We start from the raw sequence: 53,014 nt of genomic DNA on the forward strand, positions 1-53,014 counted from the left end.
GGCGTTGCAGGGACGGGTGGGTGACTGTGTGTCCTGCGCCATCTACCCCAACCGGCCGAGTCCCTGCCGGGATTTCCAGCCCTTCGACGCCGACGGCGCCTGCAACCGGGCCCGGGCCGCCTTTGGCCTGCCGCCGCTCGACACCAGTCCGGTGGCGGCCTGAGTGTTTTGGGCGTTGGTGTTCCTGCCGTAGTCCGGTAGGCTGGGGGCAAAAGACATCAAGGAGTCTGGTCATGGAAAAATTGTCGGTCCTGGAACAGAGAATCATCGGTTGCCTGATTGAAAAACAGGTGTCCACGCCCGAGGTATACCCCCTTACCCTCAATTCGCTGGTCAACGCCTGCAACCAGAAAAGCAACCGCGAGCCGGTGATGAGCCTGGACGAACAGGAGGTGCAGTCGGTGCTCAATACCCTGATCGCCCGGCGGCTGGTCAACAATGTGGCCGGCTTCAATGCCCGCGCAGCCAAGTTCCAGCACCGCTTCTGCAATACCGAGTTCGGCGAGCTGCAGTTCAGCCCGGGCGAGCTGGCCATCGTCTGCGAACTGTTGCTGCGCGGCCCCCAGACCCCGGGCGAGCTGCGCAGCCGCTGTGCCCGGCTGCACGGCTTTGCCGAAGTCGGCCAGGTGGAAGCCTGTCTGCAGGCCCTGGCCGACAAGGGACCCTATGTGGCGCGGCTGCCGCGCCAGCCCGGCAAGCGGGAATCGCGCTACGCCCACCTGTTTGGCGAGATGCCGGAGCCGGCGGTGGCCGAGGCCCCGGCATCGGGACGGGAGGCCGAGCTGCTGGCGCGCATTGCCGAACTGGAGGCGGAGGTGATGCGTCTGCAGCAGCGGCTCGAGCGCTACGAGTCCTGAGTCATTGAAAAAGGGGTCGGAGTCATTTTTCAAAAATGACTCCGACCCCTTTTTTTGCAGGCGATGATCAGGCCGCCCGGCGCGGTGCGGCCCGCTCCGGTTCGCGCAGGGGGGCCAGCATGCCTTCTATGCCGCGCAGCACGCTCAGGTTGGCCTGCTCCATCTGTTGCAGGGCCTGCAAAGCCTTGTCGTGGTCGCCCGCATAATAGTGGCGGATGGCGTCCCGGGCGCCCCTGTGCATGGCTTGGTGCGGGCTTTCCAGCGCCCGGTAATCGGCCTGGCCGGCGTAAAGAGCCTTGCCTTCGCCCTGGTAATACCACTGGCCCAGGCGACACTGGGTTTCGTCCGGGATTTGCTCCGCCCGTATGCTGGACTGATCCATGAACACCTTGTACACCTCCAGCTTGAGCTGTAACTCCTCGATGTTGGCCAGCTCCACGGTCGACAGCCGGGCGGCATCCACCACTGCCTGCTCCATATGGTGCGCCAGTTGGCTGAGGCGGGTCATGTCCTCGGCGGCGGCCCCCGACTCCCCGGCGCACAGCTCCGCCAGCCGGGTGCTTTCGGCCATGGCGCCTCGGGTGCTCTGGGTTTCCCCCTGAATAGCGCCCACCAGGGCGGCGATTTCGGTGGTAGCGTTGCCGGTGCGCTCGGCCAGCTTGCGCACCTCGTCGGCCACCACCGCAAAGCCTCGCCCGGCCTCGGCGGCCCGCGCCGCTTCGATGGCCGCGTTGAGCGCCAGCAGGTTGGTCTGCTCGGCCACCTCCCGGATGATTTGCACGATGCGGCCGATCTGCTCGGCCTGGCGGGACAGTTGTTCCACTCCGGCGGCGGTGGTGCGGGTGGTGCCGGCAAGGGCATTGAGGTTGTCGGCCATGCCGCTCAGCCGGGCCCGGGCTTGGTCCGACTGGCCGGCGGCGCTGACCGCCGTGGTCTGCTCCCGATCCAGGTTGCTGGCCAGGCTGGCGAAGGACGAGCAAAGACCGTCGAGCGACTGGCCAAAGCCGGCCATGCTGGCAAACACACCCTGACCCAGGCGCTGGCGCCGCTCGGCGGCGGCCAGGCGCTCCCGCAGCGCGTGGTTTTCCTGCTCCAGCCCGGCCAGCCGCTGTTGCCCTTGTTCCAGCTCGGCCTGCTGCCGGGCGCAACGCGCCTCCAGTTCGGCCAGTTGCCGGCGGTGACGTGTAAACATCATGATGTGCTCCCCTGATGATCACGGCCCTTGGCGTGGCCGTCGAGATAAAAGGAGTATCCTGTATGCAACATTGTAATGCACGTCTTTTCTGAGTCCGTTGGCGGTTTTGTGTTATGGCACAAACAATTTGTCCGCCAGTCCCCGGGGACCATCGGGCAGGCCGGACTGCTGGAACATCAGCCGGCCCTGTTCATCGAGTACGCTGACGGTGTTGGAATGGGAAATCTCGCCGTTGGCCTGGCCCATGTACTGGATATTGAGCGCCATGGCCAGGGTGCGGACATCGTCGTCGCTGCCGCTGAGCAGGGTCCAGTGCTGGTCCAGCCCGCGCTGGCCGGCAAAGTGGCGCAGTACCTTGGGCGTGTCCCGGCCGGGGGTGAGCGATACCAGCACAAAGCCGAGGGCGTCCTGCTCGGCCGGGCTCAGGGTTTTTTGCACCGCCTGCAAATTGGATACAATCACCGGGCAGGCGGTCATGCAGTCGCTGTAAATAAAGGCCAGCAGCCGTTTTTTGCCGGCCAGATCGGCGATGGCGAGGGCTTTGCCCTCGCTGTTCTGCCAGCGGCTGTCGAGCTGGTAGACGGAGTCGCCCGGCAGGGCGGCACGGACGTTAAAGGCGGCCAGCAGGATCAGCAGTATCAGTGTTTTCATCGGTCAGCTCCTGTGCACAACGAAATCCCAGGTTGCCCAGGGTATAGGGCGCCTTGAGGCTGGTACGAAAGCCAAAACGCATAAAGGCGGCGTAATCGGACGGATCGGCGCTGCCGGCGGCGCCCGAGCCGCAAAACATGCCCTGATCCAGGCTGCTGTCGCCGCGCGACTCGCCGGTGACCAGGGTGGAATTGAAATCCTGGGTCCATTCCCACACCAGCCCGTGCAGATCCTGCACCTGCCAGTAGTTGGCCGGGTCCTGCCCTACCGGCGGCAGGGTGGCGGTGGCGGGACGGGCATACCAGGACAGGATGCGCCGGGTGTAATCGGGCTCGGTGGCACCAAAGGCGGCGCTTTCCGAGGCCTGGGCGGCGAACTCCCACTCCGCCACCGTCGGCAAGCGCTTGCCCTGGGCCCGGCAGTAGGCATCGGCCGCATACCAGGATACCCGGGTGACCGGCTGCTCCCGCTGGGCGGGCGTCGGCTGCCCGGCGGGCCAGTGTTGCAGGTAGCCGGGTTCGGCGAACAGGGCGGCGACGGCACCCGGTTGCCAGCGGGGATGGGCGGCCACAAAGGCGGCGAACTGGCCGTTGGTGACCGGGGTCACATCCAGCCGGAACGGCGCCACCCGGGTGAGCGGGCTGTCCTTGCTCAGGTACAGGGGCCGAACTTCCCCGCCGGGAAGTTCGGCCATCTGCAGCGCCGCCAGGCCAAGCAGCAGCGCGGTGAGCATCAGTGGGCGCTCCCTTCCATCACGATGGGCTTGCCTTCCTCCCGCCGCTTGGCGACCACCTCGGGGGTGATTTCCCCGCCCTTGTTGTCCCAGCTGTTGAGCACATAGGTCAGCACGTTGGCCACGTCCTCGTCGGACAGGCGCATGGCCGGCATGATGCTGTCGAAGGCCTGACCGTTGACCTTGATGGGTCCCTTGAGGCCGTGCAGCACCACGTCGACGGCGCGGGTCGGGTTTTCGTTGAGGAAGTCGGAGTCGGCCACCGGCGGGAAGGCGCCGGGGATGCCCTCGCCGCCGCCCTGGTGGCAGGCCTGGCAGTTGGCTTCATACACCCGCTTGCCGTACATCATCCGCTCTTCCTTGTTCTTGGCGGTGACCTTGGGATGGCCATTGGGCATGACCTGTACCGCCGAGCCTTCGGGCAGGTAGACGTTGTCGGCCACCTTGCCGGAGTAGACCACCTTGTCCTCGGGGCCTTCCACCGTCATCATGCCGAGCGCCCCCTTGTTGAAGGCACGGAAAATGGAGTGGTCCACCATGATGAAGTTGCCGGGCACGTCCAGCTTGAATTCCGCCATGGCGGCACCGCCGGCGGGGACCAGGGTGGTCTGCACGTTTTCGTTGATCAGATCGCCGCCTTCCACATGGACCTTGTCGAAGATTTCACCGATGACGTGGAAGGACGACACCAGGTTGGGGCCGCCGTTGCCCACATAGAGGCGCACCGTCTCGCCTACGTTGGCGGTGAGGGCCTTGTCGCCGTTGAGCGCGCCCACGGCGCCGTTGAACACCACATAGTCGGCCTGCTCGCGGATCGCCTTGTCCATGTCGAAGGGTTGCAGGCCCTGCTCGCCGTAGGCGCCCTTGGTGTAGAAGTCGCCCTGCATCACATAGTATTCCCGGTCCACCGGCGGCAGCCCTTCCTCCGGCTCGACCAGGATCAGGCCGTACATGCCGTTGGCGATGTGCATGCCCACCGGGGCGGTGGCGCAGTGGTAGACATAAAGCCCGGGGTTGAGCGCCTTGAAGTTGAACACCGAGGTGTGGCCGGGGGCGGTGAAGGAGGCCGCCGCGCCGCCGCCCGGGCCGGTGACCGCGTGCAGGTCGATGTTGTGGGGCATCTTGGAGTCGGGATGGTTGGAGAGGTGGAACTCGATTTCGTCCCCCTCGCGCACCCGCAGGAACTGGCCCGGCACCGAGCCGCCGAAGGTCCAGAACATGTATTCCACCCCGTCGGCGATTTCCATCACCTTTTCCACGGTTTCCATCTTCACCACCACCTTGGCGGCATGATCCCGGGTGATGGGGGGCGGTACCAGGGGCGGCGAGGTGAGCACGGCTTCTTCCACCGGCAGGGTGTTGGCATGGGCGGAAAAGGCGAAGGCCAGGCCGACGGCAACGACAAGCTTACTGAGTTTCATGGGTTACTCCCTGTACTGGGTGCTTTTTTGTTAGTCGAGATTAATTTTGTATCTCAGATGTAAGTTTGTATTCGTCGTTGTCAAACAGGACTGACCTGGATCAATAAATGACCGCGTACCTCCTTTGGGCGAGAAAACTCTGTGTCATTTATCGACCTGGCGCACAGTTTCCGTTCCGTCGGGATCGCCGGCCAGGGTATCGAGGAAGGTATCCAGCACCAAATTGGGACGCCGGCCCCGCACCGTGATGGCGCCAAAGCGGGTGGTGAAGCCGAGCCGTTGGGGAAGCAGCGCCGCCAGCCGGCCCCCTTCCACCCAGGGGCGGGCGTAGTGCTCGGGCAGGTAACCCAGATAGCGGCCGGTGAGCACCAGAAAGAGAATGCCTTCCCGATCATTGGCCCGGGCGCCCAGGGGATGGCGCCGGCACAGGGCCTCGGCCTCGGGCGGCAGGGCAAAGCTGGGCATCACCAGCTCGTGGCGGGCGATGTCGTCGGGGCCTGCCCCGGCGGCCGCCAGCGGATGGCCGGCGGCGCAGTAAAGGCTGGATCTTTCTTCATACAGGGGCAGGCAGTCCAGCCCCGGTCGCTCGCGGATGCGCGGCACCACGCCGATGTTGAGCCGGCCGTCGAGTACGCCGATCTCGATGTCGTCCGAGGGCTGCATGTGCAGGTGGATCCTGACCTCGGGGCCGCGGGCCTTGAGCGCCGCCAGGCCATGGGTGATTTTCATGCCCGGGTGGCTGACCAGGTTGTCGGTGATGCCGATGCTGAGGGTGCCCCTCAGGTGGCGGTGCAGATCGTCGATTTCGGCGCGAAAGTGGCTGATGGCGCCGAGCAGCCGGTCGCTGGCCTCCAGCACCCGGCGTCCTTCGTCGGTGAGGGCAAAGCCGGCCCGGCCGCGCTGGCAGAGCCGGAGTCCCAGGCGGTTTTCCAGATCCGCCATCTGCATGCTGATCGCCGCCCGGCTGATGCCCAGGCTGACTTCCGCCGCCGAGAAACCGCCGCAGGCGGCCACGGTGCGAAACACCCGCAGCAGCTTGAGTTCGAAGTCGCTGACCTGGCCGAGGGGAGAGGTCTTTTGGTCCATCGTGGAAGCCCCGGTAGAAAGTTAAGGAAATGATTAACTGAACTTAACAAAGTTTATATTTAACAGGATAAGCCCGGGGAGCACCATGGAGCAATGCGGGCGCCGGATGCGCCCCTTGTTCCCAAGGAGCCCGGATGAACAGCCAACCTCAATACCAGGGGACCGAGGTCGGTCCCGAACACCTCAACCTGGATGCGTTCTGGATGCCCTTTACCGGCAACCGCGCCTTCAAGGCCGCCCCCCGCCTGTTTGCCTCGGCCGACGGCGCCTGGTTTACCGATACCCGGGGCCGGCGGCTGTTCGACAGCCTGTCCGGCCTGTGGTGCACCGGCCTGGGGCACCGCCATCCGCACATCAACAGCGCCATCGCCCGCCAGCTCGATATCCTGGATTATGCCCCCTGCTTCCAGGCCGGGCACCCGCTGGCCTTCGAACTGGCCGAGCGGCTGGCCCGGCTGGCGCCAGACGCCTTGAACCGGGTGTTTTTCACCAATTCCGGCTCCGAGTGTGCCGACACCGCCCTGAAAATGGCCAGGGCCTACTGGCGGGTGCGGGGGAAGCCGGAAAAAACCCGGCTTATCGGCCGGGCCCGGGGCTACCACGGCGTTAACGTGGGGGGCACCAGCCTGGGCGGCATAGGGCCCAATCGCAAGCATTACGGCCAGTTGCTGGACGCGGATCATCTGCCCCATACCCTGCTTGCGGAAAACGCCTTCAGCAAGGGCCAGCCGGCCCAGGGCGCTGGGCTGGCGGACCATCTGCTGCAACTGATCGAACTGCACGACGCCTCCACCATAGCGGCCGTGATTGTCGAGCCCATGGCGGGCTCGGCCGGGGTGATAGTGCCGCCCCTGGGCTATCTGCAGCGGTTGCGCGAGATTTGCGACCGGCACGACATCCTGCTGATTTTCGACGAGGTGATCACCGGGCTGGGACGGATGGGCACTCTGTTTGGCGCCGAGGCCTTCGGCGTGGTGCCCGACATCATGAACCTGGCCAAACAACTGACCAACGGCGTGGTGCCGATGGGAGCGGTACTTGCCCGGGAGGAGATTTACCAGGCCTTTATGGCACAGCCGGGGCCCGACTATATGGTGGAATTTCCCCACGGCTACACCTATTCCGCCCACCCGGTGGCCTGCGCCGCCGCCATGGCCGCCCTGGACCTGCTGGTGGAGGAGGACATGCCGGGCCGGGTGCGGGCGCTGATGCCGGTATTTGAGGAGCAGATCCACCGGCTGCGTGGCCTGCCCCAGGTGCTGGATATCCGCAACTGCGGCCTGGCCGGCGCGGTGCAGCTGGCGCCCTATCCGGGCGAGCCGGCGCGCCGCCCCATGGAGCTGGCCATTGCCCTGTGGCAGGCGGGCTACTATGTGCGCTTTGGCGGCGACACCCTGCAATTCGGGCCGCCCTTTATTTCCACCCCGGACGAACTGGAGCAATTGTTCAATGCCGTCGCCCGGGTATTGCGGGCCCAGCCCTGAGCGGCGCCCCTTTTTCACCACAAGGATGCAGCGATGAGAATCACAGGACACCTGATCAATGGCGAACACCTCACCGGCGGCGAGACCGCGGACGTGTTCAACCCGGCCACCGGCGAGGTATGCGCCCGAGTCTGCCTGGCCGGGGAGGACGAGGTGGCCCAGGCGGTGGCGGCGGCCCGGGCGGCCTTTGCGGGCTGGCGCAACACCCCGCCCGCCCGGCGTGCCAGGGTCATGTTCCGTTTCCGGCAACTGCTGGAAGAGCATGCGGACGACATCTGCCGGCTGATCTGTGAAGAGCACGGCAAGACCTTGGACGATGCCCGGGGCGAGCTGCAGCGGGGCATGGAGAATGTCGAATATGCCTGCGGCGTGCCCGAGCTGCTCAAGGGCGACTATACCCGCAACGTGGGCCCGGACATCGACGCCTGGTCCGATTTCCAGCCCCTGGGCATAGTGGCGGGGATCACGCCGTTCAACTTTCCCGCCATGGTGCCGCTGTGGATGTATCCCCTGGCCATTGCCTGCGGCAACTGCTTCATCCTCAAGCCGTCGGAGCAGGACCCCGGCGCGGCCCTGCTGATTGCCCGGTTGCTGGAGCAGGCCGGGCTGCCACCCGGGGTGATGAATGTGGTGCAGGGGGGCAAGGCGGTGGTGGATGCCCTGCTCGGCCAGGAGGCGGTCAGGGCGATAAGCTTTGTCGGCTCGACGCCGGTGGCCGAGTCCCTCTATGCCAGGGGCAGTGCCGCCGGCAAGCGGGTTCAGGCCCTGGGGGGCGCCAAGAACCATGCGGTGCTGATGCCGGATGCGGACCTGGATCTGGCGGTGCCGGCCCTGATGGGGGCGGCCTTTGGCTCCTGCGGCGAGCGCTGCATGGCCATTTCGGTGGCGGTGTGCGTAGGCGATGCCATGGCCGATGCCCTGATCGCCCGGCTGGCGCCGGCCATCCGCGAGCTGCGTATCGGCCCCGGCCACCGGGATGGTCTGGACATGGGGCCGGTAATCAGCGGCGCTCACCTGGCACGGATCCAGGGCTGCCTGGAGCAGGGCCTGGCCGAGGGCGCCGAACTGGTGGTGGATGGCCGGGGCATACAGGTAGCCGGCTATGAGGGCGGCTACTTCCTCGGGGGCTGCCTGTTCGACCGGGTTACTCCCGGCATGCGCATTTACCGGGAGGAGATCTTCGGGCCCGTGCTGTGCGTGGTGCGGGTGGCCAGCCTGGCGGACGCCATCGGTCTGGTCAACGGCCACGAATACGGCAACGGCACCTGCCTGTTCACCCGCGACGGCGAGGCGGCGCGCCGTTTTGGCGATGACATTGAAGTGGGCATGGTCGGCATCAATGTGCCCCTGCCGGTGCCCGTGGCCTATCACAGTTTCGGCGGCTGGAAGCGCTCCCTGTTCGGCGATCTCGGGGCCTACGGGCCGGACGGGGTGCGTTTCTATACCCGGCGCAAGACCCTGACCCAGCGCTGGCCGGCCCCGCTGAGCGGGGAAAAGTCCCAGTTCGCCTTTCCCAGCCTGTAGCCGGGCCTTTTCTTGCCGGGCGCAAGCTGTCAGAATAGGCGCCTCTTGGGGGAGTAATCGTTCGGCGCCAGCCGAAACCACTGTCAACAATCTCTGAGCCGAAGGCTTATGGCAGTGGTGTCCTTGCGGATTGATGAGACCTGAGGCGGAACCCTTCACCGGGCGGGGAGGGGTCTGCCTCCGGTATTCGGTCCCGCCCTTGAGAGTGCCCTATGTTATCCAGTCCCGTCTTGTTTACCGACCTGTGCCGCGTGGCGACCCGGGGAGGCCCGTCATGCTGATGTCCCTCGCCGCCATTGCCCTTGGCCTGGCCGTCCTGGTATGGAGTGCCGACCGTTTCGTGGACGGCGCCTCGGCCACCGCCCGTTATGCGGGCATGCCGCCGCTGCTGATCGGCATGGTCATCGTCGGCTTCGGCACCTCGGCGCCGGAAATCGTGGTATCCATCATCTCCGCGCTCGAGGGCAATCCCGGCCTGGCCCTGGGCAATGCCTACGGCTCCAACATCGCCAATATCGGCCTGATCCTGGGGATCACCGCGGTCATCAGCCCCATTGCCGTGCACTCCCAGGTGTTGCGCAAGGAGCTGCCGATCTTGCTGCTGATCACCCTGCTGTCGCTGGCCCTGCTGTGGAACGGCATGCTTGCCCGCACCGACGCCCTGGTGCTGCTGGGCGTGTTTGTGCTGCTGATGGCCTGGAGCATCCGCCAGGGCCTGCGCGACGGGGCCGATGCCATGGCCACCGACGAGGCAAAGGAACTGGATGAAAACCTGATGACCCTGAAACAGGCCTTGTTCTGGCTGGTGGCCGGCCTGGTGCTGCTGATCATCAGCTCGCGCATCCTGGTATGGGGGGCGGTGAATGTGGCCCAGGCCTTTGGGGTGAGCGACCTTATCATCGGCCTGACCATAGTGGCGGTAGGCACCTCACTGCCGGAGCTGGCGTCGTCCATCGCCGCCATCCGCAAGAACGAGCACGATCTGGCCATCGGCAACGTGATCGGCTCCAACCTGTTCAACACCCTGGCGGTGGTGGGCCTGGCGGGCATCATCCATCCGCTGGAGGTGGCGGCGGAAGTGATCAGCCGCGACTTCCTGGTGATGGGCGTGCTGACCCTGTCCCTGTTCGTGCTGGGTTATGGCTTCAACGGCCGCCAGGGGCGCATCAACCGGGTGGAAGGCGGCCTGCTGCTGCTGGCCTACGGCGGCTACACCAGCTGGCTGGCGCTGGGCGTGCTGGCCGCCGCCTGATGTTCTGCCCCTCGCTGCCAGGAAAAAAGCGCCCGCGGGCGCTTTTTTTACGGGAGGAGCAAGGCGGGATTAGCGCAGCCAGCCCTCGGCGAGGGCCACCCAGTAGGCCGCGCCTATGGGCAGTATGTCCTTGTTCAGCACATATTCCGGGTGGTGCACAAACTTGCTGTCGCCGTTGCCGAGGAAACAGTAGGTGCCCTTTTTCTGCTGCAGCATAAAGGCAAAGTCCTCGGAACCCAGGTAGGTGGGACCCTTCTCGGACACCTTGTCCTCGCCCAGGGCGGCCCGGGCAATTCGGGCCGCCTTGCGGGTTTCCTCCGGATCGTTGTGGAGCACGGCGCCGGGCTGGCCTTCGCGGATTTCGGCGCTGCAGCCGAAGGACTCGGCCTGCTGGTGCACCAGGCGACGAATGTTGTTCAGCACCAGAATGCGATCGGAAGCGGTGGTGGTGCGGATGGACAGGCGCAAGGTGGCGGTGTGGGCAATGACGTTGCCCGCCTCGCCGGCCTGGAAGGCCCCCACCGTTACCACGGCGCTGTGGGAGGGCGCCACGTTGCGGGCCACCACCGACTGCAGGGCCATCACCAGGGATGAGCCGGCCACCACAGGGTCGACCGCCAGCTCGGGAAAGGCGCCATGGCCGCCTTTGCCGGTGAGCACCACCTCCCAGCTGTCCACCGCCGCCATGGTATCGCCTTCGGTGAAATACAGCTTGCCCAGCTCCAGTCCCGGCATGTTGTGCATGGCAAAAACATTGTCCACCGGAAAACGCTCAAACAGGCCGTCCGCAATCATGGCCGGGGCGCCCTGCATGGTTTCCTCCGCCGGCTGGAAGAACAGCCGCAGGGTACCGTTGAAATTTTTGGTTTCGGCCAGGTGCTTGGCGGCGCCCAGCAGCATGGCGGTGTGGCCGTCGTGACCGCACAAATGGGACAGCCCCGGCGTTTTGGAGCAATAGTGCAGGTTGTTGCTTTCCTGGATGGGCAGGGCGTCGAAGTCGGCGCGAAGCGCAATGGACTTGTCCCCGTCGCCCACCTTGAGGCTGGCGACAATGCCGTGTTTGCCGACGCCGGTGACAACCTCGAACTCCCCTAGGCCGCGCAGGACAGTGGCGATGTATTCGGCGGTACCGGCTTCCTGCATGGCCAGTTCCGGGTGGCTGTGCAGGTGCTCAAACCATGCGTTGATATGGGACTGTTGTTGTTCGATGTCTTTGAGGATGGTGCTCATGTCGATACTCCATTTAACACTGTTCGGGTTGGCCGCCGGCGCTTGGGCCGACGGTGCGACTGGGGCTCAGCGCCCGGAGGGCTTGCCCTTGGGAATGGTCAGGATGATGGAGAATACCGCCACCACCAGCATTACCAGCATGGTCAGCTGGGCGAAGAAGGCCGCTTCACGGTAGGCCAGGTTCTCCTGGTTGCCGACAAAGGTGATCACGCCTTCAAGCCAGAGAACGCTGCCGTTGTCACCGGCGATGGCGGTGTAGACGGCGGAGGCGATGGCCACCCCAAAGGAGGCGCCCAGGGAAGACGCCATCTTGTAGATGCCGGCTCCGGCCCCGGACTGATCCGCGGGCAGGTTGGACAGGGCCGCGTCGGTGGAGGGGGTGGCATAGAAGGCCAGGCCCACGCCAAAGAGGGTAAAGGCGATGACAGACAGGATTTTGTAGCTGCCGAGCATCAGGTTGGTGGGCATCAGCAGCAGGATCACCAGGCCCACGATAAAGCAGCCCCACAGCATGGGCTGGCGCGGTCCAAAGCGTTGCAGCAGTTTTTCACCCACCCGGATGAAGGCCAGAATGGAGATGGCGTATCCCAGGGTCAGCAGACCGGCTTCCTGGGCGCTGATCCCGCCTCCCTGCTGCAGCACCAGCATGGCGACGATGATGATGCCGGCGGTGGCATTGAGCAGCAGGTTGGAAATGGTGGCACCGGTGTAGGTGCTGTTGCGGAACAGGCGGAACTGTACAAAGGCGTTGGGATTACCCGCTTCCACCTTGAAAAAGAGGGCGCCAAAGACCACCACCACCAGCAGCAGGCCCAGTGACTGGGGGCTGGTCCAGCCGAACTGACTGCCCTGGGTGGCCAGCACCTGCAGCGACACCATGGCGACCATAAAGGTAATGACGCCCTTGAAGTCGAACTTGTAGTTGCCTTTGACTTCCGCCTTGGATTCGGGCGTGCCGCGCACCATCAGCATGCCCACCACGGACACCAGGGCGGCGATGATAAAGATCCAGCGCCAGCCCACGTTTTGTGCCATCAGGCCGCCGAACAGGGCGGCAAAGCCCGAGCCGCCCCAGGAGCCCATGGACCAGAGGGAAATGGCGCGCTGACGCTCGGCGCCGTCCCAGTATTCCTTCACCAGCGCCAGGGAGGCCGGCATGATGAAGGCGCCCGACAGCCCCTGGCTAATACGGCCCAGCATCAGGAAAAGGCCGCCAAGCTCGCCCGAGGGCGCGAGCCCGACCAGCAGGGAGCCCACGATCGAGAACATAAAGCCCCAGGTCACGGTTTTAACCCGGCCAATACGGTCGGCCAGGCCACCGACCACCACGATGAAAATCCCCGAAAACAGGGCGGTAATGGACACGGCATTGTTCATGAAGGATTGCTCCACGCCCAGGTCGGCGGCCATGGCGGGGGCAATGTTCAGCGTGGTCTGGGCAAATAGCCAGAAGGCCAGAACGCCGAGGATGATGCCGTACAGGAGCTTGTCGGTACCCCTGTAGGCGGTGGTCGCGGATTGGTTCATAAGGCTGTCCTTGGTTTGCAGCTCACGAAGGCCCGCGCCCTGTTGACGCGGAGTCGGGGCGAAGGACGGGGAAGGATTCCCGGTCCGTTATCGCTTGTGATTAAAATAAAATAGTTGCTAAATGCAAATATTGACCGCGATCAATTAACCGTCGTCTTGCCGGAGATCACGGTTAAGCAGCACGGGTTGCCTGTTTACGTAGCCTCTGCCAACTGGCCGTTGCCGGACAAGGCGGCCTTGGGTAAGGTGGAGGCAGTCGCTAAACTCACCCCAAGGTGATGAACAAAAAAGGAAAAACGTGGAAAAACCATTTAGCCGGGAGCGGTTGACCTTTCGCCTTGACCTGCTTGCCCAAGAGGCGATTCGCGCCAACGACGGTATATTCCAGTCCCGGTTGGGGCTTAAAATCCATGAGGTGCGGGTTCTGCGCATTATTGGCAATCAGCCGGGTATCGTGTTTGTGGAGCTGTCCCGCCAGGCCAGCCTGGAGCGCAGCCAGACCTCGCGTATCATTCAGCGCCTGATCAAGCAGGGGCTGGTCTGGCGCGAGAATGACGCAAGCGATGCCCGCCGTTTTCGGTTGTTCACGACCGAGGAGGGCGAGCTGAAACGCAGCGAGGCGCGGCGTTTGTCCGATGCGCTGGAAGCCCTGTTGATGGCACCGCTGCAGACGCCGGAAGCGCATATGCTGGACGACCTGCTGGCGCGGCTGTCGCACTGGATCCGCTCCGGGGAATACCAGCAACAACTGGGCGACTTTGAACGGCAGGAAGGCGGTCAGCCCGACTGAACCGGCGAGGGCGGGGGCGAGCCAGATGCACAGGGGCTGCCCCCGTTGTGACTCAGGCGGTGGCCGCCAGCGCCTCGGGCGATTCGGGCAGAACCTGGCCGCCATCCACCACCAGCGTCTGGCCTGTGATGTAGCGCGCTTCCCTCGATGCCAGGAAGCAGGCGGCGTGGCCGATGTCTTCCGGCGTCCCCAGGCAGTGGCTGGGGATGGCCGCCTTCATTTGCTCCAGGTAGGCCTCGCCCTGGGCCTGCAATCCCTCGGTGAGGATATTGCCGGGCATGACGGCATTGATGGTAACCCCGTCCCGGGCACACTCCAGGGCGGCGCTGCGCATAAAGCCGAGCTGCCCGGCCTTGCTGGCGGCGTAGTGGCTCCAGCCGGGAAAACCGGTGATGGGGCCGGTAATGGAGGAGGTGATCACCACCCGGCCGTAGCCCCTGGGCCGCATCACCGCCAGGGCCGCCTGCACCATGAAAAAGGTGCCCTTAAGGTTGATGTTGTGCATCCGGTCCCACTCTTGCTCGGTCATGTCCGCCAACGCGCACTGGGGAAAAATACCGGTATTCGAGCACAGGATATCCAGTTGGCCGTGACTGGCGATGACATCGTCCACCACCCGCCGGCAGTCCGCCTGGCGGGAAACATCCAGGGGCAGGTAGTGGCCGCCGAGTTCGGCCGCGCAGGCCTGGCCGGCGGCGGCGTCGATATCCGCAATAATCACCCTGGCCCCGGCGCGGCCCAATACCCGGGCAATGCCCTTGCCTATTCCCCTGGCGCCACCCGTGACCAGTGCCACCTTCTGGGTTAAATCAAACATCGGTGCTCTCCTTTTTTGTTCCGGCCGGGCGGTTGTGGTCCCGGCTCCCGACTACTATAGCCCGGCACCGCCGGGAGCCCATCCCAATACCGCAGCGGAGCTGGCTTTTGTGATACCGGGCGGGATAATGGCAGGGAGAACCACACAGGAGAGGCAGCGATGACCATTAGCGAACAGGATTTGCACCATTTGCGCCGCTGCGTGGCGTTGGCCGAAGAAGCGGTGGCTGCCGGCGATCAGGGTTTCGGCTCCGTGCTGGTGGGGGCGGATGGCACCGTGCTGGCGGAGGATCGCAACCGCATCCACAGCCGCGAGCCCACCTGGCACCCGGAAATCGCCCTGGCGCGCTGGGCCGCCGAACACCTCGGCGAGCAGGAGCGGGCCGCCGCCACCCTTTATACCTCGGGCGAGCACTGTCCCATGTGCTCCGCCGCCCACGCCTGGGCCGGGCTGGGGCGCATTGTTTACGCCAGCTCGGCCGCACAGTTCGGCCAGTGGTGCCAGGAGTGGGGCCTGCCCGCCTCGCCGGTGACGCCATTGTCCATCCAGCAGGTGGCGCCGAGCATCGAAGCGGACGGCCCCGTGCCCGAGCTGGCGGCACAGCTGCGCGAACTGCACCGGCGTTGTTTTGGCGTTGAGAGCAAGGACTAGGCCCCGCTTCCGCTATCCCATGTCGCCCCCGCAAAGGCGGGGGCCCATTCTTTTCACCCCTTCAGCACACTGAACTCCCGGAACAGCCTCACCGGCAGCGGGTGTTCCCGCGGATTGTTCAGAAAGTTTGTCGTTCGGACGATTGGTTTCCGCAGTAGTGAAGCAAAATGCGATGATGTGGGTTACTTCGTGATGAATTACTTCAGCTGGGCCGAAACCACATCAACAGAGATGCACTACTACTGGTACTGACAAAAATTGAGTTAGCTATAAATACATCTGTTTTTTGTTGACCATTACACAGTACCTGAGAGAATGGCGTAAACCCGGTCTGAGAAAAAGTATAAAGAGGGGGCATGGCAAGGGATTTTACACAGCCACCAAGTGCAGCATGTCTAGCAGCATCAATGCGTGACCTAGGGTATTCACTTGAAACGGCGATTGCTGACCTTATTGACAACAGCATATCTGCCAACGCTGATGCCATTGACATTGTCTGTGATGTTACCGACGTACAGCCCCTAATGGTCATCCTCGATAATGGCAGCGGAATGACAGGAATGGAGTTGCTGAACGCGATGCGTCACGGAACAGTTAGCCCAAGGCAGGTGCGCTCTCCTCACGATCTGGGGCGGTTTGGTCTTGGCCTTAAGACTGCGTCATTCTCCCAGTGTAGATCGCTGACAGTGATCAGCAAAAAAGGTGGAGTTCTCTGCGGCGCAGAGTGGAATCTCGACCGTATCGACGCTGTTGACGAGTGGATCCTGTCCATTCTGGACGAAGCGGACATCCAAACCTTGCCGTACATTGATCGACTTGCGGATAACGGTACTGCCGTCATCTGGCGGGAACTTGACCGGCTTTTAGAAGATGAAATGGGAAGTCGTCGAGATGAGATCATCAGCGAGAAGCTGGATGTTCTGGACAGACATCTTGCGCTCGTTTTTCATCGGTTCCTAGCCGGTGAAATCAAGGGACGAACAAAAATATCGATTACTGTCAACGGCCATGCTGTTGTTGCTTTCGATCCTTTCTGCAGAAAAAATCCAGCAACGCAGATTCTGCCAGAAGAAATTGTTCGTATAAGTGACGCCACGGTTCGACTACAGCCGTATATTTTGCCGCATCACTCAAGACTGACTGCCAGTGAGTACGATTTCTACCAGAGTCGAAGCGACTTTATATCGAACCAGGGCGTGTATATTTATCGCAATGGCCGTCTCATGGCTTGGGGGGACTGGTTTCGGCTCATCCCGAAAGGGGAAGCGACCAAACTCGCACGGGTACAGATCGATTTTCCCAACAGTCTGGACGAGTCTTGGACCATCGACATAAAAAAATCACGTGCCAAGCCACCTCATCTGGTGCGCGAGCGACTTCGTCAGATCATCTCACAGGTTACAGGGCGCAGTACCACCGTGCATCGGGGGCGTGGGCAACGCCTCTTCCAAGAGGTTGCTGCTCCGTTATGGGAAAGGTATTCCGACCATGGCGGGATTCGCTATTCGATAAATGGTTCGCATCCACTGATCCAGTGTTTGGTCGAGCGATTGGATCAGAGCGGGGAGATAAATTTGAATGTTCTGTTGGCTTCGATTTCCGCATCATTGCCTGTCGAGATGATTTACTCCGACTATTCAAGCCACCCACTGGAAGTGAATCAGGCACCTGTGGAACATGATGTCATTGACAGGCTTTGTGCGCTACGTGCTGCGCTATGGGGCGACGCAACAGGGGATGCAGCTGCCTTCCGTGAAGTTGTCAGATCGACAAGACTGTTTGAACAGGACATGGACATCGTTGACCGATATATCGACCAGGAGTTTGCATGACTGCCACTCGGAACGAAAAAGAAAAGGGGATTGTTGCAGCGCTGATCACGGCATTTGCGGACCGTGAGGATCCACCATCACGAAAAGAGATACTGGACAGGGCGGCAGCACTCGCGCCCATCCTCGGATATGATGGTGACTTGCAGGACATAGTTGTGACGGCAGAAACTATCATCCCTTCCCGCATGAATGCAGGCATATCGCTCATCGATGTTGAAGCGGCTCATGACGAGGAGTGGATACGTAAACGCGAGATCGGTAGTACCTATGCTGAGGCTTATGCTGATTATTTGCGGAGCGAGAACTGGCATCCGACCGTTATAAATACGCTGCTGAACTACGATGGTTCGAAAATCCTTGGCCTTCTTCAGGACCCGACGAGTGACGGCACATGGAATCGACGTGGACTGGTCATCGGTCATGTCCAGTCAGGTAAGACAGCCAACTACATGGGAGTCATCGCGAAAGCGGCTGATGCCGGGTATAAGTTTATCATTGTTATCGCGGGAATTCACAACAACCTGAGGAAACAGACCCAAGAGCGTATTGATGAGGGCTTCATCGGTCGGTCGAGCGATCCTTCCAACAGAGTCAACATCGGTGTCGGTATGAACGCGGGATATCCCCACCCGGCAACACTTACCAACATCAATGATGACTTCAATGAAAAGACCGCAGCCAGAATGGGATGGCAGCTCAATGACTTCAGCAAGCCCATTATTCTCGTAATCAAGAAAAACGTCCGCACGCTCGATGCACTTCACAAATGGTTGAAAGCCATGAATGCGCGAGGTGACGGGCGCATCGCCGACGTACCAATGCTCATGATCGATGACGAGGCGGATAACGCTTCGATCAACACCAATAAAGAAGATATCAAGCCGACGCGTACAAATGCCGCGATACGCAGTATCCTCGGCCTGTTTACCAAATCTTGCTATGTCGGTTACACCGCAACGCCCTTCGCAAACATTTTTATCAATCCTGAGGCGTACGATCCTGAGGTGCGCGAAGAGCTATTTCCAAAAGACTTCATCTACTCACTCGATGCGCCGACAACCTATTTCGGCCCGGACAAAGTTTTTTTAGATGATGAGGCTAGCAACGATATTTTAGGGCGTATTGATGACTGTGAGGATTACCTTCCGTTCTCTCATAAGAACGGTCGCCCTGTAGCGGAACTGCCACCCAGCCTTTACCGAGCGCTGGATCAGTTCATTGTGGCGCGAGCCATCCGTAACCTGCGTAGACAGGAGCGGAAGCATTGCTCCATGTTGATCAATGTGTCTCGGTTCGTGTCCGTTCAAAGGGAGATTAAGGGCTTCATAGACCTGCGTGTGGAGAAGCTCCGAGAAGCTGTGAAGGCGAACTACATGATGCCGGAAGAAGTTTCGATAAAAAATTTCTACATGGCGGGTTTGAAGGCGGCGTTCGAAAGCGAGTTTTCGGGAAAAGGTTTTGCTTGGGAGGACATAAAGAAGTCCCTATGGGGAGTGTTCGAGCACCTCCGGACTTATGTGGTCAACAGTAAGAGTGACGAGGTGCTTGACTACGGAAAATATCAGCGAGACGGTATTGGTCTCACGGCTATCGCCATCGGTGGTCTCAGCCTTTCGCGCGGTCTCACGATCGAAGGGTTGACGATCAGCTATATGTACCGCAACACGCGGATGTACGACACACTCATGCAGATGGGGCGATGGTTCGGTTATCGTCCTGGTTTCGAGGATCTCTGCCGCGTATACTTGCCACAAGATTCGATCAATTGGTATTCATATATTGCTCATGCCTCAGAGGAACTTCGGCTGCAGATCAGGCGGATGCGCAAGATCGGGTTGAGTCCGAAGCGTTTCGGTCTCTACGTCCAGTCACACCCAGATAGCCTTTTGGTCACAGCTGCCAACAAGATGCGAAGTGGCGAAAAGGTAATACTAAATCAGAATTATTCCGGTAAGCTGATCGAAAGTACCTTGCTGCCACTTGATGCAGAAATTAACGCTAATAACGAATCTCTTATTGAGGAGTATTGGCGCGATCAGTTCGGTAGCATGATTCAGGATACCAAGCAGAAGGGCTGGTTTATTCCTGACGTTGATGTCGAGATAATTGAAGAATTCCTGATGCGCTTCAAGTCGCACAAGGATGCAGTTCTCCCGAAGTCTTGGGCTATTGACTATCTTCAGGCGATTGCCTCTCAGTTTCCCAAAGGTGACGTACTTTTGATCTCAAAGGGGGCTGGTGATAAGGAAAGCTTCCGACTGGGTGCGCAGGATCGAACGGCTAAAGATGCAACTTCTGACGGCTGGCGCCTGTCGGGATACCGTCTCGCCAGCCGTGGTGACGAGAAACTTGGGTTGGATAAGGAACAGATAAGCGCGGCTGAAGCGCGAGTCGCCGAGGACAAAAAGAGTAAGAGTAGAAAACCTTCAGATTTCCACTATCGAGAAGCACGGGACAAGCCTCTCCTGATGCTGCACGTCCTTGAGCCAACTGATAACGCCGAATTTTCAGGTCTTCGGGTTCCAGCCTGGGGTATGAGCTATCCTGTTGGCCTCGACCATAAACAAATTGAGGTGGTCGCCAATCAAGTCTGGTTCGAACAGATGTATGGTGCATTGGACGATGATCCGGACGCTGAGGATGATTATGACGAGTAGAGCCACACCGTGGGAAAAGATTGCCGAACCTCGCTCAGACTACAATGTCAGACGGGTGACGGGCACGACGGGAATGCCAACCTACTGGGGAAAGGATGCAACGGGTCAGTGTCTTTTTATCGTTGAACTTGAGGGTGACCACACATCACAATATCGTCGTGATGTAACTAGGTTGAATGGGATTAGTGTCGATCTTCGAAATGGTGATAATGACAGCCAGCAGCGCCTTGTTCTGGCTCTTTCACGGAATGTCGACTGTGACCTTTTCCTTGGGCTGTGTGAAACGCTGATCTCCAGCCTAGCGTCTGTGACGGACTCCGCAGTTGCGTTGTCTGTCACCCTTCAACACCTGAAGCGATGGAAAGCTTTTCTTGCAGGGAAGAAGGCGAGACTACTGACGAACGAAGAGATTCGGGGGCTCTTTGCCGAACTCTATGTTCTTCGTCTGCTGTACCAGCGTCGACTGACGCAGGGCGAGGCCATTGATGCGTGGTGTGGGGCAGACGACTCACATCAGGATTTCATCTTCGGTAATGTTGCCATAGAAGTGAAGTCCCTTTCCGGCCGCGAGAGGAGCAGTGTTCGCATATCTTCAGAGGATCAGCTCGAAGCACTGGTAGACAGCCTGTTTCTGATAATTGTACGCCTGATTGATATTTCGGATGCGGAGTCGGCACGTTCGCTGAATGATATAGTTGCGTTGATTGAGCAGGAACTTGTCACTGCCGAAGCAATTGAACAGTTTTCTGAAAAGATTGCCGACCGTGGATATGTTACTTTGGCTGACTATGACAAGCCACGGTTCTGTATTGGCAATGTCAATGGATACAGAGTTACAGAGAAATTTCCTAAACTTGTTCGGTCTCGGATACCGCGGGGCCTGTTTCATGTAGCCTATGATATTCAATTGGAGATGATTTCTTCATTTTCCTGTGAGGATGACGAGATATTTGGGAGGCCCTGATTGGAGACTACAACTACAGAATTCTTCCATGATTTCAGACAGGAGTTGTTGGTTGGTGCCGAGGCTAATGGCAGCTTTCAGCTTTCCGAGTTTATGGAAATAGTTGCAAATGAGCTTGTTGAAACAGGGGTAACGGAAGGATTTGAACTTTGCCATTACCGTGCACAGCGTGGGATGCGGGTTGATGGGTATTGGTTTGACGATGAGGGAATGCTGGAGCTTTTTGTCGCTGATTTTGAATCTCGAGATAAACTTATATCCCTAACCAAAACAGATGTCGATACTGCATTCAAACGAGTTACTAATTTCTTTGAGGCCAGTATAAGCAAGGGACTGTCAGGAGAACTGGAGATAACGTCACCGGAGTATGGGCTTGCCAGACAAATAGCTGATCGAAAGGGAGCAATTCGTCGACTCAGATTGACCCTATTTTCCGAGCGTTCGTTGAGCGAACGGATCAAGGAGCTCCCAGACTCGGTGGTGACAGGCATTCCTGTCAGCTATCAAATCTGGGATATCTCGCGCCTTCATCGCCAGAGAAGCGCGCGCAGTCACAAGGAACCCCTCGATTTTGATTTCGAGCATATGTTTGGATCGGGTATCTTCTGTCTGCCAGCCCACCAAGGAACTGAGGCTTACCAATCTTACCTGATTGTCATGCCGGCCGAACTTCTTGCGTCCCTTTACGAAAGATTCGGGGCGCGACTGCTCGAACAGAACGTGAGAACATTTCTTCAGGCTCGGGGAACAGTAAATAAGGGAATAAGGGCAACGATACTGAATGAACCGGGGATGTTTTTTGCCTACAACAACGGCATTACGGCGACTGCGCAGAGCGTCGAAACTAGAATGACAGATGCCGGACTTGCAATAACAAGGGTTATTGATCTCCAGATAGTCAATGGTGGCCAGACAACCGCTTCTCTATTTCATACGAAAAGGCGTGACAAGGCCGACCTGTCACGGATATTCGTTCAGATGAAACTGTCTGTCATTGATAACAAGAACAGTGAAACCATAGTCCCGAAGATATCCGAGTATGCAAATACCCAAAACCGTGTGAATGCTGCAGACTTCTTTTCCAATCATCCATTCCATGTACGAATGGAAGGATTCTCTAGGCGTATCTGGGCACCGGCTCAGAAAAATGTGCAGCGTGAGACAAAGTGGTTCTACGAGCGAGCGAGAGGTCAGTACGTTGACTCTCAGTCGAAGCTCACTCCCAGTGAACAGCGACGTTTCAAGGCGGAACACCCCAAACTACAGATGTTCACGAAAACTGACCTAGCCAAGTTTGAGAATGTCTGGGACGATCACCCCAGACATGTGAATCTTGGTGCTCAGAAAAATTTTGCTCAGTATGCCCGTCGCATTGGCCGCGAGTGGGAAAAATCATCCGACAGCTTCAACGAGTTTTACTTCAAGCGTGCGGTTGCGCGTGGATTGATCTTCCGTGCGACCGAGCGGCTGGTATCAGTTCAGCCTTGGTACAATGGAGGCTATCGAGCCAACATCGTCGCCTATACACTTGCAATGCTGAGCGAGATCACAAAACGAAAAAAAGGACACATTGATTTTCTGCGTATATGGAACGAGCAAGGTATCGATGTTTCCTTGGAAAGCGTACTTTCAATCATTTCCTATGTGGTGAATGAAGATATAACCAAGCCACCGGATGGCATCTCAAACATCTCTGAGTGGTGTAAGAAGGAAGCTTGCTGGGATAGAATTCAGAGCCGGGCAGAGGAGATAGAAAAGCTTCTTCCACTCGATTTTTACTCTCAACTTATATCTTTCGATGAGAGGGATGAGGAAAGGAAAAAAGCTAGGAAGACCCAGAGAATAGATAATGGTATTGAGGCTCAGCGACAAGTGCTGAGCATTTCTTCTGATAAATGGGCATATCTTCATCGAGAGTTATCCGCGAGGGCACTTCTTTCACCGAAGGAGGAGAGCATTCTCAAACTGGCAATGCAGATTCCAGCTAAAATTCCCACAGACAAGCAATGTCTGGTGCTTCTTGATACTCTTGAAAAGGGGATGGATGAGGGGATATCGCTAGATTAATCTACCGAGGGTTCGTATGTGGGTTCAGATCAGATTTGACCTCCGGAAAATATTTTTAGCCCAGACAGCTTGGAATCCTACCAAGAAACTACAACTACGTTGGGTTGTATAGGCGAGTGTTGCACTTGTGAGCTGAGCTTGTTTAAACGATTGTTCTTGTTATCAAATGGAGGGCTGAATAATTTTCCTTACAACCTCAGCAATCTGATTTGCTAGTAATGGTGGAACTGCATTTCCTACCTGATGATACTGTTGGGTTCTTCCGCCAATGAAGAAGTAGTTGTCGGGAAAGGTCTGTAATCTTGCTGCTTCCCTGACGGTGAGACTGCGACACTGGATGGGATCATAGTGAATAAAATAATGACCATCTTTTGATATATGGCTGGTGATGGTGGTTGATGGACTGTCAGCCAGCTGAACCTTGAAACGATCGGAAAATTTACCGCTTTCCCAGTTTTTGTGAGCAGGCGCCAAACCGGGTAAAGCGAACTCTTCATGCCCTTTGGGTGAGCGTTTGTGAACAGATGCAAAACAGGCTGCGTAGCCGTAACGGGCCAGGTCATCAATGCGATGACCACGTGATTCGTGGTTGAGCCAGACTTTGAGCTTTGAATCGTGGTACCAATTTTTCAGTTGGCTCCATTCATTGTCATTGTCATTGTCATTGTCGGAACTCATGGCTTGGAGCTTGGGGAGTTTAGTATGACCTATTTCCGTACTGTTGTTGATGCGAAGTGAGGTATCCTTCAAGGCCTCGTAAAGAGCCTTTTCATCGGAATTACCAGACTTGGCATGACAGGCCAGTTTCCACAACTCCTTCTGAACAGCATTTTCCCACTTTTCGGCAGAGTCTTTTTCTTTACTAAGTCGGCTACTTAGTTGACTACGTAGGGTCGGAAGATCACCAATGGCTGCTCGTACGGATACTGTTTTGGAGGGTTGCAGTTTTGGTAACTCGTCTCGAAAATGATCTTCCCTTACTCCTAACAAAATAACACGGTGTCTGGCTTGGGGAATACCATGGTCTTCTGCCCTGATGATGTAGCGTTTGGCATCTACAATCGTAGGATCATCACCATCCTTGAATACCTGCTCATTCACCAAAGAAACAATACGGTATTGAGGACTATTGCTGTCATGTATGCCCAGGGCTTTGTCTGGATTGGCGAGATCCTGCAGGATTTGATGAAAAATCAGCTTCCCGTCTATTTTTGAAGAAAGAATTCCCTTGACATTTTCCATAACAAAAATATCCGGATGATTGCGTTGAATGATTCTCAGGTATTCTTTGTAAAGAAAATGTCGATGATCTTCCTCGGGCTTGTAATTGGCCTTGCCTTTGTTTCGGGAGCGGCCAACCAATGAGTATGCTTGACAGGGAGGGCCTCCTATCAAAACCCAAGGCTTATTATCTTCCTTTGTTTTTACGGCTCGCTTTATGGCATTGTCGAGTTCGGCATTACCTTTTTGACTACCTATTTCAAGACAAAGCGCCTCTTTACCCGCCAGTTCCCAGAATAATTGGGTCTTATCGCTGTAGGCAACATCTGATTCACCGTTGCAGAAACGATAGTAGTCGTCAAGTGCTTCAGGTCTGTAGGTACGCAACAGTCTGTAAAAGGCACGTAGCCGCAGAGTCTGATGGGCGATAGGATCCCTTTCTGCCGAGACCGCAATCTGAAAGGCTTTTCCATCATCCAGTGCAGAAAACCCTTCCCCCAGCCCGCCCGGACCGGCGAAAAGATCTACAACAGGGATGGGAGATGAAGTTATGCTCATGATCTGTATCTTTGATTTCGACAAGGTAGCCAGGATACCAGGAAGCAGGGGGACAGGGAAGCAAACAGCTGGAGATGGTAGCAATTATGGTTGATGTCGTCGACAAAAAGACTCGCTCTCGGATGATGTCCGGCATTCAGGGCAAGAACACCGGGCCTGAAATGCTGTTACGGCATTATTTGCATGCCCGTGGGTTCCGGTATCGTCTGCATGTTGCCAACCTGCCAGGCAAACCTGATCTGGTTCTCCCCAAGTACCGGCTGTGTATTTTTGTGCATGGCTGCTTTTGGCACCGACATCCTGAATGTCGATATGCTACAACACCTGCCACCAACAGGGACTTCTGGCTAAAAAAGCTGACAGACAACAGGGAGCGGGATGAAAGGAGCAGGCTGCAGTTACAGGAGTTGGGCTGGCGAGTTTTCGAAATTTGGGAATGCGGACTCAGGAAGTCGGCTGGAGCTTCACTCGACTGGTTGCCGGAGCAGATCATTGGTGAGTGTGAGTCATTGAGTTGGCCCGACTATGTGCAGAAAGGATGAGTCGTTACAGGTCGAAAATGTAGGGAGTGATAGGCGCAGCGTATGGTCAACTCCAGAGGGCCTGCTAAAGCGTAGGCTGCTACTTGGTTCGAGATGCTATTCGGGGAGAGTAAATATGCCCCCGCCTTCGCGGGGGCGACGAGGCTGGTTTTACCCCTTGCGGGTAGCCGCCTTCATGTTCCGCACGAAGGTGGTCAGGGCGTCCAGCATGGCTTGGTTGTCGTCCAGGTGTTGCTCGATGATCTTGACCACGGCGGAGCCGGAAATGGCGCCGGCGGCGCCGGCCTGGATGGCGTCGCGCACCTGCTCCGGGCTGGAAATGCCAAAGCCGAGCAGCGAGGGCGGGGCACCGAATGCCTTCAGTTTGGCCAGCAGGCTGTCCACCGGCATGCCGGCCTTGGTTTCGGTGCCGGTCACGCCGGCGCGGCTCAGCAGGTAGGTGTAGCCCGAGCCCATTTGCGCCACGGTTTTCAGGGTGTCGTCGTTGCCGTTGGGCGGCGCTATGTAGATGCTGGCAATGCCCGCTTCGTCGGCGGTGGCCTTGAAGGGAGCGGCCATTTCCACCGGCACGTCGGCCACCAGCACCGAGTCCACCCCGGCGGCCACGCACTGGGCGTAGAAGTTGGCCGGGCCCGGCTTGTACACCAGGTTGGCGTACACCAGCAGGCCGATGGGCAGCTCGGGGTATTTTTCGCGGATCTGCTTGAGCATCTCGAAACAGGTGGCGGAGCGGGTGCCCGCCGCCAGGGCCCGCACCGTGGCGCCCTGGATGGTGGGGCCATCGGCCACCGGATCGGAGAAGGGAATGCCCAGCTCCAGGGCGTCGGCACCGCCGGCCACCAGGGCGTCGATCACCTTGAGCGACTGGGCGGGGGTGGGATCGCCCAGGGTCACGAAGGGCACGAAGGCACCTTCACCAACGGCGTTCAGCCGATCGAACAGGGTCTGGTAACGGCTCATTTCAGCACTCCTTTCTGCTCCAGGATATCGGCCACGGTAAAGATGTCCTTGTCGCCCCGGCCGGAGAGGTTGACGACCAGCACCTGTTCTTTTTCGGGTTCGGCCTCGGCCATTTTCAGGGCCCAGGCCAGGGCGTGGGAGGATTCCAGCGCCGGTATGATGCCTTCATGACGGGCCAGGGCCTGGAAGGCATCCAGTGCCTCGTCGTCGGTCACCGACACATAGCTGGCGCGGCCGATGGCGGCCAGGTGGGCGTGCTCGGGGCCGACCGAAGGAAAGTCGAGCCCGGCGGACACCGAGTAGGACTCCTCAATCTGGCCTTCGTCGTTTTGCATCAGCAGCGAGTGCATGCCGAAGAACACGCCCTTGGTGCCCTGGCCCAGGGTGGCGCCGTGCTCGCCGGTGTCGATGCCCTTGCCGGCGGGCTCGACGCCGATCAGGCGTACCTGCTCTTCATCGATAAAATCGGCGAACAGGCCAATGGCGTTGGAGCCGCCGCCCACGCAGGCGATCACCGCGTCCGGCAGCCGGGCTTCCCGCTCGCGGATCTGCACCTTGGCTTCCTCACCGATGATGCGCTGGTATTCGCGCACTATGGTGGGGAAGGGATGCGGGCCGGCGGCGGTACCCAGCATGTAGTGGGTGGTTTCGTAGTTGGCGGCCCAGTCGCGCATGGCCTCGTTGCAGGCGTCCTTGAGGGTGGCGGAGCCGGCGTGCACCGGTATCACCTCGGCACCCATCAGCTTCATGCGGAACACGTTGGGCTTTTGCCGTTCGCAGTCCTTGGCGCCCATGTAAATGATGCATTCCATGCCGAGCAGGGCGCAGGCCAGGGCGGTGGCCACGCCGTGCTGGCCTGCACCGGTTTCGGCGATGATGCGCCGCTTGCCCATGCGCCGGGCCAGCAGTGCCTGGCCCAGTACCTGGTTGGTTTTGTGGGCGCCACCGTGCAGCAGGTCTTCCCGCTTGAGGTAGATGCGGGTTTTGGTGTGGGCGGCCAGGTTGCGCACCCGGGTCAGCGGGGTGGGGCGGCCGGCGTATTCGCTCAGCAACTCGCGGAATTCCCGCTCGAACTCGGGATCCTGTTGGGCGTCCACAAAGGCCTGCTCCAGCTGGAGCAGGGCCGGCATCAGGATCTGGGGCACGTACATGCCGCCAAATTCGCCGAAGAAGGGATTCAGTAAGGTCATAGTGTGTTCCTGCGTCCGTAATGTCTGAGGGCGGCAAAGGCCGCGTCGAGTTTGGCCGGGTCTTTCTGCCCGGGGGCGCTTTCCACGCCGGAATTGAAATCCAGCCCCCGGCAGCCGAGGGCGGCGGCGCGGGCGGCGTTGTCGGGGCTGAGGCCGCCGGCGAGCATCAGGTTGTGCTTGTCGAGCGCGGCCAGCAGCGACCAGTCGAAGGCCTGGCCGGTGCCGCCGCTCTGGCCCATGGCCTGGGTGTCGAACAGCAGCCGGTCGGCGTTGGCGGGTGGCACCGGCAGGGCATCCGCCACCGCCACCGCCTTCCAGATTTCCACGCCTTCGGGCAGCATGGCGCGCAGGGCATCGATATAGGCCTCGTCCTCGTCACCGTGCAGCTGCACCGCCTTCAGCCCCAGGCTGCGGGCCAGCTCGGCAATCTCGGTGCGCCTGTGGTTGCGAAACACGCCCACGTAGTCGAGGGACGCGGCCTGGATAATGGCCCTTGCCTGCTCCGGGCTGACGCAGCGCGGGCTTTTGGCCACGAAGATGAGGCCACCGAAGGCGGCGCCGGCGGCCCGGGCGGCGGCGGCGTCTTCGGGCCGGGTCAGGCCGCACACCTTGTTGTCGCCCAGGATCAGGCGGCGCACGGCCAGATCCAGGTCATCCTGGATCATCAGCGAGCTGCCCACCAGAAAACCGTCGGCATGGGCGGACAATGCCTTTACCTGGGCGTGGTGATGGATGCCGGACTCGGAGATGACGATGCGATCGTCCGGGATAAGCGCCGACAGTTTCCGGGTGCGGTCCAGGTCGATGGACAGATCGCGCAGATCCCGGTTGTTGATGCCGATCACCCGGGCATCCAGGCGCAGGGCGCGCGCCACTTCCTCGGCACTGATGACTTCGGTCAGTATGCCCATGTTGAGCGCGCGGGCCACGGCGGCCAGCTCCCGGTACTGGTCGTCGTCGAGCACCGACAGCATCAGCAGGATGGCGTCGGCCCGGTGGTGGCGGGCCAGTTTGATCTGGTAGGGATCGATGATGAAATCCTTGCAGATCACCGGCTGGCTCACCTGGCCGCGCACCCGGGTCACAAACTCGAAGCTGCCCTGAAAGTATTTTTCGTCGGTCAGCACCGAGATGGCCGATGCATGGCGGCCGTACACGCCGGCGATGGCGTCGAGGTTGAAGTCGGCGCGGATCAGGCCCTTGGAGGGCGAGGCTTTTTTGCATTCCAGGATAAAGGCCGGCTGGCCGGCGGCCAGGGCCGCCTCGAAATTCCGATCGCTCGGGACCAGGCCGGCTTCAAAACTGTCCAGGGGCTGGGCCTGCTTGCGCTCGGCGACCCAGATTTTCTTATCGGCAACAATCTTGCCGAGAACGGTACTTAACATTGGCTCAACTCCGCCAGTCTGGTGGCCACATCCATTGCTCGGCCGGATTGTAACACAGCCAGCACCTGCTCCACGCCTGCTTTCAGGCTGTCGGCCTGGCCGTTCATCACCAGCAGCGGCGCCACGTTCATGGCGATAACGCCGCGCTGGGCCTCGCTGCCGCCACCCGCCAGCAGGTCCAGGGTGATCAGCTTGTTGTCGGCCGGCGTGCCGCCCTGGATGGCGCTGATGTCGTAACGCCTGAGCCCCAATTGCTCAGGAGTGATCTGGTCGTGGCTGATGGCGCCGTTCTTGATTTCCGCCACCCGGGTGGGGCCGTGGATGGCGATTTCGTCCAGGCCGCTGCCGTGCACCACCATGCCCCGCTTCAGGCCCATGGCGACCAGGGTTTCGGCGATGGGGCCGACCAGGTGCTCGGCATAGACGCCGAGCAGCATAACGTCGGGCCGGGCCGGATTGATGAGCGGCCCCAGCACATTGAAGATGGTGCGGGTTTTCAGGGCCTGGCGCACCGGCATGGCGTGGCGGATGCCGCCGTGATACTTGGGTGCGAACAGGAAGCAGACGTTGGCCTCGTCCAGGCAGCGGCGGGCGGTGTCCGGACTCATGTTCAGGTCGATGCCCAGTTGCTCCAGCAGGTCGGAAGAGCCGGACTTGCTGGAGACGCCGCGGTTGCCGTGTTTGGCCACCTTGATGCCGCAGGCGGCGGCCACCAGTGCCGAAGTGGTGGAGACGTTGATGGTGTGCATGCCGTCGCCGCCGGTGCCGACGATGTCGCAGAACATATAGTCCGGACGCGGAAAGGGGCTGGCGGCGGCCAGCAGGGCGCCGGCGGCGCCGGCGATCTCCTCCGGGCTTTCGCCCTTGATCTTGAGGGCGGTGAGCAGGGAGGAAAGCAGGATGGGATCCATCTCGCCGCGCAGCAGCTGGCCGAACAGGGCCTGGGATTCCTCCCGGCTGATGTGTTCGCCCCGGTAAAGTTTTTCCATGGCCTGGTTCATGCGGTGGGCTCCTGTGTGATGAAGTCGAGGCTTTGGGCCAGCAGGCGGGCCCCGTCTGTGGTCATGATGGACTCGGGATGGAACTGGAAGCCCAGCACCCGGTGGGTCCGGTCCAGCACCGCCATGGTCATGCCCTGGTAGTCGGCCACCACCTCCAGGCCGGCGGGAATGTCGGTGCCCACCAGGGAGTGGTAGCGGGCCACCGGCAGCGGTTGGGGCAGGCCGGCGAACATGTCGCGGCCCGAGTGGTGGATAAGCGAGCTTTTGCCGTGCTTGATCTCGCCCGCGCTCTCCACCGTGCCGCCGTAGTGCTCCACGATGGCCTGGTGGCCCAGGCAGATGCCGAGCACCGGGAAGCGGCCGATGCACTGCTTCAGCAGGGCGGGCATGTTGCCGGCCTCGGAGGGCTTGCCCGGACCGGGGGAGAGCACCAGTACCGGCCGTTCGGCGGCGTCCATGGCAGCCAGCAACTGGGCCACCGGCACCGTGTTGCGGTAGATGCGCACTGTGGCGCCGAGGGCGCGGAACTGATCCACCAGGTTGTAGGTAAAGGAGTCGTAGTTGTCGAGCAGAAAAACGGTGTTAGCCATGGGTCACCTCCGCCAGGGTCTTGCCGTGGGCCAGGGCGATGGCATTGAGCACCGCCGCCGCCTTGTTGCGGGTTTCGTCCGCTTCCGCCTGGGGTTGGGAGTCGTACACCACCCCGGCGCCGGCCTGCACATGGGCCCGGCCATGGCTCACGAAGGCGGAGCGGATCACGATGCAGGTGTCCATGTCGCCCAGGCCGTTGAGGTAGCCCACGGCGCCGCCGTAGCTGCCCCGGCGGCTGTGCTCCACGTGGCGGATAAGATCGCTGGCGCGAATTTTGGGGGCGCCGGTGAGGGTGCCCATGTTCATGCAGGCCTGGTAGGCGTGCAGGGCGTCCAGGTCGGCGCGCAGGGTGCCCACCACCCGCGACACCAGGTGCATCACGTGGCTGTAGCGGTCCACGCTCAGCAGATCCTTCACATAGCGGCTGCCGGGCTCGCTGATGCGGGCGATGTCGTTGCGGGCCAGATCCACCAGCATCAGGTGCTCGGCGGTTTCCTTCTCGTCCTGGCGCAGGTCCAGTTCGATGCGGCCGTCCAGATCCAGGTTGATGCTGCCGTCCGGGTTGAAGCCCCGGCGGCGGGTGCCGGCGATGGGGTACATTTCCACCTGACGAGTGGCGTGGTCAAACTTCACCGAGCTTTCGGGGCTGGCGCCGAACAGGATAAAATCCTGATCGTTGACGTAGAACATGTAGGGACTGGGGTTGGTCTGCTTGAGCTTGCGGTAGGCGGCCAGGGGGCTGGGGCAGGGCAGGCTGAAGCAGCGGGAGGGCACCACCTGGAAGATGTCGCCCACCAGGATGTGGCCCTTGAGGGTTTCCACGTCGGCGCGGAATTCGGCGTCGCTCTTGTTGACCTGCACCTGGCCGGCGAGGGGGGCATCCGCCTGGGGCTCGGCATGGGTTTCGCCGCAGGCGGCGGCCAGGTGATCGAGGCGAGCCTGCAGCCGGTCCTGCTCGGCGGGGTCGAACACGCAGGCGGCCAGGCGGCAGCTTTCGCGCATATGATCCAGGGTGATCAGGGTTTCGGCCAGGTAAAAACAGAAATCGGGGCAGTGGTTGATGCCCTCGCCGACCTCGGGCAACTGCTCGAAGGCGGCGATGAGATCGTAGGCAAAGGTGCCGGCCATAAACAGGTGTTGTTGGCCCCGGTCGGCGGTGAAGCGGGTCAGGAGCAGGCGCAGGGTTTCGAGCACCGAGGGGGCCTTGAGCCGGCTGTCTTCGTCCAGGTTGGCGTCGGCCTGGGGCACCGTCACCACCAGCTCGCGGGCCCGGCGTTCGCCGCCCAGTTCCCGCTCGATCAGATCCAGGGCGGGCAGGCCGTTGGCGTTGAGGGCGGTGAGGGTGACGCTGTGGCGGTTGCATACCAGCCGGACGCAGGCGTCCAGCATCAGCAGGCTCTGGGTGCCGGCCTTGGTGTCGATTTCGGCGGATTCCAGCAGCACGCTGTTGTCGCCGGGAGTGGTGAGGTGGGCAAAAAGGGCGAGAGGATCGCCGGTATAGGGTGCATCTTGCAGTAAAACGTGGAGCTGACCATGCGCCATGGGGTATTCCTTGTCTGGTTAATGCCGGTCGTCAGGGATTTGCAGTATCACCTGGCGGGCAATGTCGTCATCGGTTACGGATACAAAAGCCGCCTCTGGCGGTATCGTCGGGGCCCGGAGTCGCCATCGCCAAAAAAAGGCCGGGTTCGGTTTCATCGCATCACCTTTTGCTGGATAATAAAAAAGCCCGCGAGGTCGCGGGCTTTTATGTGTGCTGAGACTTTAAGACGAATACAGCAAATCACACTACCCGCTTTCAGGGAGTGTGCCACCACCAAATGGTCAGAGTGGAAATTTGCCGAAACATCGCGCTCTTCTCGTCAGTCAGAAACTGGATACAGTTAAACGATATTCGGGGTGGCAAGTCAACCCCGACCACAGGATTTTTTATGCGAATCGACCTGCATTGCCATTCCACCGCCTCCGATGGCCGGCTCAGCCCCACCGAGCTGCTGGCCCGGGCCGCGGCCCAGGAGGTGGAGGTGCTGGCCCTGACCGACCACGATACGGTGGCCGGGCTGATTGAAGCGCGGCAGGCGGCCGAGTTGCACGGTATCCGGCTGGTGGACGGGGTGGAAATCTCGGCCCTGTGGGAGCACAAGGAAATTCATGTGGTGGGGCTCGCTATCGACCCCCTGCACGAGGGGCTGGGAGACTTGCTTGCCGCCCAGCAGCAACGGCGCGAGACCCGTGCCCGGCTGATGGCCGAGCGGCTGGAAAAGGCGCGTTTTCCCGGCGCCTATGAAGGCGCCCGGGCCATTGCCGGCGACGCCCCCATCACCCGTACCCACATGGCCCAGTGGTTGCTGGCGCAGGGGGCGGCGGACTCCATGGGCAAGGTATTCCAGAAATTCCTGAGCCGGGGCAATACCGGCTATGCACCGCCGGACTGGTGCTCGCTGCATGAAGCCATCGGCACCATCCAGCAGGCGGGCGGGGTGGCAGTACTGGCCCACCCCACCCGCTATGATCTGTCCAACAAATGGATCAAGAAGATGCTGGCGGCCTTCGCCGGGGCGGGGGGCGACGCCATGGAGGTGTCCATGGCCCAGCAGAGTCCCCAGGAACGTGCTAATTTGGGACAGTGGAGCAAGGACTTCGCCCTGCTGGCCTCGGTGGGCTCCGATTTTCACTACCCCAGCCACTGGCGGGAGCTGGGCCGCCAGCTGTGGCTACCCAAGGAGGCGACGCCCGTCTGGGAACGCTTTCTCTGAACAATCATTCCGGGAGGAATCATGAGTCAATATTTTGAAATTCACGCCGACAATCCCCAGGCCCGCCTGATCAACCAGGCGGTAGCCATAGTACGCCAGGGCGGCGTACTGGTGTATCCCACCGACTCGGGCTACGCCATCGGCTGCCTGGTGGGCGACAAGAACGCCATGGAACGCATTTGCCGTATCCGCAAAATCGAAAAGGATCACAACTTCACCCTGGTGTGCCGGGATCTGTCCGAGCTGTCCTTCTACGCCCGGGTCGAGAACACCGCCTTCCGGCTGATGAAGAACAACACCCCCGGCGCCTACACCTTTATCCTGCGCGCCACCAAGGAAGTGCCCAAGCGGCTGCAAAACCCCAAGCGCAAGACCATCGGCCTGCGGGTGCCGGACAACGCCATCAGTCTGGCGCTGCTCGAGGCCCTGGGCGAGCCGCTGATGTCCTGCAGCCTGATCCTGCCTGGCGAGGAAGAAGCCGAGTACGACCCGCACCTGATCCGCCAGCGGCTGGAAAAACTGGTGGATTTGATTATCGACGGTGGCGTGCTGGATCCCAGGCCCACCACGGTGATCGATCTGTACGACGATCTCCCCGTTATCGTGCGCCAGGGCGCCGGCGATATCCGTCCCTTTGAGTAAGTGAACGACATGACCGAAAAACTGCAAAAAGTGCTGGCCCGCGCAGGCAAGGGCTCGCGCCGCGAAATCGAAACGCTGATAAGCCAGGGACGGGTCAGCGTCAACGGCAACGTGGCCCATTTGGGCGACCGGGTGACCGGCAGCGAGCAAATCCGGGTGGACGGCCACACCGTGGATACCCAGCCCCAGGGCGAGATCATCTGCCGGGTGCTGGCCTACCACAAGCCCGAGGGCGAGGTCAGCACGCGCAAGGATCCGGAAGGCCGCCCGACAGTGTTCGACCGCCTGCCCAAACTGCAGGGCGCACGCTGGGTGGCGGTGGGCCGGCTGGACGTGAACACTTCCGGCCTGTTGCTGTTCACCACCGACGGCGAGCTGGCCAACCGGCTGATGCATCCGCGCCACGAAATCGACCGGGAATACGCGGTTCGGGTGTTCGGCGAGGTGGACGAAGCCATGCTGCAGCGGCTGCGCAAGGGAGTGATGCTGGAAGACGGCGAAGCCAAATTCGAGACCCTGAAGTACAGCGGCGGCGAAGGCATGAACCACTGGTTCCACGTTACCCTGAAGGAAGGCCGCAACCGGGAAGTGCGCCGGTTGTGGGAATCCCAGGGGGTACAGGTAAGCCGGCTGATCCGGGTGCGCTACGGCAAAATAGAGCTGCCGCGCACCCTGCCGCGGGGCGGCTGGGCCGAAATGCCCCTGGAGCAGGTCAACTACCTGCGCCGGGAGGTGGGATTGCCGCCGGAAGAACAGAGCCGGGTAGATGTGCACGCCCCGGATCGTTACAAGCAGGTGGCCCAGATCCGCAAGGCGGTGCGCAAGCACAATTCCCGGGTGAAAACCGCCGGCAGTGGCGCCGCGCCCAAAAAGCCGGCCCCGGCCCGGCCGCGCACCACCGGCCAGCGGCAAAAGCGCAAAACCCGGATGTGAAAGCAGCGCTAAGCTGGCTGCCTGAAGCTTGAACAAAAACGGCGCCGGGGTTGAACCCGGCGCCGTTTTTGTTGGTTTTTCGAGGTTTTGTGGGGCGCGTGCGGCTTGCCCGCCTTTGCCGCGCAGCGGCAGGCCCTGGTATTTGAGCGCCCTGCGGGCGCTAATGCAGGCGGGCCGCCTGTGCTCCATCATCCCGCCTCACGCCGTTCAACCTTCCGTCGCGAACTCCCGCCGGGAAAAGGCGACCCGCTCTTCCGGCGTCAGGGTGATTTTTTTGCCGAGTTTCTCGATTTTGCGCAGGCGGGGCACCAGGCCGGCGGCATTGGCGGTTTGTATCGCCAGCCCCGGACGGGCATTCAGCTCCAGCAGCATGGGACCCTTTTGCTTGTCGAGCACCATGTCGGTGCCGATATAGCCCAGCCCCGACATTTCGTAGCAGGAGGAGGAAAGATTGAGCAACTCCTCCCAGTAGGGGACCTTGAGCTCAAACAGATCCCGCCCGGTGTCGGGATGGTAGCGCACCGGGGCATTGAATTGCACCGCCCGAATGGCCCGGCCGGTGTTGATGTCCAGTCCTACCCCCACGGCACCCTGGTGCAGGTTGGCCTTGCCATCGGAAGCCTGGGTCGACAGCCGCATCATGGCCATCACCGGAAAGCCCTTGAACACGATGACCCGGGTGTCGGGCACGCCCTCGTAGGAAAAGCCGTCGAACACGTCGTCAAAGTTGATCAGGGCTTCAATCAACGCCACGTCCGGCTTGCCGCCGAGGGAGAACAGGCCGGCCAGGATGTTGGACACATGCCGCTCCAGGTCGCCGATGGTCTCGACCTTGCCGCTCGGCTTGACGAAGCGGGTTTGGTCATGATCCACGATCACTACTATGCCCTTGCCGCCGGAGCCCTTGGCGGGCTTGATGCAAAAGCCCGGCCAGTCCTTGACCAGCTCCCACAGGTGGGACACCTGGTGCTGGAACTCGATCACCCCCACCAGCTCGGGGACCGTCACCCCCGCATCCAGGGCGATTTGCTTGGTCTTGAGCTTGTTGTCCACCAGCGGATAGAGCCGGCGCGGGTTGTAGCGGCTGATGTAGGAAATGTTGCGCCGGTTCATGCCCATGATACCCAGGCGGCTCAGGGCAAAGGGCGAGGCGTATTTTTCCAGCAGGCTCTTAATCATGTTTCAGCTCGTCCACCAGCGGCTTGAAGCGCTTGAGTTCGGTCAGGCGATAGCCGGTATAGTTGCCCAGCAACAGCACCGCCGCCATCACGATCAACTGCAATCCCAGGAAGTTGAAGGTGAGGTGGCGGATAACTTCGTTGTTCATGGCCAGGAAGGCCATCACCGCCACCAGCAGCGAGCCGCCGCCCTGCTTGACCACTTCCTTGGGGCCTTCCTCTTCCCACAGGATCGACATCCGCTCTATGGTCCAGGCCAGGATGATCATGGGGAAGAAGGTGATCTTCATGCCCTCGGTCAGGCCCAATTGGTAGGCGACAATGCTGAAAAAGCCGATCATGCCGATGACCATGATGATCACCGCCGAGATCCGCGCCACCAGCAGCAGGTTGAGGTGCGACAGATAGGAGCGCAGCACCAGGCCGGTGCCCACGATCAGCAGAAAGCCGACCAGGCCGGTCAGCAGGCTGGTCTGGATAAAGGCCATGGCAATCAGCACCGGCATAAAGGTGCCCGAGGTTTTTACCCCCACTATGATGCGCAGGAACACTACCGCCAGCACGCCGATGGGGATCAGCAGTATGCCCTTGAACAGGGCCTGCTCTTCCAGCGGCAGGTTGTAGAGGGACACGTTGATCCAGTCGGGCTGGTCGAATTTCTGGGCCAGGGCCACGTTTACCGGCTGCTCCTGCTGCAGCATGGTGAAGGTAACGCGGGAGTTGCTGCCGCCCACCAGATCCAGCACCGGCGCCGAGTGGTATTCCCACAGCAGCAGGTGCTCCTGGCGACCCTGGCTGCCGTTGGCCGGGTTGAAGATGTCATAGCGCTCGCCGTCAAACACCTGCACCACGTCCACCAGCGGCTGGCGGCGGCGTCCGTCTTCCAGCTGCAGCCCCTTGAGCAGGCGGGCGGGGACCTCGGCGCGGGTCAGCATTTCCACCAGCAGCGGGCCCGGCGCCTTGTACTGGGCCAGCAGTTCGGCGTTCTGGCCGCCGCTGGTCAGTTCCTTGAGCAGTTCCCGGGTCAGGGTGATGCCGTCGGCGGAGCGCTCCCGGGCCAGGGAGAGCAGCTGATCCATGGCGGTGGCGTAGGGTTCGGCCACCTCCACCGGGGTGATGGGCGGCTGCGGGCTGGACAGGGGGCCCTTGGCGAAGGGGTCGAGCATCATGTCGACCTTGTAATACAGCTCCTGGGGACCGGAGGCGGCGCGAATCGACCACTCGGCCCGGGCGCCGGCCTCGCCCTGCACGAAGGACAGACCGTAGCCGGGGGAGGCGGCGGACTCGTTCATCAGGGTAAAGCCGGGCTGGCTGCCGGGAATGGCCAGCGACGCCTTCACCGGCTGGCCTGAGGCCTCGAATTCCACCTTGGCTTCGACCGACCAGATTTGGCGTTTTTCGCCGGGCAGCCAGGGAACCTCGTAGACGAAGTGGCGATGCAGCATCAGCGCCAGGCCGACCAGGAAGAGGGCGGCCACAATCAGGTAAAAGGGTTTGCGTGAGTACATGCGTTTTACTCGTTGGAAGAAGCGGGACGCTTGGGCCTGCCCTGCACGTTCTGGCGGGCGATATCGACCACGGCGATGTCCTTGAGGAATTCCCGGCCAAGCAGCACCGGATAGGTCATCTGGGAGCGGTCGGTCAGGGTGAATTCGGTTTTTTCCGACAACCGGCCAAGGCGCATGGTCAGCTCCACCACGGGGCGGCGCTCGGTGTCTTCGGCGGAAGCCTGGCGAATGCGGACATAGCGCACCAGCGGGGTTTCCACCGGCAGTTTTTCATCCACGCCCTCGTGGGCCAGGTTAAAACTGACCCAGGGTTTGCCGTCGCGTTCGAACACCGTGATGTCCTGGGCGCTGAGGGAGGAGGTGGTGGCACCGGTGTCGATACGCGCCGGGAAGCTGTCGTTGACCGCGTCCAGCCACACATCCTCGGTTTCTCCCACGATCAGCTTGCCGTCCCGGGTTTCGTTGTCCGGGATGCTGGCCGGGGCCGGGCTGCGAGGGCTGGCCGACTCGGCGGCGGGCTCGGCAGGCACCATCTGGGTCTTCATTTGCCGGATTTCCTGCTGCAGCGCGCTCATGAAGGCATGCTGGTTGCTGCTCAACTGGGCATTCTGACGAAACAGGCTGTCGGCCAGGCGAGCCTCCATACTGGCCAGCGCGGCGCTCAGCTCGGGGGTGGAAACAGGCTGGGGCTGCGGCTCCATCTGGGTTGTCTGGCTGGCGCAGGCGCTCAGCAGCAGGGGCAATAGCAGTGACGTCGCAGCTTTATTCATTGTTTCCCTCTTGTGTCTGTTGTTGGGGGTCGAAAGGCTTGCGGGCGATAATGATGGCCCGTTTGGGTGCCGGGTAGCCTTCCAGGGTTTTGCCAGAGTCTTCCGGATCGAGGAAGTCCGCCAGCGATTCGTTGCGCATCCAGTCGGTGCGGCGCTGTTCCTGCAGGGTGGTCGGCGACTCGTCGACCACCCGAATTTGTTCGAAACCACATTTGGCCAGCCAGGCGACCAGGGCGGCACTGCTGGGGATGAACCAGACGTTGCGCATTTTGCCGTAGCGCTCGCCGGGCACCAGTACCTGGTGCTCATCACCGTCGACCACCAGGGTCTCCAGCACCAGTTCGCCGCCGCCGCGCAGCTGGGCCTTGAGCTGCAGCAGGTGATCGATGGGCGAACGGCGGTGGTACAGCACGCCCATGGAAAACACGGTATCGAAGGCGCGCAGCTCGGGCAGCTCCTCGATACCTAAGGGTAATACTTGAATCCCTTTATGACCATTGGCGAAATGGCGTACCGCCTCGAACTGGCACAGGAACAGCGGGGAAGGATCTATGCCCACCGCCATTTCCGCGCCGGCGCCCAGCATCCGCCACAGGTGGTAACCGCTGCCGCAGCCCACGTCCAGAACATAGCGGTGGCGCAGCGGACTGATGTGGTCCTTGAGCCGGTCCCATTTCCAGTCGGAGCGCCATTCGGTGTCGATATGGATGCCGTGGATCTCGAAGGGGCCCTTGCGCCAGGGATGGAACTGCTGCAGCAGGTTTTCGATTTTTTTGCGCTCGCCATCGGACACCTCGCCGGGCCGGCCGATACGCACCGCCTCGGCCAGTTCGAGCTGGTCGCTGGCCACCCTGGGCAGCTTGTGCAGGGCCCGGGTCCAGCGGGCCAGATCGCCGTGCAGATGGTGTTTTTGCCAGTCGTGCAACTGGCCGGGCAGGCAGTGCAGCCAGTGGCTGAGACGGCTTTTGGCGATCTGCTGGTAGAAGTCGCTGAAATCGATCATTTGATGGCGACCATGGAGCCGAAGTTGAAACACTGGAACCACAGATCCACATGGCCAAAGCCGGCCCGGGCGAGACGTGCCCTGTGTTGTTCGGGGGTATCCGGGCGCAGCACGTTTTCCAGGGCGGTGCGTTTTTGGCTGATTTCCAGCTCGCTGTAACCGTTGGCGCGCTTGAAATCGTGGTGCAAATCGATCAGCAGCTCGTTGACGGTATCGTCGGCGCTTTTGAATTTTTCGCTCAGGATCAGTACGCCGCCGGGGACCAGGCCGTGGCAGATGCGGGTCAACAGGGCCTCCCGGCGTTCGGGCGCGATAAACTGCAGGGTGAAATTGAGCACCACGACAGAGGCATTTTCGATTGGGAGGTCGCAGATGTCCGCTTCCACCAGCTCCACCGGCACGCCGGACTTGTAGGTAGCCAGGTGATCCCGGGCCCGCTCCAGCATGGCGGCGGAGTTGTCGACCGCGATGATGCGGCAGTCCGGCTGCGTCAGGTTGCGACGCATTTCCTGGGTGGCGGCGCCGAGGGAGCAGCCCAGGTCGTACAACCGGGTGCCGGGGCGGGCGAAACGGGCCGTCATCATGCCGATGGCGGAAATGATATTGGAGTAGCCGGGCACGGATCGTTTGATCATGTCCGGAAAGACGTCGGCGACCTTGTGGTCAAAGCAGAAATCGCCGAGCGCGGCAATGGGGGCGGCGAAGATGTGATCTTTGGCTTGCATGGTTTTCTAATAACGACCTTGGCTCACGGCAGCGGGGCTGCACAGAATGGCCGCTATTGTAAAAGAAGCGTAGGGTGTTGTCTTGCGGGCGGCAAAGCGGCGCGACAAATTATTTTTACCCTGGTGAACGATGTCAGAACAGCTCCCCCTGGGGGGCGGGAGCCGCGCCGGGAAAGGCGGGCAGGGGCGCGCCCAGGGCGGCGGCCAGCTCTGCCGCCAGCGCCGGTGCCAGCTGGTTGTCGGCGGTGTGCACAAAGAGGTAGACCGACTTTCCCTGATCCAGCCAGCCCCGCAGGCGCGGCAGCCAGGGCTGCCAGTAGGGCAGGTTGTAGGCCGGATCCGGATGACCGATAAAGCGCACCATGGGGCGAGTACCTGTGCTGATGATATGCACCGGCACCTTCGGCTTTTTGGCCTGGGCATCCATCAGGGCCGGGGTGGTGGGCGGGCAGGAAAACACCGGGCGCGAGTCCATGATGATGCGGTTCACGCCCTGCTCCAGCAGCAGCCGGTTGAGCCGGCGTTCCTCCTCGCCCTTGGCGAAAAAGGCCGGATGGCGCACTTCCACCCCGTAGTCAAAGTTCCGGGGCAGGGCACCGAGCAGGGCCGACAGCCCCTGCAGCTGCTCCGGGCCCGAGGATTTGGGCAGTTGCAGCATCAGCATGCCGAGCTTGGGGTGCAGCGGCCTGAGGTGGTCGATAAAGTCCAGGGCCGCCCGGATATTGTCCTCCAGCCGGCCCTGGTGGCTGACAAAGGAAGGAAACTTGAAGGTAAAGCGGAAATGGGCCGGGGTCATGGCTTCCCAGCGCAGCAGGCTGTGATGGTCGGGCACGCCATAAAAGCTGGTGTTGCCTTCCACGGTGTTGAACACCCGGGCGTAATCCCCCAGGTGCTCGGCGGTTTTCAGCCCCCGCCGCAGCAGGCTGCCGGGCCAGTCGGGATGGGACCACTGGCTCAGGCCCAGATATAACGACATATTTCTCCTTACGTCGAGCGGTAAGCTGTCAGCTTTAAGCTGTAAGTAATACGATGGTGGCTTCGCAATGGAAGCCAACCTGCAGTGCTGTTTAGCCTGCAGATATTGCGCTACTGCAGTCACGGCGATAAATCTGCCAGCGACTCGGGCTGCTGACAGCTTAAAGCTGATCGCCTGACTCTTGGTCACAAGTTTTTGTTGACTTTTGATCAAGCAAAACATCGGCCAACGCGCACAGCTCCTCCGGCACGCCGTAGGACCTGATACTCGCCATTGCGGCCTGCTGCGAACATTCACTGGATGTTCGGTCAGGCCGAAATGGCTCGTCACGGCGAGCAAGCTCGCCCCCTGGGGGCTCCGCCGCGCTTCTGACCGCCAGGGATGGCGGGAATGCCGGAACGGCAGGAGCATTTTCCGGCCCTGGCGCGGAGGGCCGGCGGAGCTGTGCCCTTTGCCCTCTCTATCGCCTCGCAGCCGCCTGTTGGCACCACCTTCAGGCAGCGTCGGGGCTGGATAGAGGCAACAGGGATGGCCTCCGCCGACCGTCACCTGCCAGGGATGGCAGGTGCGAGCGTACAGGGAGGTATTCACAGCGTGTCGGCGGAGGTGGCCCTGTTGCCTCTTATCTGCGTCAAATCAGACAGCCGGACTTGTGACTAAGAGTCAGGCTTAACGCTTGCAGCTACCGCGAAGCGGTTGGACCCATCTTCGGGTTTTCCATTATACTAGCGCGCTATTTGCTGACAAATTCAGTCCCGCGGCCTGGGCGGCCGTGCGGCAACACCATAATAGGAAGACATCCATGCGCACTCATTATTGCGGGCAGGTAGACGCCTCCCTGGTTGGCCAGAATGTAACCCTGAGCGGCTGGGTGCATCGCCGTCGTGACCTGGGCGGCCTCATCTTTATCGATATGCGCGACCGGGAAGGTATCATCCAGGTGTTTTTCGATCCCGACAAGGCCGAGGCCTATGAGCTGGCCGCTGGGTTGCGCGCCGAATTCTGCGTGCAAATCACCGGCCAGGTGCGCGCGCGCCCCGAATCCCAGGTGAACAAGGACATGGCCACCGGCGAGGTGGAAATCTTCGCCCACGAACTGACCATTATCAACAAGGCCGCCCCCCTGCCGCTCGACTTCAACCAGAACAACTCCGAAGAGCAGCGCCTCAAGTTCCGCTACCTGGACCTGCGCCGCCCCGAACAGGCCCGGTTCCTGAAAACCCGCGCCAGGGTGACCAGCCGGGTACGCCGCTTTATGGACGAGCAGGGTTTCCTCGATATCGAAACCCCCATGCTCACCAAGGCCACCCCGGAAGGCGCCCGCGACTACCTGGTGCCGAGCCGGGTGCACAAGGGCCATTTTTATGCCCTGCCCCAGTCGCCCCAGTTGTTCAAGCAGTTGCTGATGATGAGCGGATTCGACCGCTACTACCAAATCGTCAAGTGCTTCCGCGACGAGGATCTGCGCGCCGACCGTCAGCCGGAATTTACCCAGATCGACGTGGAAACCTCCTTCATGACCGCCGAGCAGGTGCGTGAAGTGATGGAGCAACTGGCGCGCGAGCTGTGGCGCGATCTGGCCGGCGTTGAGCTGGGTGATTTCCCGGTGATGAGCTATGCCGAAGCCATGCGCCGCTACGGCTCCGACAAGCCGGATCTGCGCATTCCCCTGGAGCTGACCGATGTGGCCGACCTGCTGAAGGAGGTCGATTTCCAGGTGTTCGCCGGTCCGGCCAATGACGCTAAAGGCCGAGTGGCGGTGTTGCGCGTGCCCGGCGGCGCTCAGCTTTCCCGCAAGCAGATCGACGAATACGGCAAGTTCGTGGGCATCTACGGCGCCAAGGGCCTGGCCTGGCTGAAGGTGAACGAGGCCGCCAAGGGCCTGGACGGCATCCAGTCGCCGGTGGCCAAGTTCCTGAACGAATCCATTGTTACCGAACTGCTGAGCCGCACCGGCGCCGTTGACGGCGACGCCCTCTTCTTCGGTGCCGACAGCGCCAAGGTGGTGGCCGATGCGATGGGCGCCCTGCGCCTGAAGCTCGGCAAGGAGCTGGGGCTGGTGGAGAACAGCTGGAAGCCCCTGTGGGTGGTGGACTTCCCCATGTTCGAGGAAGAGGACGGCCGCCTCTACGCCATGCACCATCCTTTCACCGCGCCCCGGGACATGACCGCCGCCGAGCTGGAGGCCAGCCCGCTGGAGGCGGTGGCCAACGCCTACGACATGGTGATCAACGGCTACGAAGTGGGTGGTGGCTCGGTGCGTATCCACCACAACGAGATGCAGCAGACGGTGTTCCGCCTGCTCGGCATCGGCGCCGAAGAGCAGCAGGAAAAATTCGGCTTCCTGCTGGAAGCGCTGAAATACGGCACGCCGCCCCATGCCGGCCTGGCCTTTGGCCTGGATCGCCTGGTGATGCTGCTCACCGGCACCGACAATATCCGCGACGTGATCGCCTTCCCCAAAACCACCACGGCGTCCTGCCTGCTGACCGACGCGCCCAGCCTGGCCAACCCGGACGCTCTGGTGGAGCTGGCCATTCGTACCGAGCTGCCGAAGGCGGATTGAACCATGGCTCACAAGCACCCGGAATCGGTGCTGGTTCTCATCCATACCGAGGACCAGGTGCTGTTGTTGCAACGCCGGGACAACCCGGACTTCTGGCAGTCGGTCACCGGTAGCCTGGAGCCGGGTGAAAGCCGCCTCCAGGCGGCGGTACGCGAGCTGGAGGAAGAAACCGGGATCAGGCTGGACGACGGCCTGGTACTGGAGGAAACCGGCCACCGGGTACGTTTTGAAATCTACCCCCGTTGGCGGCACCGCTACCGCCCGGGGGTGACCCACAACTGGGAATACGAATTTCGTTTATGCCTGCCGGCACCCCGCGAGGTGCGCCTGAGCGAGCACCTTTCCCAGCGCTGGCTGCCGTTGGAGCAGGCCCGGCGCTGCGCCAGCTCCTGGACCAACCGGGAGGCCATCGGCAGGCTTATCCAGAGCAACCACATCGGAGAATAACCTATGGCAGGTCACAGCAAATGGGCCAATATCAAGCACCGCAAGGCGGCCCAGGATGCCAAGCGCGGCAAGATTTTCACCAAACTGATCCGTGAACTGACCACAGCGGCCCGGGAAGGGGGCTCCGAGGCGGCAACCAACCCGCGGCTGCGCGCCGCCATCGACAAGGCGCTGTCCAACAACATGACCCGGGACACCATTGACCGGGCGGTAAAGCGCGGCGCCGGCGAGCTGGACGGCCAGGTGCTGGAAACCATTGTTTACGAAGGCTACGGCCCGGGCGGCACCGCCGTGATGGTGGAGTGCATGACCGACAACCGCAACCGCACCGTGTCGGAAGTGCGCCATGCCTTTTCCAAGAGCGGCGGCAACCTGGGCACCGATGGCTCCGTGGCCTACCTGTTCGAGCAAAAGGGCGTGATCACCTATGCCGGTGCGGATGAAGAAAAGGTCATGGAGGCCGCGCTCGACGCCGGCGCCGAGGACGTGGTGGTGAACGACGACGGCTCCATCGACGTTTACACCCAGTGGGACGAGTTCGGTACCGTCAAGGATGCCCTCGACGCCGGCGGCCTGGTCGCCGACAACGCCGAGGTGACCATGATCCCTTCCACCAGGGCGGAGCTGGACGAAGACACCGCGCCCAAGCTGCTCCGGCTTATCGACATGCTCGAGGATCTGGACGACGTGCAGGAGGTCTACCACAACGGCGAGATCTCCGACGAAGTGGCTCAAAAGCTCTGAAGCTAGAAGCCTGAAGCTGGAAGAAGTTCCTGCTTCGGCTTCCAGCTTCCGGCTTTATTGAGATGGCTATTATCCTCGGCATCGATCCCGGCTCGCGTATCACCGGCTACGGCGTGGTGCGCCAGACCGGCAACAAAATGGAATACCTGGGCTCGGGCTGCATCCGCATGGGCGACGATGCGCTGGCGCCCCGACTCAAAAAAATTTACGACGGGGTGAGCGAGATCATTTTGCAGTTTCGCCCGGATCTGTTCGCCATCGAGCAGGTATTTATGGCACGCAACCCGGACTCGGCGCTCAAGCTGGGCCAGGCCCGGGGCGCGGCCATCGTCGCCGCCGCCAACGCCGGCCTGGAGGTGGCGGAGTATTCCGCCCGCCAGATCAAGCAGGCGGTGGTCGGCACCGGCGCCGCCGACAAGGCCCAGGTGCAGCACATGGTGGTCAAGCTGCTGGCGCTGCCGGGCACGCCCCAGGCCGATGCCGCCGACGCCCTGGCGGTGGCCCTGTGCCATGGCCACACCCGCCAGAGCCTGATCGGCATGTCCGGCCAGGTACGCGGCACGGTGCGCGGGCGCATGCGCTGACTGCAATCTGGTTTGATACATGGATATTTATCCAGTTATTTATTATGCTTGGCCCGGTTTGGTTCGGGTTAGCGGAGATTCCCTGTGATAGGTCGGTTAAAAGGTATCATTGTCGAAAAGCAGCCCCCGGAGATCCTGCTGGATGTAAACGGGGTGGGCTACGAGGTCACCCTGCCCATGAGCTGTTTTTACGAACTGCCCAAGGTGGGCCAGGCGGCCACGGTATTGACCCACTTTGTGGTGCGGGAAGACGCGCAATTGTTGTTCGGCTTTAATACCAAAACCGAACGTGCCCTGTTCCGGGAGCTGATCAAGACCAACGGCGTCGGCCCCAAGCTGGCGCTGGCCATCCTGTCGGGCATGACCGCCGATCAGTTCATCCATAACGTGGAGCAGGGGGAGATAGCTGCCCTGGTCAAGCTGCCGGGAGTGGGCAAAAAGACCGCCGAGCGGCTGATCGTGGAGATGCGCGACCGGCTCAAGGGCTTCGGTGGTTATGACCTGTTCAACCCGGCGCCCGAATCGGCGAGTGCCGCTGTGCTTGCCGACAGCGCCCGGGACGAGGCCGTGGCCGCGCTGCTGGCGCTGGGCTACAAGGCGGCCCAGGCCGAGCAGGCGATGAAGAAAATCGCCAAGCCGGAGATGAATGCCGAGCAACTGATCCGTGAAGCCCTGCGGAGCATGGGATAAGCCATGATAGAAGCGGACCGTTTTATCAACCCGGCCCCCCGGCGGGAAGAGGAAGCCATCGACCGGGCCATCCGGCCCAAGGCGCTGGCCGATTACCGGGGCCAGGATCATGTACGCAGCCAGATGGAAATCTTCATCGAGGCGGCGCGCCGGCGGGAAGAAGCCCTGGATCACCTGCTGATCTTTGGTCCGCCGGGGCTCGGTAAAACCACCCTGGCCAATATCGTCGCCAATGAGATGGGGGTGAACATCAAGACCACCTCTGGCCCTGTGCTGGAGAAGGCCGGTGACCTGGCGGCCATGCTCACCAACCTGGAGCCGGGCGACGTGCTCTTTATCGATGAAATCCACCGCCTGAGTCCGGTGGTGGAGGAAATCCTCTATCCGGCGATGGAAGACTACCAGCTCGACATCATGATAGGGGAGGGGCCGGCAGCCCGTTCCATCAAGCTCGAACTGCCGCCCTTCACCCTGGTGGGCGCCACCACCCGCGCCGGCTCCCTCACCTCGCCCCTGCGGGATCGCTTCGGCATAGTGCAGCGGCTGGAGTTTTATCAGGTGGCGGATCTGGCCCATATCATCAGCCGCAGTGCCGACAAGCTGGGTCTCGATATCGACGATGACGGTGCCTTTGAAATGGCGCGCCGGGCCCGGGGCACGCCGCGTATCGCCAACCGGCTGCTGCGCCGGGTGCGGGACTTCGCCGAGGTCAAGGGCAGCGGCAGCATCGACGCCGACATCGCGGCCCAGGCGCTGGACATGCTGGACGTGGACAAACAGGGCTTCGACTACATGGACCGCAAGCTGCTGCACGCCGTGCTCGATAAGTTCATGGGCGGTCCGGTGGGGCTCGACAACCTGGCGGCGGCCATCGGCGAGGAAAAGGAAACCATCGAGGACGTGATCGAACCCTACCTTATCCAGCAGGGTTTTTTGCAGCGCACCCCCCGGGGCCGCGTTGCCACCCCCCGCGCCTACCTGCACTTCGGGTTCGACCTGCCCGAGGCTTAAAAGCAGCTGAAAGCCGGAAGCCTGACTCTTAGTCACAAGTCCGACCGTCTGATTCAGCGCAGAGAAGAGGCCATCCCTGTTGCCTCTTTCAAGCCCCGATGCCGTTTGAAGACAGTGCCAGCAGGCGGCATCGGGGCGACAGAGAGGACAAAGGGCGCAGCTCCGCCGGCCCTCCGCGCCAGGGAGGGCGCGGCGGAGCCCCCAGGGAGGGGTTCACGGTTATATATTTGTCGCTCCGGCGAAGGCCGGAGTCCATTTTACAGAAAACTCCGCATCTGCAGTGACAACACTACATGCCCAAGCAACTCCACTTCCAGCTTCCAGGTAAAAACTTCCAGCTTGAAGAGGTCATCCAGTGTCGTGCCCTGTCGTGACCTTCTTCTTTCGCGGCGCTGACTTGGGTATAGTAAGGTCATCTTTTTAGCCGGATTTCCGGGACTTGCATGTCATCAACACCGTTTTACTGGCCGGTGCGTATCTATTACGAGGATACCGATGCCGGGGGTATCGTTTACAACGCCAACTATCTGAAATTCATGGAGCGGGCCCGCACCGAGTGGCTGCGTAGTCAAGGGATTGAGCAAGACGGTTTGCTGGAGCAGGGCGTCGCCTTTGTGGTGCGGCGTGTCGAGCTGGACCTGCGCCGGCCGGCGCGCTTCAATGATGCATTAAAAGTCACCGTGACGGTGAAAATGCTGAAACGAGCCTCTATTGTGTTTGAGCAGGAAATTCTGGATGATGCGGGCCTTTGTCTGGTCCGGGGGGAGGTAGTTATCGCCTGCGTCCAGATTGCCCAAATGAAACCTTTTGCCATTCCTGAGCCACTGATGGGAGTATTGTCAGGTGCACGCTGAAATATCGTTTATTGGTCTGTTTCTCGAAGCCAGCCTGCTGGTGCAGTTGGTGATGCTGACCCTGGTGGGCCTTTCCGTGCTGTCCTGGGCGTTGATCATCAACCGGCGCAAGGTGCTGACTACGGCCAGGGACGACGCCGACACCTTTGAGGAAAAATTCTGGTCGGGCTCGGATTTGAGCCGGCTCTACCACGAGTCTAACGCCCGGCGCGACAGCCTGGCCGGCATGGAGCAGATCTTCTACGCCGGCTTCAAGGAGTTTGTGCGCCTGCAAAAGCAGGGCCGTCCCCAGGACAGCATACTCGAAGGCACCTACCGCACCATGCGGGTGGCCCTGTCCCGGGAAGTGGACCGGCTGGAGACCAACCTGTCGCTGCTCGCCACCATCGGCTCCATCAGCCCCTATATCGGCCTGTTTGGCACCGTCTGGGGCATCATGAATGCCTTTATCGCCCTGGCGGAGGTACAGCAGGCCACCCTGGCGATGGTGGCCCCGGGTATCGCCGAGGCACTGATCGCCACCGCCATGGGCCTGTTCGCGGCCATTCCCGCCGTTATTGCCTTCAACCGTTTCAGTTATCAGGTTGAGCGGCTGGAAAACCACCTGGCCAACTTTATGGACGAGTTCTCTACCATTCTCAACCGTCAAGTGATGACAGGTAACAACTGATGCAGGGTTATCAGCGCAAACGCCGTAAAAGCGTGGCCGAAATCAACGTCGTGCCCTATATCGATGTGATGCTGGTACTGCTGATCATCTTCATGGCCACGGCACCGGTGATCACCCAGGGGGTCAAGGTGGATTTGCCCCAGGCCGAGGCCGAAATGCTGCCGGAAGACAGTGAGCCGCCGCTGGTGGCTTCCATCGACGCCGAAGGCCGTTACTTCCTCGACGTGGGCGAACAGCGGGACGAAGCGGTCGATTTGCTGGAGCTGGCCGCCATGGTGCAGGACAAGCTGCGCACTACACCGGAGGCGCCGGTCGTGGTCAAGGGCGACGCCAGCGTGCGTTACGATGCGGTCATCCAGCTGATGGCCACGCTCAAGGCAGCCGGTGTGCCGACCGTGGGCCTGATGACGCAACCGGAGTAGCGGTAACCTCATGACTGAGCAAGGCGGTATTCGCAAGTCATTGGTGATCTCCCTGGCACTGCACCTGCTGATCGGGGTGCTGGTGCTGGTGGGGGTCAATTTCAGTACGCCCAAGCGTCCGGCCCAGGCGGTTTCCATTATTGAAGCCACCATGATTGACGATGGCATGGTGGCGGCCCAGGCCGAACGATTGGCCGAGCGCCAGGCCCAGCGCCAGCAGCAACAGGCCGAGGCCCAGGCGCAGGAAGAGGCCCGGCAGCAGGCGGAAGAAGAGGCCCAGCGAGAGGCCGCCGAACAGGCCGCCGCTGCCGAGGCTGCGCGCCAGGCAGAGCAGCAAAAGGCCATTGCCGAGCAGCAGGCCAGGGCCGAGCAGGAAAAGCAGCAGGTGTTGGAACAGCAGCGCAAGGCCGAGGAAGCGCGCAAGGCGGAAGAGGCGAGAAAGCAGGCCGAAGCCGAGGCGGCGCGCAAGGCGGAAGAGGCGAGAAAGCAGGCCGAAGCCGAGGCGGCACGCAAGGCGGAAGAGGCCAAAAAGCAGGCCGAAGCCGAGACGGCGCGCAAGGCGGAAGAGGCCAAAAAGCAGGCCGAAGCCGAGGCGGCACGCAAGGCGGAAGAAGCGCGCAAGGCCGAGGAAGCGAAAAAGCAGGCCGAACAACAGCGTAAGGCGGAAGAGGCGCGCAAGGCCGAGGAAGCGAAAAAGCAGGCCGAGCAACAGCGCAAGGCGGAAGAAGCCCGCAAGGCGGAAGCCGCGCGCAAGGCCGAGGCACAAAAGAAGGCCGAAGCCGAACAGGCGATGAAGGATCTGGAAGCGCTGATGGGCTCGGCTCCGGCGGGAGCCTCCTCTTCGGCGGCCTCGGCGGCGGAAGTGGATCGTTACACCGGTATGATTATCTCCGCCATTCAGCGAAACTGGCTGGTGGGGCCTACCATGGTCGGCAAGCAGTGCCGGATTAATGTGCGGGTCGCGGCCGATGGCCTTATCCTGCAGATAGGGCAGGGGCAGGGCGATGCAGAGGTGTGCCGCTCGGCCGAGCTGGCCATCCGCAAGACCGGTACCTTGCCGATGCCCAAGGATCCGGAAGTGAACAAGCAGTTGCAAAACCTGAATTTGACCCTGATACCGAGGCTTTGATGATGACAAAACGATGGGTGTGGTTATGGTTGCCGCTTCTTTTGCTGGCAGGCAGGGCGCAGGCGGCGCTGGATATTATTATTACCGGCGGTATCGACAGTGCCCGGCCGGTGGCGGTGGTGCCCTTCCAGTGGACCGGCGGCGGCGCCGTGCCCCAGGATCTGGCGGCGGTGATCGGCAGCGATCTGCGTAACAGCGGCATGTTTCGCCCGCTGGATGCCAACAGCCTGCCCCAGCGGGTGGCCCAGGCCGCCCAGCTGGATCCGGCGCTGTGGCGTTCTCGCCAGGTAGAGGCGGTATTGGTAGGCGCCATTGAACCGGCGGGAGGCGATCAGTATCGCATCAGCTTTGAGCTGGCCGACGTGCTCGGCAGCGGCGGCGCCGAACTGCTCGAAAGCCGCAGCGCCACTGTGCCGGCGGCCCAGTTGCGCCAGTACGCCCACCGTATCGCCGATATCGTGTTCGAGCGGCTTACCGGCATCAAGGGAGCCTTCCTGACCCGTATCGCCTATGTCAATGTGCAGCACGGTGCCCAGTATCCGTACCAGCTGATGATCGCCGATTACGACGGCTTCAACGAGCAGGTACTGCTGCGTTCGCGGGAACCGCTGATGTCGCCGGCCTGGTCCCCGGACGGCCGTAAACTGGCTTATGTGTCTTTCGAGAACAAAAAGGCCGAGGTGGTGGTGCAGGACATTTACAGCCAGCAACGCCAGGTGGTCAGCTCCCAGCCGGGCATCAACGGCGCGCCCGCCTGGTCACCCGATGGCAGCCGGCTGGCGCTGGTGCTGTCCCGTGACGGCCAGCCCGAAATATATGTGCTCAACCTGGGCAGCAAGCAGTTGACCCGGGTCACCCAGAATCGCACAATTGACACCGAGCCGACCTGGTCGGCGGACGGCAGCGCCATCTACTTCGTGTCCGAACGGGGTGGTCGGCCCCAGGTGTATCGTGCCGATCTGGCGTCCGGAGACACGCGTCGCGTGACCTTCGAGGGCGACATGAACCTGGGGCCCAGGGTGACCATGGATGGCCAGAATCTGGTGCTGGTCAGCCGTTCCCAGGGACAATACCGAATTGCTCGTCAGGAGCTGGACAGCGGTCATATGCAGGTGTTAACAGAAACCCAGCTGGATGAATCGCCAAGCCCGGCACCCAACGGCACTATGATCATCTATAGTACCACCTATCAAGGCCGGCAGGTGCTGTCCCTGGTGTCTATGGATGGTCGCTTCAAGGCCAGGCTGCCGGCGCGCAGTGGTGATGTTCGTGCACCGGCGTGGTCACCGTTCCTTAACTAATCCCTTGTTTTTTCTAAGGAAAAATAATGCAAATGAAAAAATTGCTTCAGAGTCTGGCGGTTGCCCTGCCCATGTTGACCCTGGCTGCATGTAGCTCGACCAGCGATTCCGATGCCATGACCGGTACCGATGGCAGCTACCAGAACGGTGGCGTGCAAACCGGCGGTGCCGGCGGCGCCCTCTCTGCCGAAGAGCAGATGCGCCAGCAGTACGAGGCCCTGCGTCGCGAGAACGTGATCTACTTCGAATTCGACCGTGACGAAGTGACCGGCCACTACGCCCAGGTGCTGGAAGCCCATGCCAGCTTCCTGCGCTCCAACCCCTCCGTCAGCATCCTGGTGGAAGGCCACGCCGACGAGCGCGGTACTCCCGAGTACAACATCGCCCTGGGCGAACGTCGTGCCAAGGCCGTGACCAGCTACCTGCAGAGCCTGGGTGTCAGCGGCTCCCAGCTGGCCATCGTCAGCTACGGTGAGGAGAAGCCGCTCGATACTTCCCGTACCGAAGCCGGTTTCGCCAAGAACCGCCGTGCCGTTCTGGTTTACTAAGGTTTAAGTCGATTTTATGAAGATTAAATTAGCGGCCATTTCGATGGCCGCTGTTTTATCCACCGCCACCTGGGCCCAGGCCCCGGTGGTCAGTGTGGGTGGCAGCGGCTCCGTCAATGATCGCCTGGCCGAACTGGAGCGCGGTTTTGCCGCCAGAAGCCAGGCGCAGATCGATCAGCAACGCCAGTTGAACGCCATGCAGCAGGAACTGAGTGAACTGCGTGGCCTGCTGGAAGAACAGAGTTATCGCCTGGAGCAGGTGATAGAGCGCCAGCGCAGCATACTGGCGGCCCAGCAGCAGGCGGCGCCGGCCCCGGCCGCGCCTGCGTCTTCCGCCCAGGCGTCCGCCGCCGGCGACAGTGCGGCTCCGGCTCCGGCCGCCCAGCCCCAGGCGGGCGCGGCCAGCGATGAACAGGCGGCCTACGACAACGCGGTCAACCTGGTGCTGCAGGACAAGGATTACGACGCGGCCATTCCGGCCTTTGCCCGTTTTATTACCCAGTATCCCCAGTCGACCTATGTGCCCAATGCCCACTACTGGCTGGGGCAGCTGTTGTTCGCCCAGAAACGCTTTGATCAGGCCAAGGCCCAGTTTGCCCGGGTAATGGAGGCCTATCCGCAGTCCAACAAGCGCGCGGATTCCATTCTCAAGCTCGGTACCATAGCGCGCGAGCAGCAGGACAGCGCCCTGGCCCGGCAGTATTTCGAGCAGGTATTGAGCGAATACGGCAACAGCAGCGCGGCCAGGCTGGCCCGGGAATCCCTGGATAGCATGAATTAAACGGCCATATTGATGGATTTTTGAGAGAGTCGCTTGATCCTTAATCAAACGGGAATGAATCACGATTTTCCTGTTGCGTCCGGCCATTAAATCCGTAATATAGGCCGCCGTTGGCAGGGGGCAAGCACGCCGCCCGCCAGAGGGTCGTTAGCTCAGTTGGTAGAGCAGTTGACTTTTAATCAATTGGTCGCAGGTTCGAATCCTGCACGACCCACCAGATTCCCGGACGCTTAGCTCAGCCGGGAGAGCACCTCCCTTACAAGGAGGGGGTCACTGGTTCGATCCCAGTAGCGTCCACCAGTTTTGATGTTTTGCTTATAAAACATACCCGGGTGGTTAGCTCAGCCGGGAGAGCACCTCCCTTACAAGGAGGGGGTCACTGGTTCGATCCCAGTACCACCCACCACTTTCGAGTGGCAAACCGATTATTCGGGTCGTTAGCTCAGTTGGTAGAGCAGTTGACTTTTAATCAATTGGTCGCAGGTTCGAATCCTGCACGACCCACCAGATTCCCGGACGCTTAGCTCAGCCGGGAGAGCACCTCCCTTACAAGGAGGGGGTCACTGGTTCGATCCCAGTAGCGTCCACCA

The 53,014-nt window shown here is 61.1% G+C and carries 49 protein-coding genes, 5 tRNA genes, 1 pseudogene and 1 other annotated feature (1 of these 56 only partly in view); of the genes and pseudogenes, 33 read left to right on the plus strand and 22 right to left on the minus strand.

What is annotated here, in order from left to right; genetic code table 11:
• Together C7I36_RS04425 and C7I36_RS04430 are read left to right on the plus strand one after the other, a co-directional pair.
• Positions 1 to 163 carry the final stretch of a YkgJ family cysteine cluster protein gene (locus tag C7I36_RS04425; protein ID WP_106452520.1) on the plus strand. Its footprint begins 173 nt before the window's first position, so only the last 163 of its 336 coding nucleotides appear in the window; its start codon lies off the left edge, out of view; its stop codon occupies positions 161 to 163.
• A 70-nt stretch (positions 164 to 233) separates the two neighbouring features.
• Positions 234 to 857 (plus strand): YceH family protein, encoded by a 624-nt coding sequence (locus C7I36_RS04430; protein WP_106452521.1) that lies wholly within the window; start codon positions 234 to 236, stop codon positions 855 to 857.
• 67 nt (positions 858 to 924) lie between these two features.
• On the opposite strand, the gene C7I36_RS17950 is transcribed toward C7I36_RS04430, so the two are convergent.
• The 6 genes and pseudogenes from C7I36_RS17950 to C7I36_RS04455 all read right to left on the minus strand — a co-directional run bounded on the left by C7I36_RS17950 (position 925) and on the right by C7I36_RS04455 (position 5,943).
• On the minus strand, positions 925 to 1,335 hold the full coding sequence (locus C7I36_RS17950) for a CZB domain-containing protein (RefSeq protein ID WP_425445028.1): 411 nt from the start codon (positions 1,333 to 1,335) through the stop codon (positions 925 to 927).
• Positions 1,333 to 1,677: pseudogene (locus C7I36_RS17955) on the minus strand (methyl-accepting chemotaxis protein); the annotation flags it as partial. The pseudogene C7I36_RS17955 and the gene C7I36_RS17950, both read right to left, overlap by 3 nt.
• 486 nt (positions 1,678 to 2,163) lie before the next feature.
• The gene (locus C7I36_RS04440; protein WP_106452523.1) at positions 2,164 to 2,703 is read right to left on the minus strand and encodes an SCO family protein; all 540 of its coding nucleotides are present in this window, start codon (positions 2,701 to 2,703) and stop codon (positions 2,164 to 2,166) included.
• Complete coding sequence (locus C7I36_RS04445; RefSeq protein WP_106452524.1) at positions 2,663 to 3,436, minus strand: formylglycine-generating enzyme family protein; 774 nt, start codon at positions 3,434 to 3,436, stop codon at positions 2,663 to 2,665. The genes C7I36_RS04440 and C7I36_RS04445 overlap by 41 nt, the downstream gene beginning before the upstream one ends.
• A complete protein-coding gene (gene nirK, locus C7I36_RS04450; RefSeq protein ID WP_106452525.1) occupies positions 3,436 to 4,857 on the minus strand; it encodes a copper-containing nitrite reductase in 1,422 nt (473 codons plus the stop codon). The genes C7I36_RS04445 and nirK overlap by 1 nt, the downstream gene beginning before the upstream one ends.
• Before the next feature lie 144 nt (positions 4,858 to 5,001).
• Positions 5,002 to 5,943 carry a LysR family transcriptional regulator gene (locus C7I36_RS04455; RefSeq protein ID WP_106452526.1) on the minus strand — a complete coding sequence of 314 codons (942 nt, stop codon included), beginning with the start codon at positions 5,941 to 5,943 and terminating at the stop codon, positions 5,002 to 5,004.
• A gap of 134 nt (positions 5,944 to 6,077) precedes the next feature.
• Between C7I36_RS04455 and aptA the strand changes: the two genes are divergently transcribed.
• From aptA to C7I36_RS04470, 3 genes are all read left to right on the plus strand, one after another.
• Complete coding sequence (gene aptA, locus C7I36_RS04460; protein ID WP_106452527.1) at positions 6,078 to 7,427, plus strand: omega-aminotransferase AptA; 1,350 nt, start codon at positions 6,078 to 6,080, stop codon at positions 7,425 to 7,427.
• 33 nt (positions 7,428 to 7,460) lie between these two features.
• On the plus strand, positions 7,461 to 8,951 hold the full coding sequence (locus C7I36_RS04465) for a CoA-acylating methylmalonate-semialdehyde dehydrogenase (RefSeq protein ID WP_106452528.1): 1,491 nt from the start codon (positions 7,461 to 7,463) through the stop codon (positions 8,949 to 8,951).
• A 274-nt stretch (positions 8,952 to 9,225) separates the two neighbouring features.
• On the plus strand, positions 9,226 to 10,203 hold the full coding sequence (locus C7I36_RS04470) for a calcium/sodium antiporter (RefSeq protein WP_106452529.1): 978 nt from the start codon (positions 9,226 to 9,228) through the stop codon (positions 10,201 to 10,203).
• A 69-nt stretch (positions 10,204 to 10,272) separates the two neighbouring features.
• Here the strand turns inward: C7I36_RS04470 and C7I36_RS04475 are convergent, their stop codons facing one another.
• Positions 10,273 to 11,433, minus strand: coding sequence for an amidohydrolase (locus tag C7I36_RS04475; RefSeq protein WP_106452530.1), 1,161 nt, complete (start codon positions 11,431 to 11,433; stop codon positions 10,273 to 10,275).
• 66 nt (positions 11,434 to 11,499) lie between these two features.
• Positions 11,500 to 12,960: an MFS transporter gene (locus C7I36_RS04480; protein ID WP_106452531.1), complete on the minus strand. Its 1,461-nt coding sequence runs from the start codon at positions 12,958 to 12,960 to the stop codon at positions 11,500 to 11,502.
• Between the two features lie 298 nt (positions 12,961 to 13,258).
• Here C7I36_RS04480 and C7I36_RS04485 point away from each other — a divergent pair, with 298 nt between their 5' ends.
• Positions 13,259 to 13,750, plus strand: coding sequence for a MarR family winged helix-turn-helix transcriptional regulator (locus C7I36_RS04485; protein WP_106452532.1), 492 nt, complete (start codon positions 13,259 to 13,261; stop codon positions 13,748 to 13,750).
• A gap of 52 nt (positions 13,751 to 13,802) precedes the next feature.
• Here the strand turns inward: C7I36_RS04485 and fabG are convergent, their stop codons facing one another.
• Positions 13,803 to 14,567 carry a 3-oxoacyl-ACP reductase FabG gene (fabG, locus tag C7I36_RS04490; protein WP_106452533.1) on the minus strand — a complete coding sequence of 255 codons (765 nt, stop codon included), beginning with the start codon at positions 14,565 to 14,567 and terminating at the stop codon, positions 13,803 to 13,805.
• Between the two features lie 159 nt (positions 14,568 to 14,726).
• Here fabG and C7I36_RS04495 point away from each other — a divergent pair, with 159 nt between their 5' ends.
• From C7I36_RS04495 to C7I36_RS04515, 5 genes are all read left to right on the plus strand, one after another.
• Complete coding sequence (locus C7I36_RS04495) at positions 14,727 to 15,218, plus strand: nucleoside deaminase (protein ID WP_106452534.1); 492 nt, start codon at positions 14,727 to 14,729, stop codon at positions 15,216 to 15,218.
• Between the two features lie 356 nt (positions 15,219 to 15,574).
• Entirely contained in the window at positions 15,575 to 17,050 is a 1,476-nt protein-coding gene (locus C7I36_RS04500; RefSeq protein WP_106452535.1) for an ATP-binding protein, read from the plus strand.
• Positions 17,047 to 19,707 carry a Z1 domain-containing protein gene (locus tag C7I36_RS04505; protein WP_106452536.1) on the plus strand — a complete coding sequence of 887 codons (2,661 nt, stop codon included), beginning with the start codon at positions 17,047 to 17,049 and terminating at the stop codon, positions 19,705 to 19,707. Before C7I36_RS04500 ends, C7I36_RS04505 begins: the two co-directional genes overlap by 4 nt.
• Complete coding sequence (locus C7I36_RS04510) at positions 19,691 to 20,671, plus strand: PD-(D/E)XK motif protein (RefSeq protein WP_245880029.1); 981 nt, start codon at positions 19,691 to 19,693, stop codon at positions 20,669 to 20,671. The genes C7I36_RS04505 and C7I36_RS04510 overlap by 17 nt, the downstream gene beginning before the upstream one ends.
• Complete coding sequence (locus tag C7I36_RS04515) at positions 20,672 to 22,738, plus strand: AIPR family protein (protein ID WP_106452538.1); 2,067 nt, start codon at positions 20,672 to 20,674, stop codon at positions 22,736 to 22,738.
• A gap of 162 nt (positions 22,739 to 22,900) precedes the next feature.
• Here C7I36_RS04515 and C7I36_RS04520 read toward each other — a convergent pair whose 3' ends face one another.
• Positions 22,901 to 24,517 carry a DNA cytosine methyltransferase gene (locus C7I36_RS04520; protein ID WP_106452539.1) on the minus strand — a complete coding sequence of 539 codons (1,617 nt, stop codon included), beginning with the start codon at positions 24,515 to 24,517 and terminating at the stop codon, positions 22,901 to 22,903.
• Between the two features lie 86 nt (positions 24,518 to 24,603).
• On the opposite strand from C7I36_RS04520, the gene C7I36_RS04525 reads away from it, so the two are divergent.
• Positions 24,604 to 25,059 (plus strand): very short patch repair endonuclease, encoded by a 456-nt coding sequence (locus tag C7I36_RS04525; RefSeq protein ID WP_106452577.1) that lies wholly within the window; start codon positions 24,604 to 24,606, stop codon positions 25,057 to 25,059.
• Positions 25,060 to 25,209: 150 nt separating this feature from the next.
• Here the strand turns inward: C7I36_RS04525 and trpA are convergent, their stop codons facing one another.
• The 6 genes from trpA to C7I36_RS04555 are packed head-to-tail and all read right to left on the minus strand — an operon-like array spanning position 25,210 to position 31,728.
• The gene (gene trpA, locus C7I36_RS04530) at positions 25,210 to 26,019 is read right to left on the minus strand and encodes a tryptophan synthase subunit alpha (protein ID WP_106452540.1); all 810 of its coding nucleotides are present in this window, start codon (positions 26,017 to 26,019) and stop codon (positions 25,210 to 25,212) included.
• The gene (gene trpB, locus C7I36_RS04535) at positions 26,016 to 27,209 is read right to left on the minus strand and encodes a tryptophan synthase subunit beta (protein ID WP_106452541.1); all 1,194 of its coding nucleotides are present in this window, start codon (positions 27,207 to 27,209) and stop codon (positions 26,016 to 26,018) included. The genes trpA and trpB overlap by 4 nt, the downstream gene beginning before the upstream one ends.
• The gene (trpCF, locus tag C7I36_RS04540) at positions 27,206 to 28,594 is read right to left on the minus strand and encodes a bifunctional indole-3-glycerol-phosphate synthase TrpC/phosphoribosylanthranilate isomerase TrpF (RefSeq protein WP_106452542.1); all 1,389 of its coding nucleotides are present in this window, start codon (positions 28,592 to 28,594) and stop codon (positions 27,206 to 27,208) included. The genes trpB and trpCF overlap by 4 nt, the downstream gene beginning before the upstream one ends.
• Complete coding sequence (gene trpD / locus C7I36_RS04545; RefSeq protein ID WP_106452543.1) at positions 28,588 to 29,595, minus strand: anthranilate phosphoribosyltransferase; 1,008 nt, start codon at positions 29,593 to 29,595, stop codon at positions 28,588 to 28,590. Before trpD ends, trpCF begins: the two co-directional genes overlap by 7 nt.
• Positions 29,592 to 30,185 carry an aminodeoxychorismate/anthranilate synthase component II gene (locus C7I36_RS04550; RefSeq protein WP_106452544.1) on the minus strand — a complete coding sequence of 198 codons (594 nt, stop codon included), beginning with the start codon at positions 30,183 to 30,185 and terminating at the stop codon, positions 29,592 to 29,594. The genes trpD and C7I36_RS04550 overlap by 4 nt, the downstream gene beginning before the upstream one ends.
• Positions 30,178 to 31,728: an anthranilate synthase component 1 gene (locus C7I36_RS04555; protein WP_106452545.1), complete on the minus strand. Its 1,551-nt coding sequence runs from the start codon at positions 31,726 to 31,728 to the stop codon at positions 30,178 to 30,180. The genes C7I36_RS04550 and C7I36_RS04555 overlap by 8 nt, the downstream gene beginning before the upstream one ends.
• 177 nt (positions 31,729 to 31,905) lie before the next feature.
• Positions 31,906 to 32,008: a sequence feature (Trp leader region), on the minus strand.
• A 109-nt stretch (positions 32,009 to 32,117) separates the two neighbouring features.
• On the opposite strand from C7I36_RS04555, the gene rnm reads away from it, so the two are divergent.
• From rnm to rluB, 3 genes are read left to right on the plus strand one after another with little or no spacing between them, the layout of a single operon-like run.
• A complete protein-coding gene (gene rnm / locus C7I36_RS04560; RefSeq protein ID WP_106452546.1) occupies positions 32,118 to 32,942 on the plus strand; it encodes an RNase RNM in 825 nt (274 codons plus the stop codon).
• A 21-nt stretch (positions 32,943 to 32,963) separates the two neighbouring features.
• The gene (locus tag C7I36_RS04565; RefSeq protein WP_106452547.1) at positions 32,964 to 33,584 is read left to right on the plus strand and encodes an L-threonylcarbamoyladenylate synthase; all 621 of its coding nucleotides are present in this window, start codon (positions 32,964 to 32,966) and stop codon (positions 33,582 to 33,584) included.
• Positions 33,585 to 33,593: 9 nt separating this feature from the next.
• Positions 33,594 to 34,517 carry a 23S rRNA pseudouridine(2605) synthase RluB gene (rluB, locus tag C7I36_RS04570; protein ID WP_106452578.1) on the plus strand — a complete coding sequence of 308 codons (924 nt, stop codon included), beginning with the start codon at positions 33,594 to 33,596 and terminating at the stop codon, positions 34,515 to 34,517.
• 207 nt (positions 34,518 to 34,724) lie between these two features.
• Here the strand turns inward: rluB and C7I36_RS04575 are convergent, their stop codons facing one another.
• From C7I36_RS04575 to C7I36_RS04600, 6 genes are all read right to left on the minus strand, one after another.
• Positions 34,725 to 35,696 carry an alpha-L-glutamate ligase-like protein gene (locus tag C7I36_RS04575; protein ID WP_106452548.1) on the minus strand — a complete coding sequence of 324 codons (972 nt, stop codon included), beginning with the start codon at positions 35,694 to 35,696 and terminating at the stop codon, positions 34,725 to 34,727.
• Positions 35,689 to 37,203 (minus strand): inactive transglutaminase family protein, encoded by a 1,515-nt coding sequence (locus C7I36_RS04580; protein ID WP_106452549.1) that lies wholly within the window; start codon positions 37,201 to 37,203, stop codon positions 35,689 to 35,691. Before C7I36_RS04580 ends, C7I36_RS04575 begins: the two co-directional genes overlap by 8 nt.
• Positions 37,204 to 37,208: 5 nt before the next feature.
• A complete protein-coding gene (locus C7I36_RS04585) occupies positions 37,209 to 37,973 on the minus strand; it encodes an ATP-dependent zinc protease family protein (RefSeq protein WP_106452550.1) in 765 nt (254 codons plus the stop codon).
• Positions 37,966 to 38,976, minus strand: a complete 1,011-nt coding sequence (gene cmoB / locus C7I36_RS04590; RefSeq protein WP_106452551.1) for a tRNA 5-methoxyuridine(34)/uridine 5-oxyacetic acid(34) synthase CmoB — start codon at positions 38,974 to 38,976, stop codon at positions 37,966 to 37,968. Before cmoB ends, C7I36_RS04585 begins: the two co-directional genes overlap by 8 nt.
• On the minus strand, positions 38,973 to 39,701 hold the full coding sequence (cmoA, locus tag C7I36_RS04595; protein ID WP_106452552.1) for a carboxy-S-adenosyl-L-methionine synthase CmoA: 729 nt from the start codon (positions 39,699 to 39,701) through the stop codon (positions 38,973 to 38,975). Before cmoA ends, cmoB begins: the two co-directional genes overlap by 4 nt.
• A 133-nt stretch (positions 39,702 to 39,834) precedes the next feature.
• On the minus strand, positions 39,835 to 40,677 hold the full coding sequence (locus C7I36_RS04600; protein WP_106452553.1) for a DUF72 domain-containing protein: 843 nt from the start codon (positions 40,675 to 40,677) through the stop codon (positions 39,835 to 39,837).
• 802 nt (positions 40,678 to 41,479) lie between these two features.
• Here C7I36_RS04600 and aspS point away from each other — a divergent pair.
• From aspS to C7I36_RS04695, 18 genes are all read left to right on the plus strand, one after another.
• Positions 41,480 to 43,243, plus strand: coding sequence for an aspartate--tRNA ligase (aspS, locus tag C7I36_RS04610; RefSeq protein WP_106452555.1), 1,764 nt, complete (start codon positions 41,480 to 41,482; stop codon positions 43,241 to 43,243).
• Between the two features lie 3 nt (positions 43,244 to 43,246).
• Positions 43,247 to 43,690, plus strand: a complete 444-nt coding sequence (gene nudB / locus C7I36_RS04615) for a dihydroneopterin triphosphate diphosphatase (RefSeq protein WP_106452556.1) — start codon at positions 43,247 to 43,249, stop codon at positions 43,688 to 43,690.
• 3 nt (positions 43,691 to 43,693) lie between these two features.
• The gene (locus tag C7I36_RS04620) at positions 43,694 to 44,434 is read left to right on the plus strand and encodes a YebC/PmpR family DNA-binding transcriptional regulator (protein WP_106452557.1); all 741 of its coding nucleotides are present in this window, start codon (positions 43,694 to 43,696) and stop codon (positions 44,432 to 44,434) included.
• Positions 44,435 to 44,496: 62 nt separating this feature from the next.
• Positions 44,497 to 45,018, plus strand: a complete 522-nt coding sequence (ruvC, locus tag C7I36_RS04625) for a crossover junction endodeoxyribonuclease RuvC (RefSeq protein ID WP_106452558.1) — start codon at positions 44,497 to 44,499, stop codon at positions 45,016 to 45,018.
• Between the two features lie 84 nt (positions 45,019 to 45,102).
• Positions 45,103 to 45,708 (plus strand): Holliday junction branch migration protein RuvA, encoded by a 606-nt coding sequence (gene ruvA / locus C7I36_RS04630; RefSeq protein WP_106452559.1) that lies wholly within the window; start codon positions 45,103 to 45,105, stop codon positions 45,706 to 45,708.
• 3 nt (positions 45,709 to 45,711) lie between these two features.
• Positions 45,712 to 46,719 carry a Holliday junction branch migration DNA helicase RuvB gene (gene ruvB / locus C7I36_RS04635; protein WP_106452560.1) on the plus strand — a complete coding sequence of 336 codons (1,008 nt, stop codon included), beginning with the start codon at positions 45,712 to 45,714 and terminating at the stop codon, positions 46,717 to 46,719.
• Between the two features lie 443 nt (positions 46,720 to 47,162).
• Positions 47,163 to 47,573, plus strand: a complete 411-nt coding sequence (gene ybgC / locus C7I36_RS04640) for a tol-pal system-associated acyl-CoA thioesterase (RefSeq protein ID WP_106452561.1) — start codon at positions 47,163 to 47,165, stop codon at positions 47,571 to 47,573.
• Positions 47,563 to 48,243, plus strand: a complete 681-nt coding sequence (gene tolQ, locus C7I36_RS04645) for a protein TolQ (RefSeq protein WP_106452562.1) — start codon at positions 47,563 to 47,565, stop codon at positions 48,241 to 48,243. Before ybgC ends, tolQ begins: the two co-directional genes overlap by 11 nt.
• Positions 48,243 to 48,665 carry a protein TolR gene (tolR, locus tag C7I36_RS04650; protein ID WP_106452563.1) on the plus strand — a complete coding sequence of 141 codons (423 nt, stop codon included), beginning with the start codon at positions 48,243 to 48,245 and terminating at the stop codon, positions 48,663 to 48,665. Before tolQ ends, tolR begins: the two co-directional genes overlap by 1 nt.
• Positions 48,666 to 48,675: 10 nt before the next feature.
• On the plus strand, positions 48,676 to 49,794 hold the full coding sequence (tolA, locus tag C7I36_RS04655) for a cell envelope integrity protein TolA (protein WP_106452564.1): 1,119 nt from the start codon (positions 48,676 to 48,678) through the stop codon (positions 49,792 to 49,794).
• 2 nt (positions 49,795 to 49,796) lie between these two features.
• The gene (gene tolB / locus C7I36_RS04660) at positions 49,797 to 51,095 is read left to right on the plus strand and encodes a Tol-Pal system beta propeller repeat protein TolB (protein WP_425445029.1); all 1,299 of its coding nucleotides are present in this window, start codon (positions 49,797 to 49,799) and stop codon (positions 51,093 to 51,095) included.
• 26 nt (positions 51,096 to 51,121) lie between these two features.
• Positions 51,122 to 51,643, plus strand: a complete 522-nt coding sequence (pal, locus tag C7I36_RS04665; RefSeq protein ID WP_106452566.1) for a peptidoglycan-associated lipoprotein Pal — start codon at positions 51,122 to 51,124, stop codon at positions 51,641 to 51,643.
• Positions 51,644 to 51,659: 16 nt separating this feature from the next.
• The gene (gene ybgF, locus C7I36_RS04670; RefSeq protein ID WP_106452567.1) at positions 51,660 to 52,424 is read left to right on the plus strand and encodes a tol-pal system protein YbgF; all 765 of its coding nucleotides are present in this window, start codon (positions 51,660 to 51,662) and stop codon (positions 52,422 to 52,424) included.
• A 141-nt stretch (positions 52,425 to 52,565) separates the two neighbouring features.
• A tRNA-Lys gene (locus C7I36_RS04675) sits at positions 52,566 to 52,641 on the plus strand.
• Positions 52,642 to 52,648: 7 nt separating this feature from the next.
• A tRNA-Val gene (locus tag C7I36_RS04680) sits at positions 52,649 to 52,724 on the plus strand.
• Between the two features lie 30 nt (positions 52,725 to 52,754).
• Positions 52,755 to 52,830, plus strand: a tRNA-Val gene (locus C7I36_RS04685).
• A gap of 25 nt (positions 52,831 to 52,855) precedes the next feature.
• A tRNA-Lys gene (locus tag C7I36_RS04690) sits at positions 52,856 to 52,931 on the plus strand.
• 7 nt (positions 52,932 to 52,938) lie between these two features.
• A tRNA-Val gene (locus C7I36_RS04695) sits at positions 52,939 to 53,014 on the plus strand.

Origin of the sequence: Zobellella taiwanensis (genome assembly GCF_003012795.1) — a bacterium.
GTDB lineage: Bacteria > Pseudomonadota > Gammaproteobacteria > Enterobacterales > Aeromonadaceae > Oceanimonas > Oceanimonas taiwanensis.

Coding starts and splice junctions, on each gene's coding strand:
- C7I36_RS04430 (WP_106452521.1), top strand. CDS start 234: ATGGAAAAATTGTCGGTCCTGGAACAGAGAATCATCGGTTGCCTGATT.
- C7I36_RS17950 (WP_425445028.1), bottom strand. CDS start 1,335: ATGGAGCAGGCAGTGGTGGATGCCGCCCGGCTGTCGACCGTGGAGCTG.
- C7I36_RS04440 (WP_106452523.1), bottom strand. CDS start 2,703: ATGAAAACACTGATACTGCTGATCCTGCTGGCCGCCTTTAACGTCCGT.
- C7I36_RS04445 (WP_106452524.1), bottom strand. CDS start 3,436: ATGCTCACCGCGCTGCTGCTTGGCCTGGCGGCGCTGCAGATGGCCGAA.
- nirK (WP_106452525.1), bottom strand. CDS start 4,857: ATGAAACTCAGTAAGCTTGTCGTTGCCGTCGGCCTGGCCTTCGCCTTT.
- C7I36_RS04455 (WP_106452526.1), bottom strand. CDS start 5,943: ATGGACCAAAAGACCTCTCCCCTCGGCCAGGTCAGCGACTTCGAACTC.
- aptA (WP_106452527.1), top strand. CDS start 6,078: ATGAACAGCCAACCTCAATACCAGGGGACCGAGGTCGGTCCCGAACAC.
- C7I36_RS04465 (WP_106452528.1), top strand. CDS start 7,461: ATGAGAATCACAGGACACCTGATCAATGGCGAACACCTCACCGGCGGC.
- C7I36_RS04470 (WP_106452529.1), top strand. CDS start 9,226: ATGCTGATGTCCCTCGCCGCCATTGCCCTTGGCCTGGCCGTCCTGGTA.
- C7I36_RS04475 (WP_106452530.1), bottom strand. CDS start 11,433: ATGAGCACCATCCTCAAAGACATCGAACAACAACAGTCCCATATCAAC.
- C7I36_RS04480 (WP_106452531.1), bottom strand. CDS start 12,960: ATGAACCAATCCGCGACCACCGCCTACAGGGGTACCGACAAGCTCCTG.
- fabG (WP_106452533.1), bottom strand. CDS start 14,567: ATGTTTGATTTAACCCAGAAGGTGGCACTGGTCACGGGTGGCGCCAGG.
- C7I36_RS04495 (WP_106452534.1), top strand. CDS start 14,727: ATGACCATTAGCGAACAGGATTTGCACCATTTGCGCCGCTGCGTGGCG.
- C7I36_RS04500 (WP_106452535.1), top strand. CDS start 15,575: ATGGCAAGGGATTTTACACAGCCACCAAGTGCAGCATGTCTAGCAGCA.
- C7I36_RS04505 (WP_106452536.1), top strand. CDS start 17,047: ATGACTGCCACTCGGAACGAAAAAGAAAAGGGGATTGTTGCAGCGCTG.
- C7I36_RS04510 (WP_245880029.1), top strand. CDS start 19,691: ATGATTATGACGAGTAGAGCCACACCGTGGGAAAAGATTGCCGAACCT.
- C7I36_RS04520 (WP_106452539.1), bottom strand. CDS start 24,517: ATGAGCATAACTTCATCTCCCATCCCTGTTGTAGATCTTTTCGCCGGT.
- C7I36_RS04525 (WP_106452577.1), top strand. CDS start 24,604: ATGGTTGATGTCGTCGACAAAAAGACTCGCTCTCGGATGATGTCCGGC.
- trpA (WP_106452540.1), bottom strand. CDS start 26,019: ATGAGCCGTTACCAGACCCTGTTCGATCGGCTGAACGCCGTTGGTGAA.
- trpB (WP_106452541.1), bottom strand. CDS start 27,209: ATGACCTTACTGAATCCCTTCTTCGGCGAATTTGGCGGCATGTACGTG.
- trpCF (WP_106452542.1), bottom strand. CDS start 28,594: ATGTTAAGTACCGTTCTCGGCAAGATTGTTGCCGATAAGAAAATCTGG.
- trpD (WP_106452543.1), bottom strand. CDS start 29,595: ATGAACCAGGCCATGGAAAAACTTTACCGGGGCGAACACATCAGCCGG.
- C7I36_RS04550 (WP_106452544.1), bottom strand. CDS start 30,185: ATGGCTAACACCGTTTTTCTGCTCGACAACTACGACTCCTTTACCTAC.
- C7I36_RS04555 (WP_106452545.1), bottom strand. CDS start 31,728: ATGGCGCATGGTCAGCTCCACGTTTTACTGCAAGATGCACCCTATACC.
- rnm (WP_106452546.1), top strand. CDS start 32,118: ATGCGAATCGACCTGCATTGCCATTCCACCGCCTCCGATGGCCGGCTC.
- C7I36_RS04565 (WP_106452547.1), top strand. CDS start 32,964: ATGAGTCAATATTTTGAAATTCACGCCGACAATCCCCAGGCCCGCCTG.
- rluB (WP_106452578.1), top strand. CDS start 33,594: ATGACCGAAAAACTGCAAAAAGTGCTGGCCCGCGCAGGCAAGGGCTCG.
- C7I36_RS04575 (WP_106452548.1), bottom strand. CDS start 35,696: ATGATTAAGAGCCTGCTGGAAAAATACGCCTCGCCCTTTGCCCTGAGC.
- C7I36_RS04580 (WP_106452549.1), bottom strand. CDS start 37,203: ATGTACTCACGCAAACCCTTTTACCTGATTGTGGCCGCCCTCTTCCTG.
- C7I36_RS04585 (WP_106452550.1), bottom strand. CDS start 37,973: ATGAATAAAGCTGCGACGTCACTGCTATTGCCCCTGCTGCTGAGCGCC.
- cmoB (WP_106452551.1), bottom strand. CDS start 38,976: ATGATCGATTTCAGCGACTTCTACCAGCAGATCGCCAAAAGCCGTCTC.
- cmoA (WP_106452552.1), bottom strand. CDS start 39,701: ATGCAAGCCAAAGATCACATCTTCGCCGCCCCCATTGCCGCGCTCGGC.
- C7I36_RS04600 (WP_106452553.1), bottom strand. CDS start 40,677: ATGTCGTTATATCTGGGCCTGAGCCAGTGGTCCCATCCCGACTGGCCC.
- aspS (WP_106452555.1), top strand. CDS start 41,480: ATGCGCACTCATTATTGCGGGCAGGTAGACGCCTCCCTGGTTGGCCAG.
- nudB (WP_106452556.1), top strand. CDS start 43,247: ATGGCTCACAAGCACCCGGAATCGGTGCTGGTTCTCATCCATACCGAG.
- C7I36_RS04620 (WP_106452557.1), top strand. CDS start 43,694: ATGGCAGGTCACAGCAAATGGGCCAATATCAAGCACCGCAAGGCGGCC.
- ruvC (WP_106452558.1), top strand. CDS start 44,497: ATGGCTATTATCCTCGGCATCGATCCCGGCTCGCGTATCACCGGCTAC.
- ruvB (WP_106452560.1), top strand. CDS start 45,712: ATGATAGAAGCGGACCGTTTTATCAACCCGGCCCCCCGGCGGGAAGAG.
- ybgC (WP_106452561.1), top strand. CDS start 47,163: ATGTCATCAACACCGTTTTACTGGCCGGTGCGTATCTATTACGAGGAT.
- tolR (WP_106452563.1), top strand. CDS start 48,243: ATGCAGGGTTATCAGCGCAAACGCCGTAAAAGCGTGGCCGAAATCAAC.
- tolA (WP_106452564.1), top strand. CDS start 48,676: ATGACTGAGCAAGGCGGTATTCGCAAGTCATTGGTGATCTCCCTGGCA.
- tolB (WP_425445029.1), top strand. CDS start 49,797: ATGACAAAACGATGGGTGTGGTTATGGTTGCCGCTTCTTTTGCTGGCA.
- pal (WP_106452566.1), top strand. CDS start 51,122: ATGCAAATGAAAAAATTGCTTCAGAGTCTGGCGGTTGCCCTGCCCATG.
- ybgF (WP_106452567.1), top strand. CDS start 51,660: ATGAAGATTAAATTAGCGGCCATTTCGATGGCCGCTGTTTTATCCACC.